This window comes from Brachybacterium sillae (assembly GCF_025028335.1).
Taxonomy (GTDB): domain Bacteria; phylum Actinomycetota; class Actinomycetes; order Actinomycetales; family Dermabacteraceae; genus Brachybacterium; species Brachybacterium sillae.
The window spans coordinates 2,055,277-2,110,995 of record NZ_JAFEUW010000001.1 but is presented as its reverse complement, the minus strand read 5'-3'; the positions used below and the strand labels follow the sequence as shown (position 1 = coordinate 2,110,995).

Here is a 55,719-nt window from a genome sequence, read left to right as displayed (position 1 = left end):
CAGGCGCAGATCGCTCTGGGCATCGCGCGCGACACCCGCGGACGTCACGGGCTGCCCCACCGCGGCTGAGACGCTGCGCCGCTCCGGATGGGCGCCCGCTGTCGGGAGTGCTCGGTGCCGCTGTCGAGGGTGCTCGGTGCCCCCTCCAGGACGCTCAGGGTCGGCGGCTGCGCTGCACCGCCCGCAGTTCCTGCAGCATCCTCCACGGCTTCGACAGCGTCCGCGACGGCAGGGTCGAGGCCAGCTCCGCCGGGTCCTGCCGCAGCCGGCGCAGGAGCCGCACCGGCTTGGTGCTGATGCGGTGCCGCAGATCCGGCAGATAGGCCTCCGACACGTCCAGGCGGGTGCGGGCCCCGCAGGTGGTGCAGACGATCTCACTGACGAATCGGCCCGCGTACACCACCACGTGGTCCGTCTCCCGTTCACAGACGGTGCAGCGCAGATAGCTCTCCTGCGTCGACATCAGCGCCTCCCCCCGCTGCGCTCCGGTGTGCGCAGGCCCAGGGCCGTCACCACGTCCTGCGCGAGCAGCAGGTCCTGCGCGTAGGTGATCTTGAAGTTCGTCTCCTCGCCCATCACCCACACCACCTCGAGGCCGGTGTACTGCTCGGCACAGGAGGCCGTGTCGGTCCCGACGAAACCATCGCGGGCGGCGGCCTCGTAGGCGTCGAGGATGGACGCGGCGTGGAAGCCCTGCGGGGTCTGTACCCGCACCAGGGCGTCGTCGATCGGCAGCGAGACGAGCAGACCGTCAGCGCCATCCTGCCCCGGGGCGCGCCCGACGACGTCCTGCGCGGGGATGGCGGGCACCGCACCCCCGTGCTCCGTGGCGGCGTGCAGCACCGCCGCGACCAGGCCATGGGAGACGAGAGGCCGTGCGGCATCGTGGATCAGCACCGTGTCGATCACGCCGGTGTCGATCCGGTCGGCGAGGTGACGCAGCGCCATCAGCTCCGACTCCTGCCGGGTGGCGCCACCGGCGACGATCTCCACCGGATGCTCGGTCTCCCGGTCGGCGAGGAAATCCGCGTGCTCACGGTCCTCCGGCCGCACCACGAAGACCAGCGGTCCGATCCCTTTCACCGAGGCCATGGTGTTCAGACCCCAGCTGGCGATGGACCGGCCCGACAGCTGCAGGAACGCCTTATTGATCCCGGCCCCCACCCGGGTGCCGGATCCCCCGGCCAGCACCACCCCGGCCGCGCGGGCGGACTCCGAGGGCCCCGTCCCCCGGCGCCGGGTGCGCAGTCTGCTCATCCCGCCATCGTAGACCGCACCCCTCTCCCCTCCCGGTGCGTGGAACAATGCCCGGGTGCTCGCGCGGCCTTCGCGGCGCACACCCCCTGGCTCGCAGCCGGGACCCACGCCAGCCCGTCGACCCCGAGGTTGAGGACCGTCATGCCCACCATCGCCGTCGTCTCCACCGACGCCGCGCGCGCCGACCGTGTCGTCGCCGCTCTCAGCCGGTATCTGCAACGGGAGGGACGCCCGGCCGAGATCGTCGTCGTGGATCCGCTGGCTCTGCTCGCCTCCGTCGGCTCCTTCGCCGTCGTGGTGGCCCTCGACCATGTGCCGCCGACCGTTCCCGTCCCCGTCGTCTCCGGGATGCCGTTCGTGCTGGGCACCGATCCACGCGGTGCCCTCAGTGACCTGCACCGGGCGCTGGAACTGGCCCGGAGGCGCGGAGCATGACCGCCGCGGATCCGGGCCAGACCTCGCCGCCCCCGCTGCCGCGGGTGGGTGTCGGCAGCGACGTGCACGCGGTCGCCCCGGAGGGTTCCGACCGTCCCCTGTGTGTCGCCGGCCTGACCTGGGAGGGTGAGCGGGGCCTGGCCGGTCACTCCGATGCCGACGTGGCCTGCCACGCCGCCTGCGACGCCCTGTTCAGCGCCGCGGGAGTGGGGGATCTCGGCACGCACTTCGGCACCGACCGACCCGAATGGGCGGGTGCCTCCGGTGTCACGTTGCTGGCGGAGGCCGCACGGATCGTGCGCTCCGCCGGTTTCGAGATCGGCAACGTGGCGGTGCAGGTGATCGGCAACCGTCCGAAACTCTCCCGCCGCCGCCGCGAGGCCGAGGAGACCCTGTCCCGCGCCTGCGGGGCCCCGGTGAGCGTCTCGGGCACCACCACCGACGGCCTGGGCCTCACGGGCCGCGGGGAGGGGGTCGCGGCGATCGCCACCGCCCTCGTCATCGCCCGCACCACCACCTCTGCCGCCGCGTCGGCCCCGTCCCCCGAGGAGTCCGCATGACTGACACCCCGCTGCTCACCGCCGCCGAGGTCGACGACGCCGCCGCCCCCTTGGAGGGCGTCGCGATCCGCACCCCCTTGCAGCTCAGCCACCGTCTCTCGGCTCTCGCCGGTGCCCGCGTGTGGCTGAAGCGCGAGGATCTGCAGCCCGTGCGCTCCTACAAGCTCCGCGGCGCGCACCTGTTCCTGTCGGGGTTGGAGCCGCAGCACCGCGACGCGGGCGTGGTGGCTGCCAGCGCCGGGAACCACGCCCAGGGGGTGGCCCTCGCCTGCCGGTCGCTCGGGATCCGCGGCCGCATCTACGTCCCCGGCACCACGCCGCGGCAGAAGCGGGAACGGATCACCGCCCTGGGTGGGGACCAGGTGGAGCTGATCCTCACCGGGGAGACCTTCGACGATGCTGCCGCGGCCGCCGCGCTCGATGCCCGCTCCTCCGGCGCCACCCTGGTGCCTCCGTTCGATGACCTGGCCGTGATGGCCGGTCAGGGCACGGTGATCCGGGAGGCCGTCGAGCAGCTGCGGGACCAGCAGGGCACCGAGCCCGAGGTGGTGGTGCTGCCGGTCGGCGGGGGTGGCCTGCTCGCCGGATGCGGCACCTGGCTGCGGGAGCATCTGCCCCACACCCGCATCGTCGGGGTGGAACCCGCCGGGGCGGCGTCGATGGCCGCGGCGGTGGCCGCCGGGGAACCGGTGGAACTGGCGGATCTGGAGCGGTTCGTGGACGGCGCGGCGGTGCGCCGCGTCGGCATCCACACCCTGGCCTCCGTGCAGGCCATGGCGCCGGAGCTGCTGGCGGTGCCGGAGGGTGCGGTGTGCACGGAGATGCTCGCGCTGTACCAGACGGAGGGCATCATCGCCGAGCCCGCCGGGGCGCTCGCCGCGGCGGCCGTCGCCACCGGCGCCGTCTCGCTGCCCCCTGTCGACGGAGCGGCCGAGGTGCCGGTGTGGGAGGCCGCCGACGGTGCCGTCGCCGATGTGATCGTGGTGATCTCCGGCGGCAACAACGACGTCTCTCGCTACAACGAGGTGGTCGAGCGGTCCCTGGTCCACGAGGGCCTGAAGCACTACTTCCTGGTGACCTTCGCGCAGGAACCCGGTGCGCTGCGACGGTTCCTGGACCAGGTGCTCGGCCCGGACGACGACATCGTGCTGTTCGACTACATCAAGCGGAACAACCGCGAAGAGGGCCCGGCCCTGGTGGGACTGGAGCTCGGGGCACGGGAGAACCTTGGCCCTCTGCTGGAGCGCATGGAGGCCTCCCCCATGCAGATCGAGCGGATCGACCCGGAGGGCACCCTCTACCGGTACCTCACCTGAGGCGGTGGGCAGGCCTGCCCGGCCGGGCAGGCGCTGGCCGGGGGCGGGCCGTCGGGCGCGACGGCGCGACTCAGTCCCGGGCGGCGCGGGCCTCGACGGCGCTGCGGACGATGTCGTCGAGGGTCTTCGACGACGACCAGCCGAGGGTCTCGCGGATCCGGTCGGTGGAGCAGACCAGGCGGGCCGGGTCACCGGCCCGGCGCTGCCCCAGCTCGGGTGTGATCTCCCGGCCGGTGGCACGGGCGACGGCGTCGATCACCTCGAGCACGCTGGAACCGGTGCCGGTGCCGACGTTGAACACCCGGTGGGGGCGCTCCTCGCGGCGCAGGTACTCCAGGGCGGCGACATGCGCGTCGGCGAGGTCGACCACGTGCACGTAGTCGCGGATGCAGGTGCCGTCGGGCGTCGGGTAATCGGTGCCGAACACGACCGGCGCGGCGCCGCGGTCGAGGGCATCGAGGATGATCGGCACCAGGTTCATCACCAGGGTGTCGGCGAGCTCGGGGGCACCGGCGCCGGCCACGTTGAAGTACCGCAGCGCGACGGTGCGCATCCCGTGAGCGCGTTCGGCGTCGGCGAGCATCCACTCCCCCACGTACTTCGTGGCGCCGTAGGGGTTGATCGGCTGCGGGGTGAGGTCCTCGGTGACGAGGTCGACATCAGGCATCCCGTACACCGCGGCGGAGGAGGAGAACACGACATCTCGCACCTCGGCGAGCGCGCAGGCCTCCAGCACGTGCGCGAGGCCGCCGATGTTGTCGTGCCAGTACATCTCCGGCTTCTCCACGGACTCGCCGACCTGCTTGTGGGCGGCGAAGTGGATGACGGAATCGGCGCCACTGCGGCGCAGCACCTCGGCCAGGCGCTCCCCGGCGCCGTCGGAGGTCACATCCAGCTGCACCAGCTCGGAATCCCCCACGCGCTCGGCGAACCCGGTGGAGAGGTCGTCGACCACCACCACGTTCTGTCCGCGCTGCTGCAGGAGCCGCACCACGTGCGACCCGATGTACCCGGCACCACCGATCACCACAGTCGTCATGGGAACGAGCCTACCGGTCAGCGGCGGGACCTCCGTTCTCGGTGCTCAGCTCCAGGAGCTGGCGACGGGTCGGCCCTCGGCGTAGCCCGAGGCGCCCTGCAGCCCGATGACGGCGCGGTCCCGGAACTGCGCGGTGGTGCGGGCCCCCGCGTAGGTGTACGAGGACCGCACCCCGGCGGTGATGGAGTCGAGCAGGTCCTCCACACTGCCGGCGCCCTCCGCGAGGTACATGCGCGAGGTGGAGATGCCCTCCTCGAACAGCGCCTTGCGGGCGCGGGCGAACGCGTCCTCCTGGGCGGTGCGATGGGAGACCGCACGCTTGGAGGCCATGCCGAAGCTCTCCTTGTAGCGGCGCCCGGATTCGTCGGTCCGCATCTGCCCGGGCGACTCGTAGGTGCCCGCGAACCACGACCCGATCATGACGTTCGAGGCACCGGCGGCGAGTGCCAGGGCGACGTCGCGGGGGTGCCGCACGCCGCCGTCGGCCCACACGTGACCGCCGTGGCGGGCGGCCTCCTGGGCGCAGTCGAGGACCGCGGAGAACTGGGGCCTCCCCACACCGGTCATCATGCGGGTGGTGCACATGGCGCCGGGGCCGACACCCACTTTGACGATGTCGGCGCCCGCATCCAACAGTTCTCGGGTGCCGTCGGCGGTCACGACGTTCCCGGCGACCAGCCGTACGGAGGTGCCGTCGGCGTCGCCGAGCACCTCCCGGGCCGCGTGCAGCGCGTCGAGCATGCTGTCCTGGTGGCCGTGGGCGGTGTCCAGCACGATGACATCGGCCCCGGCCTCGACCAGGGTCTCCACCCGCCCGGCCACGTCGGCGTTGATGCCGACGGCGACCGCGGTGCGCAGCCGCCCCGCCTCATCGACGGCGGGACGGTAGATGGTGGAGCGCAGCACCCCGTGCGGGGTGAGGACGCCCTGCAGGGTGTCGTCGCCCGCCACGACCAGCGCGACCCCGTGGTGCGTGGCGTCGATGCGGGCGTGCAGCGAGGCGGGGTCCGTGTCGAGCTCGGTCGGGGACAGCCGCAGCACATCGGAGACGACCAGGTCCCCCACCCGGGCGAAGGCGTCGCGGCCGCTCAGCTCCTCCTCGGAGACCACCCCGAGCGGATGCTGCTGCTCGTCGATCACCACGACCACCCCGTGGGGGCGCTTCGGCAGCAGCGCCTGTGCCTGCCCGACGGTTCCGTGCGGGGCGAGGGTCAGGGCGTGGTCGAGCATCACGTGGCGCTGCTTGACGGAGCGGACGATCTCCACCAGACGCTCCAGTGGCAGGTCCTGCGGCAGGACGGCGAGGCCGCCACGCCGGGCCATGACCTCCGCCATGCGTCGCCCGCTCACCGCGGTCATGTTCGCGGCGATCAGCGGGATGGTGGTGCCGGTGCCGTCGTCGGAGGCGAGGTCCACGTCGAAACGGGAGGTCACGTCGGAACGGGACGGCAGGAAGAAGCAGTCGTCGTACGTGAGGTCATGGTTCGGCGTGTGCAGCAGGCGCATGCTCCTCAGCGTAGGCGAACGATACCGCACAGGATCTCCACGTTGCCCGCACCTCATGCGCTCGGTGATCACGTGACCGCTCCGTAGGATGCAGGGCATGCCCGAGCATCATTCCGGCCGAGGACGGCGGCGCGCATCGGGGGGCCGCCACGCCGGACCCACGCCGTCGTCGGCACCCGCCTCCCAGGAGGCGGCCCGCGCGCAGCGTGCCCGAGCCTTCGGCACCGAGTCGCGTCCCTGGATCGGCAGCGCGGGTGACCGCCCCGCGGTCGGCGCCCCGGTGGATGCCAGCGCCACCGCCACACCGACGGACGGTGCATCGGCGACCGACCGCACCAAGGACGACTCCGGGGCGACGGCCTCGACGCCCCGGGGCCGCCATCGCGCCGACGTGCCCGTCCGGGAAGGAGGCGCCGCAGAGCGCCGTGCCCGTGAGCGCGCCGCGACCGCCGACGGCGTCACCCGGAGGCGATCGACGTCCGAGGGCGGGGTGGGGTCCGTCATCGGGTGGACCCTCGCCAGTGCCGTGCTGCCCGGTTCCGGCCTTCTCACCACGCGGCACCGACGTCTCGGGGCCGTCCTCAGCGGCCTGGTGATCGCCGGGGTGCTCTCCGTGGTCCTGTGGTTCGTCCTCGGGGACCCGGTGCGGCAGGCCTTGCCGTGGGTCACCCACCGCGGGGTGGTGAACGCCCTGATGGTGGGGCTCTTCCTGCTCGGTCTGACCTGGGTGGCCCAGGTGGCCCTCACCTATGCCGTCCGCGCCGGACAGGCCGCTCTGGCCGGGGCGCAGCGGGCCCTGGCCCTGGGCGTCGCCGCTCTGCTCGTGGTGGGGATCGCCCTGCCCTTCGGGCGCGGTGTGCAGTCGCTCTGGGCCGCCCAGGCTCTGCTGGGGAACCAGAACGTGTTCGGAGGGACCAGGGACGACCGCCTCGACGGCCCGGATCCGTGGGCCGGCACCGAGCGGTTGAACGTCATGCTGCTGGGCCAGGACGCCGGAGCGGATCGCGTCGGCACCCGCCCCGACACGATCATGGTCGCGTCCATCGACACCAGCACCGGCCGCACCGCCCTGTTCTCCATCCCCCGCAACCTCGAGTACGTCGAGTTCCCCGAGGGCACCGTCGCGGCGGAGGAGTTCCCCGAGGGGTTCGACGCCTTCGGCGCTGATGCCAGCCTGATCAACGCGGTGTGGACCTGGGCGGTGGACAACCCGGACCTGTTCCCCGGGGACCCGAATCCGGGTCTGACCGCCACCACCTGGGCTGTGGAGGAGACCCTCGGCCTGTCGGTCGACTACTACGCGATGGTCGACCTGCAGGGTTTCTCCGACCTGGTCGACGCCATCGGCGGCGTGGACATGGAGGTGGAGCGCCGCATCCCCATCGGCGGCGGCACCAATCAGGCCACCGGCCGCAAGTACCCGATCACCGGGTACATCGAGCCGGGTCAGCAGAAGCTCGACGGGTACCACGCCCTGTGGTACGCCCGCTCCCGTGAGGGGTCCAACGACTTCAACCGCATGTGTCGGCAGCAGCGGATCGTGCGAGTGGTGACCGAGGAGGCCGATCCGGCCACCCTCGCCCTGGCGTTCCCGCGGCTGGTCTCCGCCACGGCGGACAACATCCAGACCGATATCCCGCCGGGTCGTCTCGACGCGTTCGTGGAGCTCGCCCTGCGGGTGAAGGACGCCGGGTTCCAGTCGTACCCCATCACCCCCGAGGTGACGTACCCCGGCAAGCCGGACTACCCGTACCTGGAGCGGTGGGTGCAGGCCTCCATCGAGGATTCGATGCGTTCGACCACGGCGGAGTCGGTGGCCCGCGGCGGCTCTCCCAGCGCGAGCCCCTCGGCGGCGTCCCCCTCGGCGAGCGGTTCCGCCTCGTCGGGTCCGTCGCAGAGCGCCTCGTCGTCCGCGAGCGCCACCCCCACGGAGACCCCGAGCGCCTCGGAGAGTGAGGACGCCTCGGAGTCGGCCTCCGGTTCCGCCTCGACGAGCCCGTCGGCGAGTGCCACTCCGACGATCCAGAAGGACCCGTTGAAGTCCTGCCTGCCGGGTCCGGACATGGACCCGAACCCGAACCCGACGGTCACCGGTCGGGAGTGACCTCGGAGGTGCCCCGGCCGCGGCGGCCGGGGCATCTTTCGTCCCGTGGGCGAGCGGGCGGCCGCCGTGCGCGCGGTGGCGGGTCTGATCAGCCGCCGTGCGCGTCCGTGAGCTGCAGCAGCGCGTTCTCCAGCAGTTCCGGCAGGGCCGGGTGGATCCAGTACTGGGTGCGGGCGATGTCCTGCACCCGCTGCCCGGTACTCATGGCCTGCACCAGCTGCTGGATGAGGGTGGCGGCCTCATGGCCGATGATGTGGGCGCCCAGCAGGGTGCCGTCGGCGTCGGCGATGAGCTTCGCGAAGCCGGTGGTGTCCTCCAGCGCCCATCCATAGGCGATCCCGGCGTACTCCTGCACCGCGACGCGCACGTCGCGACCGGCGACCCGGGCCTGCGCCTCGGTGAGCCCGACGGTGGCCACCTGCGGGTGGGAGAACACCGCGGCGGGCACCGGCATGGTGTCGGAGCGGCGCAGCTCCTCGGGGTGCAGCAGGTTGTGGCGGACGATCCGCAGCTGGTGGTTCGCCACATGCTTGAGCTGGTGGGGGTCGGACACGTCCCCGAAGGCCCAGGTGGTCCCGAGGGGGCGGCCCGCGGCCTGGGCCCGCTGGAACGCGTCGACGACGAGGCGCCCGTCGGGATGGAGGTCCAGTCCCGCCTCGCGGGCGCCGAGCAGATCCGTATTGGGGGTGCGGCCGGCCGCGACCAGGATCTCCTCGGCCTCCAGCTCCAGAGGGCCGGTGCGGTCGTGGCCACTGAGGTGGACGGTGCCGTCGGGGCGACGCTCGACGGACCGCACCTGCACGTCGGTGCGCACGCTCATCCGCTGCGCGGTCACCTCGGTGAAGCGCGCGGAGACGTCGGCGTCGGCACGTCGCAGCAGACGATCGGAGCGGGCGAGGATCGTCACCTCCACCCCGAGGGCGGACAGCACGTGGGCGAACTCGGCGGCGATCACTCCGGAACCGAGGATCAGCACGCTGCGCGGCAGGGTGTCTCGGCGCATGATCGTGTCGGAGGTCTGCGGGTCGGCGTCGGCGAGACCGGGGATGTCCGGGATCTGCGGCCGGGATCCGGCACCGATCACGACGGTGTCGGCGGTGATGTGCTCGACGCCGCCGTCGGTGGTGGTGACCTCCAGTTCGGTGGGTGAGAGCAGGCGGGCGGTGCCGCGCAGCAGGGTGAGGTTGTCGTTGTCCGGGTGGCTGCGGCGGTACTCCTCACCTCCGGCGGCGATCGGGTCGATGCGACCGAAGATGCGGTCTCGGATCGCCGGCCAGTCGGCGCCATCCGCCCGCGTGCGCACGCCGAAGCGGGGGCCGTCCTGCGCGGCGTGGGCGAGGTCCGCGGTGTGGACGAACATCTTGGTGGGGATGCACCCGAGGTTCAGGCAGGTGCCGCCGAACACGCGATCGGGGCCCACCCCGCGGTCGATCTGGACGATGCGGCGGTCGGCGAACTCCGGGCCGGGCAGGGAGTTCGCGGAGCCGGAGCCGATGAGGGCGATGTCGACGTGGGTCACCCGGTCAGGCTACGCGGTGGAGGCGACATCCGGGACGCCCAGACGGTGCACGTTCCGCGCCGCGGCGGCGCCCGCTGCGGGTACCCCGCCCCGCTAGGCTCAACGGGTCATCCGTCGACCCCTCAGGAGCCTCGCCATGACCCACTCCTCCCCGGCCGCGCATCCCGCCGACACCCACGATGTGATCCGGGTGGTCGGTGCGCGGGAGAACTCGCTGCGGGAAGTGTCGGTGGAGATCCCCAAGCGCCGTCTGACGGTGTTCACGGGGGTGTCGGGGTCGGGGAAGAGCTCGCTGGTGTTCGGCACCATCGCCGCGGAGAGCCAGCGGATGATCAACGGGACCTACTCGTCCTTCGTGCAGGGCTTCATGCCGTCGCTGGCACGCCCGGATGTCGACCGGCTGGAGGGTCTCACCCCCGCGATCGTCGTCGACCAGGAACGTCTCGGGGCCAACGCCCGCTCGACCGTCGGCACCGTCACCGACGCGACGGCCCATCTGCGCACCCTGTTCTCGAAGCTCGCCGAGCCCTCCGCCGGGGGCCCCGGCGCGTACTCCTTCAACGTGCCGTCCGTGCAGGCGGCGGGTGCCATGACCGTGCAGCGCGGGGACCGCACCATCGCGGAGAAGACCACGTTCTCGCGGGTGGGCGGCATGTGCCCGCGCTGCGAAGGCATGGGTTCCGTCACCGATATCGACCTCACCCAGTTGTACGACGACAGCAAGAGCCTGGACGAGGGGCCGTTCACCATCCCCGGGTACACCGCCGACGGCTGGATGGTGACGATCATCGCGAAGTCCGGGTTCGTCCCCGCCGACCGGCCCATCCGGGATTTCACCGCCCGGCAGCGGCACGACTTCCTGTACAGGGAACCGACGAAGGTGAAGATCGACGGGGTCAACATGACCTATGAGGGGCTGGTCCCGAAGCTGCAGAAGTCGATGCTCTCCAAGGACGTCGACTCCCTGCAACCGCACATCCGGGCGTTCGTGGAACGGGCCGTCACCTTCATCACCTGCCCGGAGTGCGAGGGCACCCGGCTGGCGCGGCACGCCCGCGAGTCCTGGATCGACGGGGTCTCCATCGCCGACGCCTGCGCCCTGCCGATCACCGATCTCGCCGCCTGGATCCGCGATCTGCGCACCACACCCGCGGGGCGCCGCGCCGCCCCGCTGCTGACCACCCTCGACGCCCTGCTGGATTCCTTCGTCCGCCTCGGCCTGGGGTATCTGACCCTGGACCGCCCCTCCGGCACCCTCTCCGGCGGCGAGTCGCAACGGGTGAAGATGCTCCGGCACCTCGGCAGCGCCCTCACCGACGTCACCTATGTGTTCGACGAACCCACGGTGGGATTGCATCCGCACGACATCGCCCGCATGAACACGCTGCTGCGGGAGCTGCGGGACAAGGGCAACACGGTGCTGGTGGTGGAGCACAAACCGGAGACCATCGCGATCGCCGACCATGTCATCGACCTGGGGCCCGGCGCCGGCGTGGACGGCGGCCTGGTGCAGTACGAGGGGGATGTGGTGGGGCTGCGGGCCTCCGACACCCTCACCGGCCGACACCTCGACCATCGGGCGTCCCTGAAGGACACGGTGCGTGAGCCCCGTGGCACGCTCGCGATCCGCGGGGCGAGGGAGCACAACCTGCGGGACGTGGACGTGGATGTCCCCCTCGGAGTGCTCACGGTCGTCACCGGAGTCGCGGGTTCCGGGAAGTCGAGCCTGATCCACGGGTTCCTGCCCGGCGCCGCCGAGGCTGCCGGGCAGCAGGTGGTGCTGGTGGACCAGAGCCCGATCCGTGGCTCGCGCCGCCCCAACCCGGCCACGTACACCGGGATGCTGGAGCCGGTGCGCAAGGCCTTCGCCAAAGCCAACGGGGTCAAACCCGCCCTGTTCTCCCCCAACTCCGAGGGCGCCTGCCCGGTGTGCAAGGGCGCGGGCGTGGTGTACACCGAGCTGGGGTACATGGAGACGGTGTCGACCCCGTGTGAGGAGTGTGAGGGCCGCCGGTTCCAGGCCTCCGTGCTCGAGTACCGCCTGGGCGGCCGCACCATCGCGGAGGTGTTGAAGATGCCGGTGGCGCAGGCGGCCACGTTCTTCCGCGGGGAGAGCACCGGAGACGGGGACGAACGAGAGGCCGAGGTGCAGGCCGAGGCGAAGGTCCCGGCCGCCGCCCGGATCCTCGCCCGCCTGGAGCAGGTGGGCCTCGGATACCTCACCATCGGGCAGCCGCTGACCACGCTCTCCGGTGGGGAGCGCCAGCGCCTGAAACTCGCCGTGCACATGGCGGAGAAGGGCGGCGTGCTGGTGCTGGACGAGCCGACCTCCGGCCTGCACCTGGCGGATGTCGACCACCTGCTGCAGCTGCTGGACACCCTGGTCGACACGGGCCGGACGGTGGTGGTGATCGAACACCACCAGGCGGTCATGGCCCACGCCGACCACCTCATCGACCTCGGGCCCGGCGCCGGGCAGGACGGCGGCACCATCGTGTTCACCGGTAGCCCCCGCGAGCTGGTGGACGCGGCCGCGGATCCGCAGCGCGCCACCCTCACCGGAGAGCACCTGCGCCGGTACGTGGGGGCCGACGCGGGCGGCACGCAGGACTGACCGCAGAGTCTCCCCGGGCCGGGCGGGCCGGGCCGGGCGGGCCGCCCCGGCTCACACTGGGGCCCGCGCCCCGTACGCTCGAGGCATGACCTCTCCCGTGACGCCCGAGCGCGTCCAGATCCCCACCGGTTCTCCGCAGGCACTGCCCGCCCTGCTGTGGCGACCCGACGGCCCCGCCCCCGCCGGCGGGCGCCCCGGCATCGTACTGCTGCAGGAGATCTTCGGCCTGTCGGCGTACATCCGGCAGCGGGCAGCGGACCTCGCAGACCTCGGCGCTGTAGTACTGGCCCCGCAGCTGTACGCCCGGTTGACCCCGCCGATCGACGCGACCGACGAGCATGACGACCCCGATCAGTTGCTGGCCGAGGGGATGGCGGCGATGCAGGCCCTTCCGTGGGAGCAGGCCACCGCGGACGCCCTGGCCGCTCTCGACCACCTGCGGACCCTCGACGGCGTCGACCCGCAACGGGTGGGCCTGATGGGGTTCTGTTACGGCGGCGGACTCGCCTACCAGGTGACCGCCGACGCCGCCCGGGCGGGCCGGGCGCCCGCGGTGCTGGTGTCGTTCTACGGCTCCGCCCTGCCGCAGCTGACCGATCTGGCCGACCACGTGACGGTGCCGAGCCTGCACGTGTTCGGCACCGCCGACGACTTCATCCCCCTGCCGGAGGTAGAGCGCATCCGGGATGCGGTCACGGCCTCCGGCAGTCGCCCGCAGGTGGAGTTCGAGCTGTTTGACGGTGCGGGGCATGCTTTCGACAACCCGCTGCCGCCGTTCCACCATGCCGAGGCGAGCCGTGCCGCCTGGACCCACACCGAGGAGTTCCTGCGGCGCACCCTGCTGCGTGACGACGACCAGGGCTGAGAGGGATCTCAGGCGGCCTGGGGTTCCTCCCCCACCAGCCACGTCGGCATCACCTGGTAGACGGAGCGCTCGAACTCCTCGAACGGCACCTGCCCCCCGGTGTCGGCGGAGAGGATCCACTGGATGAGCAGTTCGGCGGCACCGGCGGCGAGGAACGTCGCCAGCACGGGCCGCTCGACGACGTCGGGCACCTCATCCCCGATGAGGTCGAAGATCGGCAGCAGCCAGGTGGCGAGCTGGCGGGTGGCCCGCTCATGCACGCGCACCGGCAGCCGCCACTCGAGGGACTCCCGCATGAACGGCTGCTGCTCCGCGACGGCGCTGAGCACCACATGGATCGCCCGCCGCGCAAGGGCCTGCGGGGGCAGGGCGGTGAGGTCCACGCCCGCGAGCTCCGCCTGCATACGCTCCTCGACACCGCGCAGCACCATCTCCTGCAGTGCTCCCGCGACGTCCTCGTTGCCCTTGGGGAACCGGGCGTAGACGGAGGCGCGGCTGGTGCCGGCGGCCTTGGCGAGATCCCCGACGGACACCTTGCGCCCGCTCTCCCGGGTGAAACGGCGGAAGGCCTCGACGATCGCGACATAGGTGGGGTCGGGCAGCCCTGTCATCTGCTCTGGTGACTTCATCCGCTCTCCCCCGCTCCGTCGCGCCCGTCCCCGCCTTGCCCTGCCACCGGTCGGGACACGGCGCGGGCAGGGCCCTGTCGTCCTGTCAGAGTACCGGGCGCAGATCCACGACCGACCCCGGCGGACACTGGGCGAGCAGAGGCAGATCCTCGGCAGCGATCACCCCGACGACCGGGTAGCCGCCGGTCAGAGGACGGTCGACCGCGAACACGACGGGCTGACCGTCCGGTGGCACCTGGATCGCCCCCGCCACCATGCCCTCGCTCGGCAGCTCCCGGTCGGCACCTGTGGAGCGGTGCAACGGGCGGGCACCCTCGAGACGCACGCCGATCCGGTCACTGCGGGGGGAGATGGTCCAGGGCTGGTCGGTGAGCGCCGCGAGACCGCCGTTGATCCAGTCGGCCCGCGGCCCCGGCAGCACGCGCAGCGTCACCGTGTCACCGGGTGCGGGGAGAGACGGCTCAGCGGTATCGGAGCCGGCCGCCTCTGGATCGGCGGGTTCAGGCACGGTGACCGCCCCGGTGGTGGCACACCCCACCGGGAGGATCGTGCCGGCGCGACACGGCTCCGGGCCGAGACCGGCGAGGGTGTCGCGTGAGCGGGACCCGAGCACCGGCGGCACATCGACACCGCCCCGCACCGCGAGGACGGTGCGCAGGCCGCGCGGCGGCGCGTCCAGATGCAGTTCGTCCCCGTCGTCGAGGGCGACCGGCACACCCGGGGTGACGGTCCGGACGCGGCCCGGGGTCGGTCCCTGTGCGGCAGCATGGATGCGCGCCGGGGCCGGAGCACCGGTGAGAGCGAGGACCACGGGCCTGTGGGCACGCAGCACCGCGGGGCCGGGGATGATCTCCAGCACGGCGGCGTCGGCGGCATTGCCGACGGCCCGGTTCGCGGTGCGGGCGGCGACCGGGTCGGCAGCCCCCGAGGGACCGACTCCGAGGGCCGCCCGTCCGGGGCGGCCGAGGTCTTCGATGAGGGTGAGAAGGCCCGGGCGGAGCACCTCCAGGGCCGCGCGAGGGACGTCTTCCGGGGCCACCGAGGTACCCGGGCGTGCCGTGCGCCGCAGATCCTCACCCTGGTCCCGGGCAGTGGGGAAGCGCGGGACGGTGAGCAGGCGCTCCCGCGCGGGTCGGAAACGGACCGCGTCCCCCGGCGTGATCAGAGCCGGCGGTTCCCGCTGCTCGTCCCACAGCGGCTCGTCGGTGCGGCCGATCAGGCGCCAGCCTCCCGGCGAGCTGCGCGGGTAGATCCCGCTGAACTCCCCGGCCAGGCCCACCGCTCCGGCGGGGACTGCGGTGCGTGGGCTGTCCAGACGGGGCACGTGGAGGCGGGGATCACCGCCGGTGAGGTAGGTGAAGCCGGGGGCGAATCCAGTGAAGGCGGCACGCCAGATGGTCCCGGTGTGGGCGCGGATCACCGCGTCGGGGGATCCGAGACCGGTGAGGGCTGCGACCGTCTCGAGGTCCTCACCGTCGTAGACGACCGGGAGCTCATGGGTGCGGGTGGGCAGGGCCCGGTCGGCGGGTGGTGCGGGCCGGGTACGCAGGGCGTGGCGTGCGGTCGCGAGATCGTCGTCGTCGCGCAGCTGGACGAGCAGTGTGCGGGCGGCGGGCACCAGATCGAGCTGGCCGGGCACGGGGCACCGTCGGAGATCCGCGTGCCAGGCCATGACCGGCTCGAGCGCGTCGAACTCCAGAAGCAGCGCCCGCTGCCCGGCGTGAAGCAGGCGCGGCCGTTGCCCCGTCCCCGTCATGCGAAGCTCGCCACCTGCACCCCCGCGTCATCGAGGGTCGCTCGGACTGTGCGGGCGATCTCCACGGCCCCGGGGGTGTCACCGTGGAGGCAGACGCTGGCGACGTCGAGGCGCAGGACGGTCCCGTCGATCGCCTCGATCTCCCCGGTGCGGGCCAGACGCAGCACCCGGGCGGCCACCGCTTCGGGGTCGCGGATCACAGCACCGGGATCTCGGCGCGGCACGAGGTCGCCGTCGGGGGTGTAGGCGCGGTCGGCGAAGGCCTCCCCCACCACACGGAGACCACGGTGGCGCGCCTCCTCCGCGGCCGCGGAACCGGGCAGAAGCAGCAGGGGCAACGCGGGGTCGTAGGCCTCGAGGGCATCCAGCACCGCCGAGGCCTGCCCCGGGTGATGGTCCATCGCGTGATACAGGGCGCCGTGGGGTTTCACATAGGCGACGCGCAGGCCGAGGGTGCGGGCCATGCCGTCCAGCGCGGAGAGCTGGTAGAGGACGTCGGCCATGAGCTCGGCGGGGTCGACGTCGAGGAAGCGGCGGCCGAACCCCGCCAGATCCCGATAGGCGACGTGGGCACCGATGGTGGTCCTGCTCTCCCGGGCGGCTCGGAGCGTGGCGAGCATGTGGGAGGGGTCTCCGGCGTGGAACCCGCAGGCGATGCTTCCGCTGCTGACGGCGCGGAGAATCTGCGCGTCGTCACCGAGGGTCCAGCGCCCGAAGGATTCGCCGATGTCACTGTTGAGGTCGATCGTGGGGGTCGTGCTCACGGCGGTTCCTTCCGGGCGGGTGCGGTCGTCGCATCCATCACAGGATGCCCCCGGTCGCTGGATCCCCGCAGGCCTCCCGGCCCACCCCGACCACGTGGTTACCGAGAGGTCGACGTCTGGTGGCCAGCAGATGAACAGGCCCCCCCTGCGAGATCACTGTCGGCGAACCGGACAGTGGGGGGTCGACCAGCTCCTGGCGACACCCCCGGAGACTCGGCGGTATTCACGGAAACCCCCCGCCGACATCCTCCTTTCGTCGTAGGCGCACGCCCGGGCCCCCACCTTTCGTACCGATCGCGAGGGGTGCGGGACACCGGCGCAGCCCGACACCCTGCCTGCCGACGTGTCGGCGCCACCCCCGTCACCCCCGGAGGTCCTCATGGATCGCGCCCATTACACCGACGTCGACGGCGACGCCCTGACGGTCACCCACGACGACAACCGGGTGGTGGTGGGTGTGGAGAGCACCACCGGGGAGAACGTCGCCGTCAGCATGGATTCCATGGCGCTCGCAGCCATGCTCAAGACCGTGGCCCCGGAGGAGTTCGATGCCGTGGCCGACCAGGACCAGCCCGCCGAGATCCGTGACCTGTTCTCCGGGGAGGAGTACGAGGTGGAGGGGGAGCGTCGCCGCGACGCGGTCTGACGCGTCGACCCACCACGGGCAGCTCTCGACCCCGCCCAGTCTCCCACAGAGTGCCGAGTCACCCCCGGAGGACAGGGGCAGGGATGCACCGCCGACCACGCGACGGCTCTCCGGTCTGACCAGTGGGCCCCGTGGGGCTCGAACCCACGACCCGCGGATTAAAAGTCCGATGCTCTACCAACTGAGCTAGAGGCCCTGTCCGGCGCGCACCCGTCAGGACTCACCTATCAGCGGAGCGCGGCGCGGAGCTCTGAGTCTATCGGCGCGGGCGCCCCTCTGGTCACATGGCTCGGCCGCGTCGCCACCCCATGATCGCGAGCACCAACCCGGCCAGGCCGAGCACCAGTCCCAACCCGAGGGACCCTCCCCCCAGGAAGAACCCGCCGATGGAGCCGAAGAGTCCGGCGGCACTGATCGGAGGGGCCACAGCGACGGGGCCCTCCGCATCACACTCGACGACGTACTCGCCGGACGCGGATGCCGTCAGGATCGGCGTGAACGACACCCAGGAGCGCCCGTCGACACCACGCGAGCTGGTGAACATCATGCCCTCCTGCATCTCCGCGCCCGGGGGGCCGACGATCGTGCAGCGCGGCGTCGGATCCCCTTCGATCCCGTAGAGCTGAATCGTCTCGCCCTGATCGAGAGTGATGACCCCCTGCCCCCCGGGCAGCTCATGGATGGCGTTCGCCGCGCCCCGGGTCATCCCGGCGACGTTGACGAACGCGAAGATCAGCATCCCGAGACCGAGGAGTGACAGGAGGACACCGGGGATCAGCAGTCCGATCCCCCATCGACGCAGACTGCGCCCGGGACGGGCCGCCGGGGCGGTCGGATGCGCCGAGGCCCCTCCGGTCGGCCCGGCGGCCATGGTGGCGGCGGGGCCGGTGGCGGGCGGGGCGGGGGGAACCTGCTGGGACATGCGGTGTCCTCCTGGGACGAGCGGGACGGGATGTCTCGCACCGTAGGCAGTGCCCACTCTTCTCCGCGAGCCCCCCTCCCGGATTGTGGATGACCGCCCCATGCCCGCCCCGTCTAGACTCGCGAGCATGCCCGAGCTGCTCGTCCCCGCCGCCGTCGCCGAGGCCGAGCTGGTGGATCGCAAGTCGCGGTTCCTCGCCCAGATCCACCCGGTCCATGACGTCGAACAGGCGGCCGAGATCATCCGGACGGTGCGCGCCGCCCACCCCCACGCCCGCCACACCTGCACCGCCCTCGTGGTGGAGGCCGATGAGCACGGCGCACCGGTGCAGCGCAGCAATGATGACGGTGAGCCCGCCGGCACCGCCGGCATGCCGATGTTGCAGGTGCTGCTCACCGCCGGCATGACCGATGCACTGGCCGTGGTCACCCGCTATTTCGGCGGCGTGAAGCTGGGGACCGGTGGGCTGCAGAGGGCCTACTCCGGCGCCGTCCAGGCGGCACTGGACTCCACCCCGATGCTCCGCCGTGTCAGCTGGGAACGGGTCACCCTCGACGTCGATCCCGCCGAGGCCGGCGCTGCCGAGCATCAGCTGCGCACGCTCCTCGCCCCCGTCGAGGGCATGGTGGAGCCCACCGAATACGGCGCCACACAGGTCCGGCTGCGGGCGGTGATGCCGCCGTCCGCCGTGGACCAGGTGGCGGCGGACCTCGCGACCGCCAGCAGCGGGCGGCTCACTCTCTCACGCATCGGCGCCGTCACCCTCGACGTGCCGGCCGGCGTCCGGGCATCGACGGACCCGCCCCGGACATGACGAACGCGCCGCCCCGGGGGGACGGCGCGTTCGCGCGATGACTCACGGTGCTGCGCTCAGCGCAGCGACCGGACTCAGTGGGAGCGGCGGGTGGCGAAGAAGTAGATCGCCATCACGATCAGCGCGCCGATGACGGCGAGCAGGATGGTGCCGATGCTCCACGGGTTGCTCATGATGCCGGACACGCCGTTGCCACCGAACAGGCCTCCGAGGAAGCCGCCGACGATGGCGCCGATGATGCCGAGGATGACGGTGGGCAGGAAGCCCATGTTCTGGTTGCCCGGCATGATCGCGCGGGCGATCAGGCCGATGAGGCCGCCGATGATGATCCAGGAGATGATGGCCCAGAGAATGCCCATGAGAGGAGCTCCTTCAGGAAAGGGGTGCGGGGATCTCCCGCAGGGACATCACCATCATGGGCCCTGGCGGGACCATTGGCCCCGATCTTGACCAACAGGTCGACGTAACCTGATTTTTCGCAGCGAAACCGCAGGTCACAGCGTTACGCCCACAGCTTGATCGACACACCCGGCGCGCAATCGGGTGATCCGCATCACGAATGTCAAGTTCGCGACGGCTGGTGAGACGGCCGGATACACCAGGGCCCGGACCCGCACCGGGTGGCCCGGGTCCGGGCCCTGGTCACAGCGGGGTGGACGCCGGGAGGCTCAGAAATCCCAGTCCTCGTCCTCGGTCTCGACGGCCTTGCCGATCACGTAGCTGGATCCGGAGCCGGAGAAGAAGTCGTGGTTCTCGTCGGCGTTCGGCGACAGCGACGCGAGGATGGCCGGGTTCACCTCGGTGGACTCCGGGGGGAACATCGGCTCGTAGCCGAGGTTCATCAGCGCCTTGTTGGCGTTGTACCGCAGGAAGGTCTTCACGTCCTCGGTCCAGCCGACCGGGTCGTAGAGATCCTCGGTGTACTCCTCCTCGTTGTCGTACAGGTCCAGCAGCAGGGACATCGTGTAGTCCTTGAGCTCCTGGCGCCGCTCCGGGGAGGCCTTCTCGAGGGCCTTCTGATACTTGTAGCCGATGTAGTAGCCGTGGACTGCCTCGTCGCGGATGATCAGGCGGATCATGTCGGCGGTGTTGGTGAGCTCGCCGTGGCTGGACCAGTACATCGGCAGGTAGAAGCCGGAGTAGAAGAGGAAGGACTCCAGCAGGGTGGAGGCCACCTTCCGCTTCTCGGGATCGTCACCCTTGTAGTAGCTCATGACGATCTTCGCCTTCTTCTGCAGCGGCTCGTTGTACTCGCTCCAGCGGAAGGCCTCGTCGATCTGCTTGGTCGAGCTGAGGGTGGAGAAGATGTTGGAGTAGCTCTTGGCGTGCACCGACTCCATGAAGGCGATGTTGGTGTACACCGCCTCCTCGTGCGGAGTGATGGCGTCGGGGATCAGGGAGATCGCGCCGACGGTGCCCTGCACGGTGTCCAGCAGCGTCAGGCCCGTGAACACTCGCATCGTGAGGGTCTGCTCGAACTCGGTCAGACGGCTCCAGGACTGGATGTCGTTGGAGACGGGGACCTTCTCCGGGAGCCAGAAGTTGCCGGTCAGACGGTCCCAGACCTCATCGTCCTTGGGGTCGACGATCCGGTTCCAGTTGATGGCCTGGACCGTGGTCTTCAGGTGGTCGTTCACCGCTGCCTCGCTCGCTCGTCGGGTGGTTCGGATGGGCGCGAGTCTACCGACGGGCCCTGGGTCTCGGATCGGTCACGACCTCCTGATCGTCCCGTCCTGCGCGAGGCGTCCCGGCTAGATTGACCACACCCCTGTGACCACGACCAAGGGAGACATCATGACCATCCGGCGACGTTCCATTCTTCTGACCAGCCCGCTCGTCGCGGCGGGAATCCTCTCCGCGTGCTCGCGGGGTGGCTCCGGCGCCACCGGTGGAGGCGGCTCCGACGCGGGTGGTGCAGCCGGGGGCGAGGACTTCCGCACCGACCTCACGTTCGGCACCGGCGGCACCGGCGGCGTGTACTACCCGCTCGGCGGTGAGTACTCGACGATCTTCCAGGACAACATCGAGGGCATCACGGTCAACTACACCGACTCCGGCGCCTCGGTCGAGAACATCGGGCAGATCTTCCAGGGCGAGTGGCAGCTGGGCATCTCCCAGTCCGACACGGCGAACGCGGCGGTCAAGGGTGAGGGTGACTTCGAGGGGGCGCAGGTCTCCAACCTCGGCTGGATCGCCGCCCTGTACCCCGAGGCCGCCCACATCGTCACCCTCGCCGACTCCGGCATCTCCACGGTGGAGGATCTCGCGGGTAAGCGCATCGCCGTGGGTGACATCGGCTCCGGCACCCGCGCCGCCTCCGACGCCATCCTCGCGGCCCACGGGATCGAGGACGGGGGCTACGAGCCGTTCGAGCAGGACTTCTCCACCTCGCTGGACCTGCTGCGAGACGGCAACATCGACGCCTCCATCTTCGTGGTGGGCACCCCGACCGGCTCGCTCGGTGATCTCGCGGCCACCAACGAGGTGCGCCTGATCGGCATGACCCAGGCGAAGGCTGACGAGATCTCCGGCTCCACACCGTACGAGCCGTACACCATCGAGGCCAGCGCCTACGACTTCGTCACGGAACCGGTCATCACCCTCTCCGTCGCCGCCGCTCTCGTGGCCTCGATGAACCAGGTGAGCCCGGAGGTCGGGTACGAGATCACCAAGGCCATCTTCGAGCACGCCGGAGAGATCACCCTCCCCCAGGGCAAGCTCATCTCCACCGACTACGCACTCTCCGGGCGCGGGGATGTCCCGCTGCATCCGGGGGCGGAGCAGTACTACCAGGAGCAGGGTCTGATCTGACATGACGGACGCTGACCGCCGGTCCGCCGCCGAGTCGCAGGAGCCCGGCGGCGGGTCGTACCGCCCCGATCCGACCCCACCCGCCGCCGGCACCCCGGTCGCGTCGTCCCGGGCCGGGGACTCCCCGGTCTCGCTGCGCGACGCGCAGGACGGCGCGGGGACGGACGATGTCGACGCCGTCCTGCGGGAGCATGACTCCGGCAGCCGATTCCGCACGAACCTCGGGGTGTGGGCCTGGGTGGTGGGCAGTCTGTCCATCGCCCTGACTCTGTTCCATCTGTACACCGGCCTCTTCGGGGCCCGACCCTCCCTGATCCAGGGGGCCATTCACCTGGCGGGTGCCACCTCGCTGATCTTCCTGCTGTATCCCGCCTCGAAGCGGATCCGCCCGGATCGGCGCGGGGTGCCGTGGTACGACCTGCTGCTGGCGGTTCTGGCGCTGGCGACGAACCTCTACATCGTCGTGGAGTACAGCTACCTCAGCAGCAACATGGTGCAGATCCTGGGCTACTCCACCTTCGACTACATCGTCGCGACCCTCGGCATCCTCCTGGTCCTGGAGGCGACCAGGCGCTGCGTGGGCCTGCCCATCGTCATCATCGCGTCCTTGGCGATCGCCTATTCGGTGCTGGGGTACGGGATGAGCTGGGGTCGATTCGTCACCGGCACCTACTTCACCGCCCGCTCGGGCATCTTCGGCACGCCGATCCAGGTGTCCTCCACCTTCATCTTCCTGTTCCTGCTGTTCGCGGTAGTGCTGCTGCACACGAACATCGGTGCCTTCTTCAACGACCTGGCGTTCCGCGCGACGGGTCGTTTCACGGGCGGACCGGCCAAGGCGGCCGTCCTGGCCAGCGGGCTGCAGGGGATGATCTCCGGGTCCTCGGTGGCGAACACCGTCGCCTCCGGATCCTTCACGATCCCCATCATGAAGCGGACCGGCTTCCGCCCCCACGTGGCGGCGGCGACGGAGGCGACCGCGTCGACCGGCGGGCAGCTCATGCCCCCGATCATGGGCGCGGCCGCGTTCATCATGGCCGAGTACACCGGCATCCCGTACAGCCAGATCATCGTGATCGCGATCATCCCGGCCGTGCTCTACTTCTTCGGCGCCTTCATCTCGATCCACTTCGAGGCCAAGCGCAGCGGCATCCACGGCCTTCCCGTGGCGCAGCTGCCGCCGTGGCGTTCCCTGGTGACGCGCCTGGACCTGCTGCTGCCCCTCATCGTGATCGTGTGGATGATGCTGTCGGGCTTCTCCCCGGCACGTGCCGCCCTGTGGAGCATCGGCGTGGCCTTCGCCCTGTCGTTCCTGCGGGCCTCCACCCGCCTGGGCGTGCGCGGGATCCTCGAGACCCTCGAGGCCGGCGCCCGCACGGCCCTCCCGGTGATCGCCGCCTGTGCCACGGCCGGGATCGTGGCCGGGACCGTCACGAGCACCGGCCTGGGCGGCCGGGCCGGCCGATTGATCCTCGACATCTCCGGGGGAAACTTCTTCCTGGTCCTGCTGATGACGATGATCGTCTGCCTGGTCCTGGGCATGGGTCTGCCGACCACGGCGAACTACGTGGTCACGGCCACGGTGGCGGCGCCGATCCTGGTCAACGGCTTCGACATCCCGTTGATCGCGGCGCACATGTTCGTGTTCTTCTTCGGCATCCTCGCGGACATCACGCCGCCGGTCTGCCTCGCCGCGTACGCGGGGGCGGGGATCGCGGGGGCGAATCCGCTGCGGGCCGGGGTGACCGCACTGCGGCTCGCCGTCGCCGGCTTCCTGATCCCGTTCGTCGTCGTGCTGGAGCCCGCGATGCTGCTGGAAGGGCCGGTCTCCGACCTCATCCCCGCACTGGTCACCGTGGTGCTGGGCATGATCGCCATCGCGGCGGGCCTGGCCGGGTTCCTGCTGGCTCCGCTGCGGACCTGGGAGCGGGCGGTGCTCATCGCCGCCGGCATCCTGATGGTCTATCCGTCCGTGCCGGTGTCGCTGGTCGGCATCGTGCTCGGTCTCGTCGTCGCGGCGGTGCAGCTTCCGCGGCGTCGTGCCCGCGCCTCCGCGACCGCCTGACACCAGCGCGCCGCAGCCCCCGCACACCGTCCTCGGTCACAGCCCGGGGGCGTCGAGCGCCCCTCGAGGCGTCGGTGCCCACCCCGTCCCGGGGTGGCGCCGACGCCTCGCCCGCGATCGGGGGCTCAGATGCCGCTGACCGGATCGTCGCCGTCGAGGAACGCCAGCGGCCCGGCGGGCAGGTGGTCGCGGCCGACCATCTCGGTGAGGACGTCGGCGACGAGCTCGCGGGAGGTGTGCGCCTCCGGCTGCTCGCTGTCGTCGTCGGGCACCACCCGCACTCCGCGCGCAGGCTCGTCGGTGAGCATCCCCGGGCCGAGGATCAGATGCGGCACGGAGCTGCGGCCGAGGCGCAGGTCCACGGCCTTCTTCGCCTCGACGTAGGCGTGCCAGGTGCCGCCGTCGTCGGGCGCGGTGTTCCGGGTGGCGTTGCGGTAGGAGATCATCAGCAGCCGTGGGGCCCGCTCCCCCAGCGCCTCGAGGGCGTCGATCATCTGCAGGGCGGCGTCGCGGTCCACGGCCTGGGTGATCTCGGGGCCGCCGCGGCCGCCGTTGCCGGCGCCCCAGACCACCACGTCGGCGGGGGCGAGGAGCTCCTCCCATCCGGCGCGATCGAGGGCGGTGATGTCCTGGACGAGGGCGGTGGCGCCGAGGGCGGTGACCTCGTCGGCCTGCTCCGGCCGCCGGATCACGGAGGTGACGGTGTGCCCGGCGGCGACGAGCTTGGGAGTGGCGAGCTTCGCGACGTGGCCGCGGCCGCCGATGTACACAACGGTGCGCTGAGTGCTCATGCGGCGCACCGTACTCCCCGGGTGTTCACGGTGCCTGGGTGATGTGAGGCGGCCCCCGGCGGTCCGCCGGACAGAGCGCCCGACGGGCTTCGTGACGGTTCCCTCGAGGACCCGCCCGGTGCGCTCAGGCCGGGGCGCCGTCTGCGGTCGGCGCCCCCCGTCCTGGGCGGTCCTCCCGGCCGGCCAGCACGAACATGAGGGTGCTCAGCGCCACGCCGGCGACGATCGTGAGGGACATCGGCAGAGTGGAGGCACTGCCCGCCAGCCCCACCAGCGGCGCCGCCGACGAGGCGGCGAAGGAGAACCCGAGCCCCAGCAGTGCGGAGCCGGTCCCGGCCATGTCGACGGCCTGCTGGGCTGCCAGGGCTCCGCCGTTGCCGAAGATCAGGCCCTGCGCGGTGACCAGCACGAAGAACGCCGGCAACACCACCCAGGCGGGAGGGGTGCCCAGGAGCGAAGCGGTGAGCAGCGCGCCACCGGCGAGCGCCACCATGCCCAGGCCCACGCGGATCAGCTGGCGGGGGTGGTGGGTGCGGACCAGGCGGGCCGAGAGGAACGCCATCGACATCATGCCGGTGGAGTTCAGCGCGAACATCAGCGCGTAGATCGTCGGACCGTAGCCGAGCATGTCCTGCACCACGAAGGTGGAGGCGGAGACGTAGCTCATCAGGGCGAAGGCCGAGAATGCGTTCACCAGCAGGTACGCGGTGAAGCGCCGGCGGCGCAGCAGCGCCCCGACGTTACGCAGGAACTGACGGAAGCCGCCGGTGTGCCGCCGATCCACGGGCAGGGACTCGGGGATCACCAGCAACACCCCGAGGGTGGAGATGAGGGTCATCCCGGCGATCACCCAGAACACGGTGTGCCACGGGGCGATCGCGAGGATCAGACCGCCGAGCAGCGGTGCGATGATCGGGGCGACCCCGCCGATGCCCTGCATGATGTTGAGGATCCGGAACAGCTCCGGGCCGTGGGCGAGGTCGATGAGGACCGCGCGGGCGAGGACCATCCCGAAGCCACCGCCGACCCCCTGCAGCACGCGCATGAGGAGCATCATGTCGGCACTGCCGGCGAGGGCGCAGCCGACGGACCCGGCCAGCGTGAGGACGAGACCGATGAGCAGCGGCACGCGTCGACCGAGGCGGTCGGACAGCGGCCCGGCGACGACCTGCCCGCCCGCCGCACCGAGGAAGAACGCGGTGAGGGTCAGCTGGATCCGCGCCGGTGTGGCGGCGAAATCCTGCGCCACCTGCGGGAACGCCGGGATGTACATGTCCGTGGCGAGCGGGCCGATGGCGGAGATGGTCGTGAGCACCGCAATCATCAGCGCCGTCACCCGCACACGCTGCTCGACGTGGTCCTCGACGACCGGCAGCGGCCCGGTGAGGGTCGGCAGGTGCATCGGCCCGGTCGCCGTGGGCGGCTCGTCCAAGCGGGGCTCGCGCCACGGCGCCTCGTCGGCGGGCCGCAGGTGGCGCGGGTGATGCTCGGGCCGCAGCGCCTCGGCATCGGGCGTGGGGGAGACGAGACCGCCGGAGGCGGAGCCGCCGGATGCAGAGCAGTCGGACGCGGAGCGCGGAACGGACGACGAAGGCACGGCTGATCTCCAGGGGCGGGGCGGCAGAGGGCGGCGCTCCGTCGGGCTCCGCGCAAGTCTAGTGGGAATGCCGCACCTCGATAGGACACTGCGCTTGCCGTACTACGTGTGCCGTAGTACGTTGCCCTTATGTGGATGTTCTTCACCGCCCCTCGACCCCTCCCTCGCAGGTGATGCCCCATGACTGACGCCGGTGTGATCGGTGCCGACGCGATCCGCGGGCACATTGACCTGATCGTCCTCGCCATCCTTGACGCCGAACCGTCGTATGCCTACGCCCTGGCCCGCACCATCACGGAGCGAGCTGCCGGCCGCTATGAGATGAAGCAGACCACCCTCTACACCGCCCTCAAGCGACTGGAGCAATCGGGTGACCTCGCCTCCTTCGACCAGCCGTCCGAGAGCGGTAAACCCCGCACCTACTACGCGTTGACCCCTCAGGGTCGGGGCACGCTCGCGGCCCGCCGTGAGGAATGGGCCCGCACCCGCGAGCTCGTCGACCACTTCGCCTCCTGACCGCGTCTCGTCCCGGAAGGACCGCCATGCACGTCATCGACTCGTATCTCGACACACTGTTCGCCCCCTACCCCCGCACGGCCCGCCTGGACGCCGCCCGCGAAGAGCTGCGCCAGATGATGGAGGACCAGTACGACGATCTGCGCAGCCAAGGACTCTCCGAGTCGCAGGCTGTCGGTCGCGTGATCGGAGATTTCGGGAGTCTGGAGGATGTCGCGACCACCCTCGGCATCTCTCCGGACCTCGTCGCCGCCCAGCCCGGATCGACCGCCCCCGACGAGGCCTCGAGCGGAGCCCTTCCGGCGCAGGCCGACACCCACCCGGGAGGTCAGAGCCACCTCGCCTCCCCGCCCCTCGTCACCGTGGACAGACGACCGGAACTCGACGTGGACCGAGCCCGTGACTATGTCGCCGCCGTCACGGCAGCGCAGCCCCTCACCGCCCTGTCCACCGCGCTCCTGGTGCTGTGCCCCGTGCCTTTGCTGCTGCTGATGGCCTCCGCCACCTCGTCCGACCGAGGTGTCTCCGCCGACACCGCGGCTCTGCTCGGAGTTCTGGGTGTCCTCCTGATCGTGGCCCTCGGGGTGGGGATCGGCATGCACAGGGATCGGCGCGTGGCCGATTTCCCCGACATCCTCGAGGGCCGCCGACGCCCCTCCCCTGAGACCCAGGGATACGCGCAGTCGATCCTGGACACTCACCCGGGGGCCGGGCCGTTGCCGGTCGTGCTGTACGTCCTGTCGGCCGTGCCTGTCCTAACGGCAGCATTCTCCGGGTCCGACCCGCTGGTACTGGGGGGCGCCGCCCTCACGCTCGCTCTCGTGGCCCTGGGCCTGTTCCTGTCCATCCGCGCCAACGGCCAGCGCCGGGCGGCGGGTGATCTGCTGGACCTCGAGCACTCGCGCGAACTCGCCGAAGCGAACACCCCCGCCTGGTTGCGCACCGTCCTCGCTGCGTGGTGGCCCCTGATCGTCGCAGTGTTCCTGCTGGTGGGGCTGGGTCTGGATGCCTTCGACCGGGCGTGGGTCGTCTTTCCGGTGGGCGGCGTCCTCTACTGGGGCCTGCTGGAGGCTGCAGAGTCCTTCGCGTCCCGCGGTGCCACTCAGAAGTGAGCGTCGAGGCGTGAGCCGTCAGGGCGCCGCGCTCTCCCCGGAGAGTCCGCGGCGCCCTGCTGGTGGCTCACTCAGCGCTGCGGCGCCACCAGGATCTTCACCGCGGAGTTCCCGCGGTCGGTCAGGATCCCGAAACCCTTCTCCACCACCTCATCGGGCTGGATCTTCGCGCAGATGTACGGCTCCAGGTCCACTCGCCCCGAGTTCACCAGGTCGATGCTCTCGCGGTAGTCCTCGGGGTGTAGAAGTACGAGCCCTTCACCGTGATGTCGTTGTACTGCAGCTCCTGCATCACCTCGAGATCCAGCGGCTTCGACGGGATCGCCACGATCTCCAGGTGACCGCCCGGACGCAGGGTGGTCACGAGCTGGTGGATCACCGGGATCACACCGGCCCGACAGGGGCTCGATCATCGCGGCGTGTTCGAGTTTCATCTCCCCCACGGGGAAGGCGATGTCGGCGGGAACGTTCACCACGGCGCTGAGCCCCCCGCCCCACCCGGACAGCCCGGGGCTCCACGGCCGGCGGCACACGTTGGTGTGCCCGGGGGTGATCGGCAGGCCGCCCCGCATCCGGGACCGCTGGTCACCCCCGTTCCCCAGGCCGCCTCTCACGCATCGCGGACGCGCACCTCCAGGTCGAGCCGCGAGCCCACCTCCGTCGCCCATGCTGCGGCATGGTCGAAACGTGCCGGCCAGTCCGGAGGCAGCGTCGCAGCGAAGGCGGCGTCCGTCCCATCGTTCCGCGCCCGCTGGAGCACCAGGTGCTCCCCGCCGGACTCCCTGACGAGGCGCAGCACAGCCGGGAGCTGAGCGATCACCACCGGAGTCACCGTGGTGCGCAGCTCATGGGCGACGCCCGACGCCAGCACCACCTGGGCTGACCCCGTTTCGTAGGTCCAGTCGTTATGAGAGTCGTCCTGTTGCCCGCGGTCGCGGGCAGGGAGACTGGTCAGATCATGACGAACAGCAGGAAGCGTCACACCCCCGAGCAGGTCGTCCGTAAGCTCGGGCAGGCCGACAGGATGCTCACCGATGGTCAGGACGTCGCGGCGGTGTGCCGGGAGCTGGGGGTGTCCGAGCAGACGTACTACCGGTGGCGGAACCAGTACGACGACCTCAAGGCCGACGACGCAAAGCGCCTGAAGGAGCTGGAGAAGCAGAACGCCACGTTGAAGCGTCTGCTCGCGGAAGCGGAGCTGGAGAAGGCCGCGCTCAAGGAGCTGGCTGAGGGAAACTTCTAAGCCCGGACAGGCGCCGCGCCGCCGTCGATCACCTCAAGCGCAAGTTGCGGGTGAGCGAACGGATGGCGTGCCGTCTGGTCGGGCTGAGCCGCTGCGCGTACCGGCGACCGCTCAAGGGCGACACGGTCACGGACCCGGATCGGGCGCTCAGGGAGTGGCTGCGCGCCTGGGCGAAGGACCATCCCCGCTACGGGTATCGGCGGGCGTATCACGACGCCCGCGCCGAGGGTGGGTGGTGAACCACAAGAAGATCCAACGCCTGTGGCGTGACGAAGGGCTCCGGGTCCCGCAGCGGCGTCGACGCAAGCGCGTCGGGTCCTCGACCGTCGACGCGCCGACGGCGGACGCGCCGAACGTGGTGTGGGCGGTGGACTTCCAGTTCGACGCCGACGAGCACGGACGATTGATCAAGATCTGCTCGATCGTCGACGAACACACCCGGGAGTGCATCGGCGGCCTCGTGGAGCGCTCGATTACCGCCGAGCGACTCACCGCCCACCTCGAGGACCTCGTCGCCGCCCGGGGCGCCCCGGCGGTGCTCAGGTCGGACAACGGGCCGGAGTTCATCAGCGAGGCGATGGCCGACTGGGCTGGCACCCGCACCGGCCTGTCCTACATCCCTCCGGGCTCGCCGTGGCGCAACGGGTACGTCGAGTCGTTCAACAGCCGGATCCGCGACGAGTGCCTCAACATCAACAGCTTCTACTCGCTGCTGCACGCACAGGTCATCATCGGCGACTGGAAGGACGAGTACAACCACCACCGCCGGCACTCCTCGCTCGGCTACCTAACCTCGAGATTTCACGGGGGTGTGGTCTCGACCGGCGGAATGAATGGCGAAAGGTGCTCCTGGCCTGGGATGATACGGGGTGTTGAGACTCGTATTGATCCGCTGGAAGGAGCACCTTTCAGGTGTCCCACCCTACCTTGTTCTTCTACCCCCGTCCGCGCGTGGACATCGCTGAGGTCCCGGCCCTCTCGCATGCGGGCGCGGTGCTGCTGACCGGCACGATCCACGCCACCGGCCTGGCTCCTTCGCTGCGTGAGGCGCTGGGTCCGTGGACGAAACCGCTGGCCGAGCACCACGCGGCGAAGGTCCTGCTGGATCTCGCACTCACTCTCGCGATCGGCGGCGAGCATGCTTCGGATACTGATCTGCTGCGTTGCGAGCCGGGCCTGTTCGGTGATGTCGCCTCGGCCCCAACGATCTCCCGCACGCTCACCACCCTCGCCCAGGACGCGCCCGCCGTGATCGAGGCGATCTCGAAAGCCCGTCGCGCCGCGCGGGAACGGGCCTGGGCACTGGCCGGAGACCATTCCCCGGCTGCGGGGGTCAGTGCGAAGAACCCGCTGGTCGTCGACCTCGATGCCACCCTGATCAACGTCCACAGTGAGAAGGAGCAGGCCGCACCGACGTTCAAACGCGGCTTCGGCTATCACCCGTTGTGCGCGTTCCTGGACCACGGCAGCGAAGGGACCGGGGAACCACTGGCGATCCAGCTGCGCCCCGGCAACGCCGGCTCGAACACCGCCGCTGATCACATCACCGTCACCCGGCAGGCTCTCGCGCAGCTCCCACCAGCCCTGCTGGCCCGGGGCGGGCGGGGGTCGAAGAAGATCCTGATCCGCACCGACGGAGCCGGCGGCACCAAGGACTTCCTGGCCTGGCTCCAGCGGCAGCGTCTAGCCTACTCAGTGGGGTTCACCCTCCCCGCAAGCACCCCTGACCTGCTGGAACATATCGATGAGGCGGAGGCGTGGACTCCCGCCTACGACAGCGAGGACGAGGGGATCCGCGAGGGGGCGTGGGTGGCGGAGCTCACCGGGCTGCTGGACCTGTCCGGGTGGCCTGCCGGGATGCGGGTGATCGTGCGGAAGGAACGTCCTCATCCTGGGGCGCAGCTGCGGATCACCGATCACGAGGGGATGCGCATCACCGCGTTCGCGACCAACTCCCCGCGCGGCCAGCTCCCGGTCTTGGAGCTGCGGCACCGTCGCCGGGCGCGCTGCGAGGACCGGATCCGTAACGCCAAGGACATGGGCCTTGAGAAGTTCCCGTTGCAGGGCTTCGCGCAGAACCAGGTCTGGTGCCAGATCGTCCAGATCGCCAGCGAGCTCGTCGCCTGGATGCAGACCATCGCGCTGACCGGCCATGATGCGCGGAAGTGGGAGCCCAAACGGCTCCGCGCGCGGTTGTTCGAGATCCCCGCGACCCTCGTGCGCCGCGCCCGGCACAACCTCCTCCACCTCGCCGAACATGCACCCGAAGCCGTGAGGGTCCTGACCGGCGTCAACCGGCTCCGCACCACCGTCGCACAGACCTAACCCGGCGAGACCACCCGCCCCACCGACCAGCAGCTCCTCTTCTCGGGAGTGGAACCCGACCGCCCGCAACGGACACTGCGACGATCTGTCATACCCGAATGCCACAATCAGCAGCTCAACACCGGCAACGACGCCGACCCACCCCGCTCACCAGCCCCATGAAACATCGAGGCTCACGCCGTCGCGCGGCCCCGGCGTGGTGGTCGCCTCCTCGGCGGTGACCGGCCGCTCCATGTCCAGCCAGGTGCGGACCTTCATGTAGCCGGCCTTCGTCATGAGCCGTTTGCGGTCCTCATCGAGGGCATTGCAGCCGTCGTTGATCACTGAGGCGTCGACCTTGCGGTGGCGGGCGAAGGCGCCGGCCACAGCGTCGGCCCACGCGCTCAGCGACGCGGCGAGCGCATCGCGATGCGGGAGCGTCTCGGGCAGGACCCACACCAGGTTCACGCGGCCGGCAGCACGATCCTCCAGCGCCACCCAGCCCACGGGGTCGGCGCCCTCCGCCGGGCTGCCGTCTGCGTTCGCCGCGACCACCACGACCTGGCGGCGTGACCAGGAGCGGGGGCCGACGAGCCGCGAGCGCAGCCCCTCCCGGCCCACGGTCGCCGCCGGGTTGCAGCGGCGCTTGTCCGCCTCGACGAGTCGCGCCACGGCGTCGACGTCGGAATCGATGGGCAGGCGGGTGGTCAGCACGCCGCGGAGGGGCTCGGGGATGACGGGCGGAAAATGGTCGGTGTACAGCACCCGGCCATTTTGTCACGCAGCGTCGAGGCGCCCGTCACGTCCTGATACCCGAGGTCGTGGCTGCCGGATGGGCGCACGCCATCCGTTCGCTCACCCGCAACTTGCGCCTGAGGTGATCGACGGCGGTGCGGCGCCTGTCCGGGCTTAGAAGTTTCCCTCAGCCAGCTCCTTGAGCGCGGCCTTCTCCAGCTCCGCTTCCGCGAGCAGACGCTTCAGGGTCGCGTTCTGCTTCTCCAGCTCCTTCAGGCGCTTTGCGTCGTCGGCCTTGAGGCCGCCGTACTGGTTCCGCCACCGGTAGTACGTCTGCTCGGACACCCCCAGCTCCCGGCACACCGCCGCGACGTCCTGACCATCGGTGAGCATCCTGTCGGCCTACCCGAGCTTACGGACGACCTGCTCCGGGGTGTGACGCTTCCTGCTGTTCGTCATGATCTGACCAGTCTCCCTGCCCGCGAGCGCGGGCAACAGGACGACTCTCATAACGACTGGACCTACGAAACGGGGTCAGGGCCCCAGGTCGATCATCCGGTCGGCGAGCACCTGGGCACCGCCGGAGGTCTCGATCATCCTGCCCAGCATCGCGCCGAGTGCGACCAGCAGCATGACGTTGCCCAGGGTTGTGTTGAAGCCGAAGGCGAGGGCGGGCAGCACGCTGGCCGGGGCGATGCCCGCAGCCAGGGCCGTTCCGATCGAGGTGATCATCAGGGCGAGGAATGCATGGACCTTGAAGGCCATGATGAGGATGAGAAGTACGGCGATGGCCGAGACTGCCACGATCAGCAGCCCGGCTGTGCCGAGTTCCCAGTTGAGGACGAGGTCATCCATGACGACTCCAAACGGGCAGGGGAACAGGGACGGGCCAGGATTCGCTGACGGGGGACCCCGTCACTGTCATCCTAGGACCGCCCTTCCTCGGACCGGCGCTGGCGCGGGTCACGGCCCCGTCACGCTCGGACCGTGATCTCAAGGCCCTGCTGCGCTCCGAGCTGCCGTGCTCTGTGCGCTGCAGCGTCGAATCGCTCCGTCCAGTCCGGCACTGCAGCCCGCTGCCTGGCGAAGCCGCTCTCTGCACCGTCGGACCGTGCCTTCTGCAGCACCAGGTGCGTGCCGCCGCCGCGGTGGACGGTCTCGATCACCGCGGGGACCTGGTCGATCAACTGCGGGGTGACCGTCATCCGCAGTTCGTGGTCCACACCGGAGGCCAGCAGCAACTGGAGGGACTTCGCACTTCGCCGCCAGGCACCAGCCCGTCCCACCAGGTCCGTGTAGCCGGCCGGCGCGGCCTTCACGTCGAACCCCACCCAGTCCACCAGCGGTGAGCAGGCGCGATGCCCGTCGGTGTCGACCCCGAGCAGGGCCTGCATCCGGGTGGGGAAGGCCCCGCCAGTGTGCAACCCAACCGCGAAGCCGCGCTCGCGAACGGCGCGGGCGGCAGGCACCACAGCGTGCTGCATGGTGGCCTCTCCCCCACTGAACACCACGCCGTCCAGCAGCCCTCCCCGTCGCTCCAGGAGCCGACCCAGCTCACCGAAGGGCACGGCGCCAGGGGCGTGGACGTCCAGGATCGCGGTGTTGTGGCAGTAGGTGCAGCGCCAGGGGCAGCCCTGGCAGAACACCGTGGCCACCAGGCGGCCGGGCCAGTCCACGGTGGACAGCGGCACCAGACCTGCGATGCGCAGGTCTGGTGCCGCCAGGCTGGCCAGAGGGCTCACGCCGTCACCGGGGTGATCACGGCCCCTGGGCGGCCGGTCGCGGCCGCGGGCTCGTCGGCCGCCGCAGCGGGCCCGTCGGCCGCCTCCTGGCAGCCGCCTACGCCGGAGGCCTGCTCGGTGAAGAAGGTGCGCTCGGCGTACTCGCCCTTCTTGCCGATGTTGAAGGAGGCCACGGGCCGGAAGTAGCCCATCACACGGGTCCACACCTCACAGGCTTCACCACAGCGCTCGCACTGGTGGTGCTCGCCGGTGAGGTAGCCGTGGCTGGGGCAGATCGAGAAGGTGGGGGTGATGGTCAGGTACGGCAGGTGGAACCGGGTCAGTGCTCTGCGCACGAGTTCCCGGCAGGCGGCCGGTGAACTGACAGCACCATCCATGTACAGATGCAGCACCGTGCCGCCTGTGTACTTGGATTGAAGCTCCTCCTGCCGTTCCAGCGCCTCGAAGGGGTCGTCGGTCGCTCCGACAGGCAGCTGCGAGGAGTTCGTGTAATAGGGATGCTCCGGCGTGCCGGCGGTGAGGATGCCGGGGAAGCGCGCGCGGTCCTCCTTGGCGAAGCGGTAGGTGGCGCCCTCGGCCGGGGTGGCCTCCAGGTTGTACAGGTTCCCGGTCTCCTCCTGGTACCGCACCATCGTCTCGCGCACGTGGTCGAGGATCCGCAGGCACATCTGCTGCCCGAACTCGTCCATCAGGTCGTGGGCATCGCCGGTGAAGTTGCGGACCATCTCATTCATCCCGTTGACCCCAAGGGTGGAGAAGTGGTTGCCCAGGTGGCCCATGTACCGCTTGGTGTACGGGTACAGGCCGCCGTCGATCAGCTCCTGCACGGTGGCCCGCCGCTTCTCCAGGGTGTCCTTGCCCACCTCGAGCAGGCGGTCCAGCTCGGCGATCAGCGCGTCCTCGTCCCCGGCGTACAGGTAGCCCAGGCGCGCCATGTTGACCGTGACCATGCCGATGGAGCCGGTGAGCTCCGCGGAGCCGAACAGGCCGTTGCCGCGCTTGAGCAGCTCGCGCAGGTCCAGCTGCAGGCGGCAGCACATCGAGCGAATCATCCCGGGGTCCAGGTCGGAGTTGATGAAGTTCTGGAAGTAGGGCAGCCCGTACTTCGCGGTCATCGCGAACAGCCGCTGGGTGTTCTCGGCCTCCCAGTCGAAGTCGCGGGTGATGTTGTAGGTGGGGATGGGGAAGGTGAAGGCGCGCCCGTCAGCGTCGCCCGCGGTCATCACCTCGATGTAGGCCCGGTTGACCAGGTCCATCTCGTGCTGGAGATCGCCGTAGGTGAAGTCGCACAGCTGCTCGCCGATCAGGGGGTGCTGGCCCTGCAGGTCCTCCGGGCAGGTCCAGTCGAAGGTGAGGTTGGTGAAGGGGCACTGCGAGCCCCAACGACTGGGCACGTTGAGGTTGTAGATCAGCTCCTGCATGCACTGCAGCACCTCCTCGTAGGTCATGTCATCCAGCCGCACGAACGGCGCCATGTAGGTGTCGAAGGAGCTGAAGGCCTGGGCGCCGGCCCACTCGTTCTGCAGGGTGCCCAGGAAGTTGACGATCTGCCCGCAGGCCGAGGAGAAGTGCTTGGGCGGGGCGGCGGCGATCGCCCCGGGCACACCGTTGAAGCCCTCCTCGAGCAGACGCCGCAGCGACCAGCCGGCGCAGTACCCGGTGAGCATGTCGAGGTCGTGGATGTGGATGTCCCCGTCGCGGTGGGCACGGCCCGCCTCGGCACTGAACACCTCGTCCAGCCAGTAGTTGGCGATCATCTTCCCCGCGGCGTTGAGCACCAGCCCGCCCACGGAGTAGCCCTGGTTGGCGTTGGCGTTGACGCGCCAGTCGGAGCGGTCCACGTACTCGGTGACGGTGGCGACCGGATCGATCATGCGGCGGCCGACGGGGGCCGCGCCGGGCTCGGCGGGCTCGATTGGGGCGGGCTGCTTCGGGGACGCGGTCATGGGCTCTCTCTCCTTCGGGACGGGGCACGGTGCACGGTTGTGGGCACGGGTTGCGCGCAATGCTGCGGGTGTGTGGTGTGCGCCGCGGCTCTGCCACCGTAGGAATCGACCACAACATGTTGGGGTCACAACACGCCGACACCCCCAGGTGTAGTAGTTCTGGTTCCGACGAAACCGGCGCCGAGAGGACCAAGGTCCCCAATGGACGCTTGCCGTACAACGGCCGGAGTGCTCTACGCTGCGCTCTGGGCAGCGAACTTCGCTCTGGAGAGCGTGTCACGACCCTGATTCTGGGCATGGGGTCGAGGTGTGCTGAGTTGGCGCAACGGCCCGCCCTGATCGCCAACTGCGCACCTCTCGGCACGAGAGCTCTCGGCGCCCGCCGTCGACCGGGGTGCCCCAGAGATAGCCCTGCGAGTGTTCTGCACGCTGGACCCCACTCCGTTCTGCGCGCACTGCGAGGTGCACTGCTTCAAGGCCGAGGAGCGTGCCTGGAACCGCCAGATGATGCGCTGCGCGGGGCCCGGGTCACTGACCTGCGGCGTCGCTCGGCAGGGTGCACGGCACTTCGTGGGAAGTGTGCGCGCCCGGATCCGCCGGCTGAAAAATCGCACCTGATGCAAGGACGAACCGGGGCCCGGTCGAGGAGCGAATCCTCGACCGGGCCCCGGTTCGTCGGCCGATGTCGGCTCAGAGCATGCAGCTGACGCAGCCCTCGACCTCGGTGCCCTCGATCGCCATCTGTCGCAGGCGGATGTAGTAGAGGGTCTTGATGCCCTTGCGCCAGGCGTAGATCTGCGCCTTGTTGACGTCACGCGTCGTGGCGGTGTCGGGGAAGAACAGCGTCAGCGACAGGCCCTGGTCCACATGCTTCGTGGCCTCGGCGTAGGTGTCGATGATCTTCTCGTACCCGATCTCGTACGCGTCCTGGTAGTACTCCAGGTTGTCGTTCGTCATGTACGGGGCCGGGTAGTAGACGCGCCCGATCTTCCCCTCCTTGCGGATCTCGATCTTGGAGACGATCGGATGGATGGAGGAGGTGGAGTTGTTGATGTACGAGATCGAGCCCGTCGGCGGGACGGCCTGCAGGTACGCGTTGTACATGCCGTGCTCGCGCACCTCGTCGCGCAGCCGGATCCAGTCCTCACGGGTCGGAAGGTGCACCGTCGAGTTCGCGAACAGCTCCTTCACCCGCTCCGTCTTCGGGGTCCACTCGCCGTCGATGTACTTGTCGAAGTACTCACCGGTGCCGTACGCGGAGTTCTCGAAATCGTGGAAGCGCTCGCCGCGCTCCTTCGCGATGTGCATCGACGCGAGGATCGCGTGGTACGTCACCGCGTAGAAGTACATGTTGGTGAAGTCCAGACCCTCCTCGGAGCCGTACTGCACCCGCTCCCGCGCCAGGTACCCGTGCAGGTTCATCTGCCCCAGGCCGATCGCGTGGGACTTGCGGTTGCCCTCGGCGATGGTCGGCACCGATTCGATGTCGGAGGTGTCGGAGACCGCGGTGAGGGCGCGGATGGCGCTCTCGATGGTGCGCGCGAAGTCCGGGGAGTCCATCGCCTTGGCGATGTTCAGCGAACCCAGGTTGCAGGAGATGTCACGGCCCAGCGTCTTGTACGACAGGTCCTGGTTCATCTCCGACGGGGTGGCCACCTGCAGGATCTCCGAGCAGAGGTTCGAGTGGGTGACCTTGCCGGGGATCGGGTTGGCCCGGTTCACCGTGTCCTCGAACATGATGTACGGGTAACCCGACTCGAACTGGATCTCCGCAAGGGTCTGGAAGAACTCGCGGGCCTTGATCTTCTTCTTCCCGATGCGCGGGTTGTCGACCATCTCGCGGTACTTCTCACTCACGGAGATGTCGGCGAACGGCACCCCGTACTCTCGCTCCACGTCGTACGGGGAGAACAGGTACATCGGCTCGTTGTTGCGCGCGAGCTCGAAGGTGACGTCCGGGATCACGACGCCGAGGGACAGCGTCTTGATGCGGATCTTCTCGTCGGCGTTCTCCCGCTTGGTGTCGAGGAACCGCAGGATGTCCGGGTGGTGGGCGTGGAGGTACACGGCACCGGCGCCCTGGCGGGCCCCCAGCTGGTTGGCGTAGCTGAAGGAGTCCTCCAGCAGCTTCATCACCGGGATGACGCCGCTGGCCTGGTTCTCGATCTGCTTGATCGGGGCGCCGTGCTCGCGCAGGTTGCTCAGCAGCAGGGCCACACCGCCACCGCGCTTGGACAGCTGCAGGGCGGAGTTGATGCCACGGCCGATGGACTCCATCGTGTCCTCGATGCGCAGCAGGAAGCAGGAGACCAGCTCACCGCGCTGGGCCTTGCCGGCGTTGAGGAACGTCGGGGTGGCGGGCTGGAACCGGCCCTCGAGGATCTCGTCGACCAGGCTCGTGGCGAGCTCGCGGTCACCGCGCGCGAGGGTCAGGGCCACCATCACCACGCGGTCCTCGAACCGTTCCAGGTACCGCTTCCCGTCGAAGGTCTTCAACGTGTACGAGGTGTAGTACTTGAACGCCCCCAGGAAGGTGGGGAAGCGGAACTTCTTCGCGTAGGCGCGCTCGGACAGCTCCTTGACGAAGGCACCGTCGTACTGGTCCAGCACCTCTCGCTCGTAGTACTGGTGCTCCACCAGGTAGTCGAGCTTCTCCTCCAGGGAGTGGAAGAACACCGTGTTGGGGTTCACGTGCTGCAGGAAGTACTCCCGCGCCGCGAGCCGGTCCTTGTCGAACTGGATCTTCCCGTCGGGCCCGTACAGGTTGAGCATCGCGTTCAGTGCGTGATAATCCAGCGCCTTGTTGTGCTCGTGGGCGGGCAGCTCGGTCAGCGTCGCCAAAACTCTTCCAATCCTTGCGTCACCTGCTGCACGTCACGGGTGGTGCCGAGCAGCTCGAATCGGTACATGTGCGGGACGTGGCACTTCTCGGCGATCACGTCCCCGGCGAGGCCGTAGGCCTCGCCGAAGTTGGTGTTCCCCCCACTGATGACGCCCCGGATGAGCTTCCGGTTGCGCTCGTCGTTGAGGAAGCGGATGACCTGCTTGGGGACGGCGCCCTTGCCGTTGCCGCCTCCATAGGTCGGGACCACGAGCACGTACTCCTCGTCCATCACGAGGCGGTCGTCGCTCGCGTGCAGCGGGATCCGGTGCGCCGGCAGACCCAGCTTCTCGATGAAGCGCTGGGTGTTGCCGGACACTGAGGAGAAGTAGACGAGTGTGCCCATGGCCGGGCGGGCGTCAGAGGGAGGAGACGCGGCGCTCGGCGGAGGTGGCGCCGGCGGCGGCGAGGGCCTTGATCTTGTCCGGCCGGAAGCCCGACCAGTGGTCGTCACCGGTGATGACGACGGGCGCCTGCACGTACCCCAGGGACTTCACCCGTGCCAGGGCATCGGCGTCCTCGGTGATGTCGACGACGTCGAACGCGAGACCGGCCTTGGTGAGCGCGCGCTTGGTGGCGTCGCACTGCACGCACAGGGGCTTCGAGTAAACGGTGATGTCCATGAAGGGATGCCTTTCGGGTCGTGCCGGAGGTGGTGCCGGAGCACCGGGAGAGGTCTGATCGGGGAAGGGACACAGCCCTCGTCCCGGGGTGTCCGCACTGGTCGCGCGGGGTCCGTTCGGGGTCGCGGGGGCCGGGGCCGACGAGATCCGCGCCGACCTGCTCAACACTACACCTAGTGGTGCCCGGACGAAGACACCACAAGATGTACTGAACTACACGCGTGTCATCCACATCGGCTGTGGACGGCGTGGGGACGGCGGTGGACGTTCTGGGGACGAGCAGCACGGACCCGCAGGACAACCGTGGACATCCCTGGGGACGGCCGCGCGTGTCGCCCCTCGGCGGTGGGGACGACAGCCCGCGGACCACCGCCCCGTCCCCGGCGGGGAGGCGTACGCCACGTCCACGAATCAGCGTGCCGACCGGCGTGTCGCTCGGCGTGTCGCAGGGGCATGGCACCCGGGCACCACGCCGGCGCGCCGGGACGCCGATCGGCCCGGCCGGGACGCGTCACAGCGCCCGGGCCGGGCCGATCGGAGGGGACAGCGCCCGCGGCCGGCTCAGTCCCGGAGGTCGCGGGCCGGCAGGCCCCAGGCGTCGTCCTCGTCGACCGCCCGTGCGGCGACCTCGTCGACGACCGGAACGGACTCTTCCGTCACCGCCACCGAACCGGAGCTCTTCGGGGTGTCGAGGGCGGGCAGCACGGCAGTGGGGGTGTCCTCCGTCGCGAGGACCGGGGCTGGCGGTTCGGGCGTCTCGAGCTGCGGCACGGTCGGCGCGGTCGTCTGCGGCCGGGTCGTGTCGGGCTCGGTGGGTTCATGCTCGACCGGCGTCGGATCGGCGTCGAGGTTGACAAAGGTCGCCTCCGGCGCGGGCGGGAGAACCGCGTCGGCGGACTCCACCTCACGCAGCGGGTCCTGCGCCGAACCCTGCTCCACGTCCTGCGCCTGATCCTGCTCCACGTCCTGTTCCGCATCCGGTGCCGGATCCTGCACCGCCTCCGGCTCCGGATCCCGCGGAGCCTGCTGGGCGGACTCGTCCCCGTCCGTGACGTCCTTCCCGGCTCCGGTCACGGCGGGGGTGTCACTGTCGGCCCCTTCGTCGGCGGGGCTGTCGATGCTCCGCCCGTCCAGCTCGACGATCCGTGCCAGCAGCTGGCGCATGAGCGCGGACTCCTCGAGGGCCTCCTGCGCCCCGATCCGCGGCTCGGTGCCGCGGTCGACCATTTCGTGGAACGCCTCCCACATGGCCTCGGCAGGACCGGTCGGACTGACCCTGGTGGTCTCCGTGACCAGTCCGGCGTCCTTCTCGCGCAGGGAGAACTCGCCGCGCTCCTCCAGGTGCGACGGCAGGGCGAAACGCACCTGCAGCCGGCGGCGTGCGGTGAGCGCATCGATCCGTTCCACGTACTCCGGGGCGAACGGCAGGTAGTGCCAGACCAGACGCACCGGGGCATCACCCTCGAGACGGGCCAGCACCTCGACACTGCCGGGGACCACCCCGGAGGGCCAATGCCGCACCGCCTCGATCCGGTCGAACGGACCGAAGGCGTGCAGCACCACCGCCACCTGGTGGGCGAGACCGGTCAGCAGACCTTTGACATACAGGTCGCGGTCGCGCTGCGTGGCGGCGTCACCGGACCCGGCCTCCACCGCTTTCTGCAGGGCATCGCGGCGGGCCATCCGCAGATCCGTGTCGAGGTCGTAGGCGGAGGCGGTGACATGCGCATGCCCGTACATCGGCTGCGTGGCAGGCATCAGCACCTCGTAGTCGAGCATCCGCAGATCCCGCGCCTTCACCGTCTCCGCCAGACGGGTGACGGCTGCGTCGAACACCTGCGGGTGGGCGATCATCACCAGGCGCCGCCCCGCCATGCGCTCGAACTGCACCACCTGGCGGATCTCGTCCTCGGAGAACCCCAGCGGCGGCTCCACCAGCACCGGGATGCCGCGGCGCACGAGCGCGAGCACGTCCTCGACGTGCAGCCCGTCACTGGCGACCAGCGCGGCATCGACCTCCACCTGCTTGGCGCGGATCGCGGCCACCAGCTCCGTGACGTTCTCGAAGCGCCGGTCCTCCGGCACGCCGAACACCTCGGCGGCCTCCTGGCGGCGGCGCGGGGAGATGTCCACCAGGGCCGAGAGGGTGAAGCGATCCCAGCGGCGGCGCAGCAGCGGCAGGTGCACCGCCTGCGCGACGGTCCCGGCTCCCACCACGACGACGGACAGGATCTTGGGCATCGGCACTCCTGGGATCGAGGTCGGCGGCTCCGGTTGTTCTACCACACGGCCCTGCCCTCTCCGCGGGATAATCGGGGGCCGGTGCACTCGCCGGCACCCCCGTGGACCACCCCTCCCCCGGAGCGCCCCGTGACCCTCTTCTACACGCTCGCCCGCCCGATCGTCGCCCCCGTGATGCGCGCCCTGTGGGCTCCGCGCATCGAGGGCCTCGACCACGTCCCCCGGCACGGGGCGTTCCTGCTGGTGTCCAACCACCTGGCGAACGTCGACTCGTTCCTGCTGCCGGTGGTCATGCCGCGGCAGGTGCGGTTCATCGCCAAGGACGTGTACTGGCACAAGAATGGGCCCGTCGGGTTGATCCAGCGGGCGTTCTTCGATGCCGTCGGCACCGTGCCGGTGGACCGGGCCGCTCTCGCCTCGGGCCGGGGGGCCCTCGACGTCGCGCTGGGCATCCTGCGGCAGGGCGACGGTTTCGGGATCTACCCGGAGGGCACCCGCTCCAAGGACGGCCGCCTGCACGCCGGAAAGCCGGGTGCTGCCTGGCTCGCCCAACAGGCGCAGTGCCCGGTGATCCCGGTGGGGTTGTCCGGCACCCCGGAGCTGTTCGCGAAGGGTCGATGGTGGCGGTCCCGCGGGGTGGTGCGGGTGCGCATCGGCGCCCCCATCGACTTCACCGATCTGGCGCCTGACCTGCCCGAGGGGGTGCGCCGTCGCCGCATGACCGAGCGGATCATGGATGAGATCGCGGCCCTGTCGGGCCAGGAGCGCGCCTGACGGGGCACCGCGGGGACGGCGGCAGTCCGCGTACGATCGGGCCATCCGTCCGCCGCGGCCCGCAGGCCGCCCGACCCGCCCGACGCTGAGGTGCCCATGGCCGTCGTCCTCGGATTCATCCCGACCCCGGTCGGTTTCGCCGCGCTCGACGCGGCCGCCGCGGAGGCCGAGCTGCGCGGGGGTCCGCTGGTGCTCGTGAACGTGATCCGTGACGGCGACGAGGACGATCCACGCCACGCCCACGCCGAGCAGCTCGACCGGGCGATGGAACGGCTCCACCGGTTGAGCGTGCGGGTGGATGTGCGCCAGGTCCGCACCGATGCCGATCTCAGCTCCGCCCTGCTCGACGTCGTCGAGGAGGAACGCGCCGAACTGCTGGTGCTCGGGATCCGCCGCGATCAGGAGGTCGCCCGGCATCTGCTGGGCACGACCGCTCAGAAGCTGCTGCTGTCGGCCCCCTGCGACGTGCTCATCGTCTGAGACCGGCGACCACGCGAACAGCCCGCCCTGTCACAGACCCGGTGGGGGTCCGTGACAGGGCGGGCTGCGTGCTCAGGCCCCTGAACGCGTCGGGGCCGCGGCTCCGCGTCAGTTGGCGGTCATACCCGGGATGTTGTCCCCGGCCTTGGCCTTGGCGGCCTTCTCGATGCGCTCACCGATCTGCTGGTCGACCTTCTTCCAGTACTCGAAGGCGCGGGAGAGCACGGGCTCCTGCACCCCGTCGAGGGCACCGGCGACGGTCTCCACGAACTCCTCGCGCTGGGCGTCGTCGAAGACCTCCCGCACCAGGGTGCCGGCCTGACCGAAGTCGTCGTCCTCGGCGTGGAGGGTGTAGGCGGCGCGGACCATCTCGCCGTCGGCCTCCCAGCCGTTGTCGACCGGACCCTGCGTGTCCGTGTACGCCCGACCGAAGGAGTTCGGGGCGTACACCGGGGCATCACCGCTGTGGAAGAACTGCATCGCACCCTCCTTGTCGTAGGAGTTGGTCTCCACGACGGGGCGGTTCACCGGCAGCTGCTGGAAGTTGGTGCCGATGCGGTTGCGGTGCGCATCCGGGTAGGAGAACACACGGCTCAGCAGCATCTTGTCGGGCGAGAACCCGATGCCCGGCACGATGTTCGACGGCGAGAACGCCGCCTGCTCGATCTGCGCGAAGTGGTTCACCGGGTTCTGGTTCAGGGTCATGGTGCCGACCTTGATCAGCGGGTAGTCCTCATGCGACCACACCTTGGTGAGGTCGAACGGGTTGAAGCGGTACGTCTTCGCCTCGGCGTACGGCATCACCTGCACGTGCAGGTCCCAGCTGGGGTACTCGCCCTTCTTGATCGACTCGAACAGGTCGCGGCGGTGGTACTCGGCGTCGACACCGGCCAGGCGCTCGGCCTCCTCGTTGCTGAGGAACTCCATGCCCTGGTTGGTCTTGAAGTGGTACTTCACCCAGAACTTCTCGCCGGCCTCGTTGACCCACATGTACGTGTGGGAGCTGTAGCCGTTCATGTGGCGCCAGGTCTTCGGCAGACCGCGCTGGCCCATGAGGTAGGTGACCTGGTGGGCCGACTCGGGGGAGAGGGTCCAGAAGTCCCACTGCATGGTGCCGTCGCGCAGGCCCGAATCGGGCAGACGCTTCTGCGAGTGGATGAAGTCGGGGAACTTCATGGGGTCGCGGACGAAGAACACCGGGGTGTTGTTGCCCACGAGGTCGTAGTTGCCCTCCTGGGTGTAGAACTTCAGCGCGAAACCGCGCACGTCACGCCAGGTGTCGGGCGAACCGAGCTCACCGGCCACGGTCGAGAAACGGGCCAGCATCGGGGTCTTCACGCCGGGCTGGAACAGGCCAGCCTTGGTGTACTTCGAGACGTCCTCGGTGGTGACGAACTCACCGAAGGCGCCGGAGCCCTTCGCGTGGGGGCTGCGCTCCGGGATGCGCTCGCGGTCGAAGCGGGCGAGCTTCTCCACGAGGGCGACGTCGTGCAGCAGCAGGGGGCCGTCGGGGCCGACGGTCAGCGAATGGGCGTCGTTCGGGCGCGGCGCACCGGACTCCTGGGTGGACGGCTTGGTCGAGTCGTGCGACTGGGTCGGATCGAACTGCGTCATCGGATCGGTCTCCTCGTGGCTGTTGCAGGGGTTCTCAGGCGGGGACGACGTCGGTGAGGGCCGCGCACTGCGGACACAGCCCCCGGTAGAGGACGTCCACCTCGTCGACGGTGAAGCCGTGGGCCTCCGACGCCGGCGGGGGCACGCTCTGGGCGGTGCGAGCCGGCACGTCCTCCAGGCGGCCGCAGCGGCGACACAGGACGTGGTGGTGGTCGTCGTGGTGATCGACCTCGTACAACGCGCGCCGACCACCGTCGATCACGCGGCGGACGAGGCCCGCCTCCTCCAATGCCGCCAGCACGTCGTAGACGGTCTGGCGGGACACGGCGCCGAGACGGGCCCGCACCGCGACGGTGACGGAGTCCGCATCGACGTGGGGCTGCTCCGCCACCGCCTGCAGGGCGGCTACGCGGGGCGCGGTGACGCGCAGTCCGACCCGACGCAGGGCGTCGGCGGGGGTCTGCGTGGACGTCATGCGGCCGACACTACCGACACATCTTGAACGTATCCAGAAAACGACTGGGTCGGCCCCTCAGGGCCGACCCCGTTCGTTCCCCAGGGCGCACCGCATCGCCGGCGGGAACGACGAGGATGTCGCAGCCGCCGCTCGAGGGCGGGATCAGCGCGTGGGGCGCTTGCAGATGAACGGCAGGTAGGGGTACGCCTGGCAGAGGAACGTCGGCGCGGCCGACGCGGTCTGCAGCTGCGAGGTCGCGATGGCCTCGGGACGGCCACCCGCCATGGCGGCGGGGCTGAGGGCGGTGACGGCCAGGAGGGCGGCCGCGGCGGTGGAGAGCACTCGGGCGGTGGGGCGATGCATGACAGCCCTTCGGGGGTTCGGTGTCGGACGGCGGCCGCCGTGCCGACGAGGTCCAGAGGCCTCGCTCCGGAGTGTACGGGCCGCGGGGCGCCACCGGGCCACCACGCTCGACCGGACCGGTCGGTGACCGGCCTGCGGGGCGGGTGCCGTACGGGTCCCGCCGCGGGGCTGCGCCGTACGAGTCCCGCCTACGATACGGGTGTGACGACGCCGCACCCCACCTCCGCTGCGGCCGCTCCGCTCGCCGCACGCGGGCCGGGGCGCAGTTTCTCCGTGGCCCCGCTGCTGACCGGCACGCTGCTGCTGATCGCCACCAGCCCGTGGGCGAACGTCAACGGCCTGTGGAGTGTCCTGAGCTGGGCGATCCTCGCCACTCTCGGCGGCCTCAGCCTGGTGTGGCCGGTGCCCGCTGCGGCCCTGGTCGGGGTGATGCTCACCCTGATGTACGCTGTTCCGGCACTCGCGACGGGTCTGGGCGTGCTGGTCTCCCCCGTCTCGCTGGCGATCTGCATGGCCCGCGGGTCGTGGCGTCTGGGTCTGCCGCTGGCCGTGTGGCACACCGCGGTGCTGGTCCTGGCGACACTGCGCACCACGAACACCTCCGAGGAGTTCCTCGCGGGTGCAGCGGTGTGGGTGTTCTTCATCGCCCTCGCCCTGCTGGTGGGGCACTGGATGGGTCGTGCGGTGCGCGACCTCTCCCGCGCCGAGCGACAGCGTCTGGCGGATCTCGAGGAACAGCGTCGACTCATCGCGCGCGAGCTGCACGACACCGCGGTGCGCGCCACCACCGAGGTGGTGCTGCTGGCGGAGACCGCCCAGTCGCGGGCGGGCCTGGACCCGGAGGCCGCCCGGGACTTCGCGCGCATCTCCCGCACGGCCCGCCTGGCCACCGACGAGCTGCGGACCATGATGGAGCAGCTGCGGCAGGCAGAGGGACCGCCCGGGTCGATCGCTCCGGCGGCCGTGCGCGCCTCCACCTGGGAGGACGTCCTGGCCGCCCGCATCGATCGGCTGAGCCTGCTCGGTTTCGACGTGCGCACCCACTCCGAGTCCGACAGCCCGGTGCCGCGGGAGGCGCTGGGCACCCTCGCCCGCTGCCTCGACGAGGTGGTCGCGAACGTGCACCGGCACGGTGACCCCTCCCGGAGTGTGAGCGTCTTCGCCCAGGCCACGGCCTCCGCCGTCGAGGTCGCCGTCATGAACGGCATCGACCCCGAGGACGCGCCGGTGCCCCGTGGTGGCGACGGGCTGCGGGGGATCCGGGAGCGTCTGGAACCCTTGCGCGGCACGCTCGAGGCCCACGCCGAGGGCACCACCTTCGTCACCCGCCTGTCCATCCCCCTCCCCCTCCCCCAGGAGCTCGCATGATGTCCCCCTCGTCCACCGCCCGTGTCGCCCGGGTGCTGATCTGCGACGACGACCCGATCGTCCGGGACGCCCTGACCGGGTACCTCTCCCGCGAGCCCGACTTCACCGTGACCGCCTCGGTGGACAACGCCGAGGACGCCCTCCGGGCCGTGGACCTGGTGCTGATGGACCTGGCGCTGCCCGGTATGGACGGCATCACGGCGACCCGGACGCTGCGCGGACTGCCTGCCGCGCCCGTGGTGCTGGTGCTGACCACGTTCGGCACCGATGAGCAGGTGCAGGCCGCGATCGCCGCCGGCGCAGCGGGCTTCCTGCTGAAGACGACCACCTCGGCGGCCCTGGTGGCGGCGCTGCGGGCGGCGCTGGCGGGGGCGGGGACCGTCATCACCCCGGAGCTCGCCTCTCACCTCTCACGGTCCCCCTTCGGGTCCGCCGCGGCGCAGGTTGATGTGCGTGACAGTGACGCCGCCGAGGAACTGGGGTTGACGGCCCGGGAGATCGACGTGCTGGAGCTGCTGTGCGCGGCGGAATCCAACGCCGGCATCGCCGACGCACTCAACCTGTCGGAGTCGACGGTGAAGACCCACGTGTCGTCACTGATGGCGAAGCTGGAGTGCTCCTCCCGGCTGCATGTGGCGGTGCGTGCCTTCGAACGCGGACTGGTGGTGCCGCCCCGTCCCCGCGGCGACGTGGACCACCGCTGACCCTGCCCCCAGCACCTGCTCTCCTGGCTCTGCTATCGCGGCTCTACTCCTCTGGCCCTGCTCCCCTGACTCCGCTCCTCGCCGCGAGCTCGACCCCTCGTGCGCGCGGACATTCGCTCTTTCGTCCCAGGACCACGGCCGGATTCGGAACTTTCGGGGGAGGTCGCGCGGCCGCACCCTCCCGTAGGGTGGCGGCAACGGCGGAGCGTCCCCTTGAATTCGCCGACAGTGCCCCGCGTGGGCGGGAGCAGTGTGTTCCCTCGACCGGACGTCCCCTCCGGTCGTCGACGGGCTCGATCCTCACACCCCCCGGAGGATCGGGCCCGTCGCTCTGCCCGGGTGACGTGGCCCCGAGCGCGGGCGCGTTGACCCCGAGCTCGGGCGCGCCACCGCTCCTTACGTATCGCGGGGCTGAGTCGCGAGGACGACGCAGGCCCGGTCCCCTGCGGGGAACCGGGCCTGACCTGTGGAGCCGCCTGGGGGAATCGAACCCCCGACCTAATCATTACGAGTGATTCGCTCTACCGACTGAGCTAAGGCGGCGCTCTGCGCACGGGCGGCGCAGGGACCGCCCTACTCTACGGGCCCGCGCGTGGGGCACGCAAAATCCCGCGGTGAGGTCCGCGTCACGACCACCCGAGGCTGGTGGTCACCCGACAATGCGGCGGCACCCGGCCGCGGCTTGGGGTGCGCGAACCTCAGGACCCGCTGCAGACCAGGCCGTCCTCGGGGACGGTGCCCTCCAGCAGGTAGGCGTCCACGGCTTCCTCCACGCAGCCCCCCGACCGCCCATAGGCCGTGTGGCCGTTGCCGTCGAAGGTGACAAGGGTCCCGGAGGTCAACTGCTCACTGAGGGACTCGGCCCACTCATACGGAGTGGCCGGGTCCCCCGTGGTGCCGATCACGACGATCGGCGCGGCACCCTCGGCGCGGATCGGCGCCGGCTCCCGCACCGGGGCGGCGGGCCACTGCGCACAATACACCCCCGAGAATCCGAACATGCCCCCGAAGGTGGGGTATTCGGCGGCGAGGCGTTCGGCCTCCTGGACGGACCAGGCCTCATCGGCTGCGGACGGATGATCGAGGCAGTTCACAGCGGAGATGACCTCGTTGCTGTTGCCCAGGTAGGTGCCGTCGTCCTGACGGCTGCTGCCGGCGTCGGCGAAGAACAGCAGCTGGGTTCCGTCCCCCGACATGGCGGCGCCGAGCGCCTGGATGAGGAAGTCCCAGGACTCGTCGGCATACAGGCCGACGAGGACGCCGCTGCGCGCGAGAGCCCCCGTGAGCGGACGCTGCGGATCGGTGGTCTCGAGCGGCTGGTCGTCCACCGCCGAGAAGAAATCGCGGACCTGCTGCACAGCCTGGTCGTGATCACCGTTCAGGGGGCAGACCTCTGATCCCTGATCGAGGCAGTACTGGGCGAACTCCCCGATGGCGTTCTCGAATCCCCGAGCCTGGCCGTCCGAGAGCTGGTCGCCGTCGATGGTGGGGTCGAGGGCGCCGTCGAGCACCATCCGGCCGACCCGCTGCGGGTACAGCTCCGCATAGGTGGCCCCCAGATAGGTGCCGTAGCTGTACCCGAGATAGTCGAGCGCGTCGGAGCCGACCACCGCCCGCAGGACATCGAGGTCGCGGGCCGCCGAGAGGGTGTCGACCGCACCGATGAGCTCGGGGTCGGAGCTGCGGCACCCCTCCCCCAGCTCCCGCGCGGTGGACTTGGTCTGCTCCAACCCCTCGGGGGTCAGCGGGTCGTAGGTGGCGGCGAGCATCTCATCCAGGCGTGCGTCGCTCACGCAGTCCAGCGGCGTGGAGTCACCGACCCCGCGCGGATCGAACCCGATCAGGTCGTACCGGGCGGCCACGGATTCACCCACCACCTCCGGGCCCTGCATCCCGACGAAGTCCACACCGGAACCCCCGGGGCCACCGGGGTTCAGGAACAACGTCCCCTGCTTCTCACCCGAGGCGGGGATCCGCAACAGCGCGAGGGTGATGTCCCCGGCGGCGGGGTCGTTCCAGTGCTTCGGCACCGTGACGCTCCCGCACTGGAAGTCGGCGTAGTCACCCTCGCAGGCCGACCAGTCGACGGTCTGCTCGTAGTACGCCCGGTAGGCCTGGTCCTGCGCGGGATCGGAGGACAGCTCGGCGAAGGATTCACCGGTCGTCGCCAGGGGCGGCCGGCCCTGGCGACTCGGCGCGGCCTGCGTGGCGGCCGAGGAGGCCGCGGCGGATTCGGACGCGGCCCTCTCGGCGCGCGCCTCATCCCCGGGACGCGCGATCCGCGAGATGCCGAACACGGCGCCCAGCACCAAGACCAGCACCAGGGCCACGGCCCCGCCGACCAGCCAGTTCTTCCTCACCCACCGACCTCCTTCGCCAGAACCGGGCCCCTGCCCGGGTCCGACCATCCTAGGGGCGGGCTCCGAGACGCGAACCGTCCGAGGACGCCCTCTGCCTAGAGTGGCGGGGTGAGCGCCACCCCGTTCCCTCCCGGCCCCTCCGCGCCCGATCCCTCCCGAGCGCAGCCCCCGATGGTGATCTGGCGGGAGGCCCTGCTGCTGCTGGCGGGGTATGCGGAGATCGTCGTCGCGGTGATGCAGGGCGTCGAGGACTGGCACGTCGCACAGATGCTGCTATCGGCGGTGTTGGTGACCGCTCTGCCGCTGCGCTTCGGCGGTTGGCGCTGGCGGTGGCTGTTGCCGCTGCTGATCGTGGTCAATGCCGCCGCGTGGTCCCTGGTGGTGCTGCTCGCCGCGACCTTCGCCTATACCTCCCGCTGTTCCCGCCGCTCGCTGTCCGCGGCGGTGACGGCTCTCGCGCTCGGCATCGCGGCCGTGATGATGGGGGCGGGATCGGGTGATGAGGACGTCCTCGGCGGGGTGATCGCCACGGAGCTGGTGGTGCTGACGGTCGCCCTGGGGGGGATGTACGTCGGCACCCGGCGGCAGTTGATGCACGAACTACGGGCCCGCGCCGAGGCCGCCGAGAGCGGGCGGGCAGCCGCCGAGGAGCAGGCCCGCCGTGCTGAACGCACCCGCATCGCCCGGGAGATGCACGACATCGTGGCGCACAAGATCTCCCTGGTGGCACTGCAGGCCGGGGCCCTGGAGGTCAATCCGACGCTCGAGCGGGAGCAGGTGGTGGCCTCCGCCGGTCTGATCCGCTCCACCGCCACCGAGGCGCTCACGGAGCTGCGGCAGGTGCTGGGGGTGCTGCGCGGGGCTGACGAGTCCGCACCCCTGGTACCGCAGCCCACCTGGTCTGATGTGCGCTCCCTGGTCGACGCCAGCCGCGAGGCCGGGGTGGATGTCGAACTGTTCGATTTCGTCGAACCGCCGGTGCCGGACACGCTGGCCCGCACCGCGTACCGCGTGGTGCAGGAGGCCCTGACGAACATCCACAAACACGCCCGGCACACCGCCGCTCGGGTCGCCCTGTTGGGCGAGGCGGGAGGCGACCTGGTGCTGGAGATCAGTAATGTGCTTCCCAAGGGGTTCACGACGGACCTGCCGGGGGCCCGGATGGGGCTGTCGGGCATCGAAACCCGGGTGACGCACGCCGGCGGCACGATCACGTCGGGCCCCACCGACGATGGACGTTTCGAAGTGAAGGCGGTGATCCCGTGGCCGTCCCCGACGCCATGATCCGTGTGGGACTGGTGGACGATGACGCCCTGGTGCGCGCCGGACTGTCGATGATCCTCAGCGCCGACCCGGGGATCCAGGTGGTCGGGGAGGCCGCCGACGGCACCGAGGCCGTGCCGCTGGTGCAGCGCCACCGCCCCGATGTGCTGCTGATGGACGTGCGCATGCCCGGTCTCGACGGGATCGCCGCGACCCGCCAGGTGACGGCTCAGCCCGGTGCGCCGCGGATCATCATGCTCACCACCTTCGACATGGACGAATACGTCTTCCAGGCCCTCGAGGCCGGCGCCAGCGGTTTCCTGCTCAAGGACACCCCGCCGCACGACCTGCTGCAGGCCGTGCGAGTCGTCGCGCGCGGCGATGCGATGCTCTCCCCCGGTGTGACCCGCCGGATGCTGGCGCACTTCTCCGAGGCGAACCCCGGCGCCCGCACCGACCGCCACCCCGGCCTGGATCAGCTCACCGAGCGGGAGACCGAGGTGCTGGGGGCCGTCGGGGCGGGGCTCTCGAACGCACAGATCGGTGGACGGCTGTTCATGAGCGAGGCCACCGTCAAGGCGCACATCTCGAAGATCTTCGCGAAGCTCGACTGCACCAACCGGGTGCAGATCGCGATCATCGCCCACGAGGCCGGCCTCACCGACCTCGACCGCGACCTCGGCGTCTGAGGGGTCTCGGTCCCCGTTGAGCCTCAGTCCCCGTTGCGCCCCGGTCCCTGCGGGGCCTCAGGGCCCGCTGAGCCTCGGTCATCAGGGTCGCCCCCGGGGGGCCGTCGCGGCTCAGCCCCAGCCGAGCTCGTGCAGCCGGGCGTCGTCGATGCCGAACAGGTGCCCGATCTCGTGCAGCACCGTCACGCGGATCTCGTGCACGAGGTGCTCACGGTCGACCGCCAGGCGAGAGAGGGGACCGCGGAAGATGAGGATCCGATCGGGTTCGGCGTAGCCCTGGAACACGCTGCGCTCGTCGAGCGGGATCCCGACATACAGGCCGAGCAGGTCCTCCCCCGCGGGGGGCTCCTCCTCCACCAGGATCGCGACATTGGCCTCCGCCACCGCCCGGGCCACCTCATCGGGCAGGGAGTCGAGGGCATCATCGACCGCGTCCTCGAACTCACGACGGCTCATGCGCACCATGAGCCCATGGAAACAGGTGGACGTGAGCGCGGCCACCCCCGGGGGTATCGAGTGGCCCGGGGCGCCGGTGCTGGATATGCTCAACCGGTCAGGCTCCCGGCCTGACGGGCCCCCATCGTCTAGTGGCCCAGGACACCGCCCTTTCACGGCGGCGACACGGGTTCGAATCCCGTTGGGGGTACCAGTAAATGCGCAGGTCAGAGGCTGTTTTGCTTCGACCGTCGGGGCTTATGGCAACACTCTTGGCAACTGCCGATGCCGGCCGCACCCCCGTCTCCCATCGCGCAGGCATTCCCACCCTCCCCTCATCCCCTGCTGGCGACGCGCCACCCTCCTACGCACCACACACCGAACGAGTGCGAGCGGTGTCACAGCCGGTTTGGTCAGAACCACCGCGAGGCTCCGGTAGAGTTGTCCAGGTCGAGATCGCGCGGCGCGGGATCGAGACGGTGAATGGCCCTGTAGCTCAGTTGGTTAGAGTGCCGCCCTGTCACGGCGGAGGTCGCCGGTTCAAGCCCGGTCAGGGTCGCCCCCAGCGAAGGCCCGGAGCAGACGCTCCGGGCCTTCGTCGTCTCCTGTGCCCCCTCGGAACCGGAACCGTTCCCGGCATCTTCCGTCCGGGGTCCTCGGTCGCCCGCCCCTGGGAGGCACTTGTCGCCGCGGGCCTTCCGTCGCCCCCCTGTGAGGCCGCAGTCGTCCGGGACCGTCCACCCCTGACGTGATGCGACTCTCCCCCGCAAACCCGCCGCCGAGTAGGCACTCGGGCATCCGCCCTGGTAATCTGACACCCGGCCTTCGCGGCCACGGCTCTGTAGCTCAGTTGGTAGAGCGTTCGACTGAAAATCGAAAGGTCACCGGATCGACGCCGGTCGGAGCCACGAAACCCCTGCTCAGGCAGGGGTTTTTCGTTTCTCACGGTCGGTGACCTCGCCGAGGCCCTCCACGATCGGCGGGGACCCCGCAGCTGCTCCCGCTCTCGTCCGCGTTCCACCCCCCAGCGCGTCCGGGCCGGAAGCGTGGAGGATTTCATGGGGAATCGGACCCGAATTCCCAGCATTCTCCTCCACGCTCGAGCACCGGCCGGGAGGCAGGCCCGGCCGGGGGCAGGCCCGGCCGGGGGGGCGGGCACGACCGGGGGGCGGGCCCGGCCGGGCGGATCGCCGTCCCGCCCTCCGGATCTCCATCGGCCGCACTCCGAGCACGTGCCCTGCCGACGCCCGTACAGTGAGGGCACACCCTTCACCGCCGAACGGGCTCAGCCCCGACGGCGTTTTCGAGAAAGAGGAGCAGCACTCGATGTCCTCCGAGAACCCGGATCTCAAGATCGCCCAGGCGGCGACGCTCGAGCCGATTACCGCCATCGCCGAGCGCGCCGGCATCCCCGAGGATGCGCTCATCCAGTACGGCACCGTGAAGGCCAAGGTGGATCCGGCGAAGATCCCCGCCTCCGGCAACACCTCCAAGCTTGTGCTCGTCACCGCCATGTCGCCGACCCCGGCCGGTGAGGGCAAGTCCACCACCACCGTCGGCCTCGCCGACGCCTTCACCCTCAAGGGCAAGAAGACGATGGTCGCCCTGCGCGAGCCGTCGCTCGGCCCGATCATGGGCATCAAGGGCGGCGCCACCGGTGGCGGGTACGCCCAGGTGGTGCCGATGGAGGACATCAACCTCCACTTCACCGGCGACTTCCACGCCATCCAGATCGCCAACAACACCCTCGCCGCCCTGGTGGACAACCACATCCAGCAGGGCAACGAGCTGAACATCGACCCGCGCCGCATCCAGTGGAAGCGCGTGCTGGACGTCAACGACCGCGCGCTGCGCTCCATCGTGATCGGCCTGGGCGGCCCCACCCAGGGTGTGCCGCGCGAGGACGGCTTCGACATCGTCGTGGCCTCCGAGATCATGGCGATCCTGTGCCTCGCGAAGGACCTGCAGGACCTCAAGAAGCGCATTGCCAGCATCGTCGTGGGCATGACCTACGACCGCCAGCCGGTGACCGTGGCCGATCTGAAGGTCGAGGGTGCCATCACCCTGCTGCTGAAGGACGCCATCAAGCCGAACCTGGTCCAGACCCTCGGCGGCACCCCCGCCCTGGTGCACGGCGGCCCGTTCGCGAACATCGCCCACGGCTGCAACTCCCTCGCCGCCACCCAGCTGGCGCAGTCGCTGTCCGAGGTCACCGTGACCGAGGCCGGCTTCGGCTCCGACCTGGGTGCGGAGAAGTTCATGGACATCAAGGCCCGCTTCGGCGACCTCAAGCCCGACGCGGTCGTCGTGGTCGCCACCGTCCGCGCGCTGAAGATGCACGGCGGCATCGCCAAGGCCGACCTCGGCACCGAGAACATCGACGCCGCGCTGGAGGGCACCTCCAACCTGAAGCGTCACGTGGAGAACGTGCGCAAGTTCGGTGTGGAGCCGGTCATCGCCCTGAACCGCTTCCCCACCGACACCGAGGCCGAGATCAAGGCCGTGCTCGACTGGGCCGCGGAGAACGGCTTCAAGGCTGCCCTGTCCGAGGTGTGGGCCAAGGGCGGCGAGGGCGGCCTGGCCGTCGCCGACGAGGTCCTCAAGGCCTTCGACGAGGGCAACACCTTCCACCACCTCTACGACCCGGAGGTCGGTGTCGAGGAAGCTCTGCGCACCATCGCCCGTGAGGTGTACGGGGCGAAGGACGTCGTCTTCGAGGACAAGGCTCCGAGCCAGCTGAAGATGCTCAAGCGTCTGGGCTGGGACAAGCTCCCGGTCTGCGTCGCGAAGACCCAGTACTCCTTCTCCGACGACCCGACCGCTCTGGGCGCTCCCGAGGGCCACGTGCTGCACGTGCGTGACCTGGTGCCGAAGATCGGTGCCGGCTTCGTGGTGGCCCTCACCGGCGCCATCATGACCATGCCGGGTCTGCCCAAGGCGCCGTCGGCCCTGGGCATGGGCGTGGACGAGGACGGCAACGCCTTCGGCCTGTTCTGAGTCACCATCTGCTTCCCCACGCGCCCTGACCCGGGCGTGAGGGCAGACAGCGAACCCCGCAGCCTCTCCGGCTGCGGGGTTCGCTGCGTTCCGGGGTCGGAACGGTAGGCCCTTCGAGTCCTCGACGTCCGGCAGAGCGCGCCGCACCCTGGGGCACCTCTCCGCCAGACTTCGCCGCGTCAAGGGCCCACTCCGAGTCCCCCTCGACAGCTCGCGGTCAAGTCCCTGGACGTGGTGTATGAATCGCCCCGGGTCTGATGGAGGCTCTCATTCCACGGAAGGATGAGAGTCATGGCAGCACCGCGGAAGTACAGCGAGGAGTTGAGGGACCGCGCGACGCGGATGGCGATGGACGCGCGGAAGGACCCTGCGACGGCCACGGGAGCGATCAAGCGGATCGCCGATCAGCTTGGGATTCATCCCGAGGCGTTGCGGACCTGGGTCCGCCAGGCCGAGATCGATGGTGGGGTCCGGCCCGGCACGACGACGGATGACGCGACGCGGATCGCCCAGCTCGAGCGCGAGGTCCGCGAGCTGCGGCGGGCGAACGAGATCCTGAAGACGTCCGCGGCTTTTTTCGCGGCCGCGGAGCTCGACCGCAAGATCAAGTAGCCCGCGAAGTGCCGACCGAGGTGGTGGTCGAGTACATCGACACCCACCGCGATCGGGTCGTTGAGGGTCGCCGGCTCGGGGTCGAGCCGATCTGCGCCGTGCTCAAGGACGCCGGCGTGCAGATCGCCCCGAGCACCTACTACGCCGCGAAGAACCGTCTCCCGTCGGCGCGCGCCGTGCGGGACGCTGAGCTGATCGAGGAGATCAAGACCGTGCACACCGACAACCTGGGCGTCTACGGGGCTCGGAA

The 55,719-nt window shown here is 70.3% G+C and carries 52 protein-coding genes, 5 tRNA genes and 2 pseudogenes (2 of these 59 cut by a window edge); 27 read left to right on the top strand and 32 right to left on the bottom strand.

Annotation, left to right across the window (positions count from 1 at the left end):
* Window positions 1–69 carry the 3' end of a 2-C-methyl-D-erythritol 4-phosphate cytidylyltransferase gene (locus JSY14_RS09735; protein WP_259558684.1) on the top strand. 645 nt of this gene lie to the left of the window's left edge, so 69 of the gene's 714 nt are visible here — the last part of the coding sequence; the start codon falls outside the window, past its left edge; it ends in the stop codon at window positions 67–69.
* 85 nt (window positions 70–154) lie between these two features.
* On the opposite strand, the gene JSY14_RS09730 is transcribed toward JSY14_RS09735, so the two are convergent.
* Both JSY14_RS09730 and JSY14_RS09725 read right to left on the bottom strand, forming a co-directional pair.
* Window positions 155–463, bottom strand: coding sequence for a hypothetical protein (locus JSY14_RS09730; protein WP_259558683.1), 309 nt, complete (start codon window positions 461–463; stop codon window positions 155–157).
* A complete protein-coding gene (locus JSY14_RS09725) occupies window positions 463–1,257 on the bottom strand; it encodes an IspD/TarI family cytidylyltransferase (protein WP_259558681.1) in 795 nt (264 codons plus the stop codon). Before JSY14_RS09725 ends, JSY14_RS09730 begins: the two co-directional genes overlap by 1 nt.
* A gap of 141 nt (window positions 1,258–1,398) precedes the next feature.
* Here JSY14_RS09725 and JSY14_RS09720 point away from each other — a divergent pair, with 141 nt between their 5' ends.
* Genes JSY14_RS09720 through ilvA form a run of 3 tightly spaced genes read left to right on the top strand, consistent with a single transcriptional unit; the run spans window position 1,399 to window position 3,568 of the window.
* Entirely contained in the window at window positions 1,399–1,692 is a 294-nt protein-coding gene (locus JSY14_RS09720) for a hypothetical protein (protein ID WP_259558679.1), read from the top strand.
* Window positions 1,689–2,252 carry a 2-C-methyl-D-erythritol 2,4-cyclodiphosphate synthase gene (ispF, locus tag JSY14_RS09715; RefSeq protein WP_259558677.1) on the top strand — a complete coding sequence of 188 codons (564 nt, stop codon included), beginning with the start codon at window positions 1,689–1,691 and terminating at the stop codon, window positions 2,250–2,252. The genes JSY14_RS09720 and ispF overlap by 4 nt, the downstream gene beginning before the upstream one ends.
* Window positions 2,249–3,568 carry a threonine ammonia-lyase IlvA gene (gene ilvA / locus JSY14_RS09710; protein ID WP_259558674.1) on the top strand — a complete coding sequence of 440 codons (1,320 nt, stop codon included), beginning with the start codon at window positions 2,249–2,251 and terminating at the stop codon, window positions 3,566–3,568. The genes ispF and ilvA overlap by 4 nt, the downstream gene beginning before the upstream one ends.
* A 70-nt stretch (window positions 3,569–3,638) precedes the next feature.
* Here ilvA and galE read toward each other — a convergent pair whose 3' ends face one another.
* Both galE and JSY14_RS09700 read right to left on the bottom strand, forming a co-directional pair.
* A complete protein-coding gene (gene galE, locus JSY14_RS09705) occupies window positions 3,639–4,607 on the bottom strand; it encodes a UDP-glucose 4-epimerase GalE (RefSeq protein ID WP_259558673.1) in 969 nt (322 codons plus the stop codon).
* A gap of 45 nt (window positions 4,608–4,652) precedes the next feature.
* A complete protein-coding gene (locus tag JSY14_RS09700) occupies window positions 4,653–6,113 on the bottom strand; it encodes a GuaB1 family IMP dehydrogenase-related protein (protein WP_259558672.1) in 1,461 nt (486 codons plus the stop codon).
* Between the two features lie 97 nt (window positions 6,114–6,210).
* Between JSY14_RS09700 and JSY14_RS09695 the strand changes: the two genes are divergently transcribed.
* Entirely contained in the window at window positions 6,211–8,217 is a 2,007-nt protein-coding gene (locus JSY14_RS09695) for an LCP family protein (protein ID WP_259558671.1), read from the top strand.
* An 88-nt stretch (window positions 8,218–8,305) separates the two neighbouring features.
* On the opposite strand, the gene JSY14_RS09690 is transcribed toward JSY14_RS09695, so the two are convergent.
* Window positions 8,306–9,736: a mycothione reductase gene (locus tag JSY14_RS09690; protein ID WP_259558669.1), complete on the bottom strand. Its 1,431-nt coding sequence runs from the start codon at window positions 9,734–9,736 to the stop codon at window positions 8,306–8,308.
* Window positions 9,737–9,872: 136 nt separating this feature from the next.
* Between JSY14_RS09690 and JSY14_RS09685 the strand changes: the two genes are divergently transcribed.
* Both JSY14_RS09685 and JSY14_RS09680 read left to right on the top strand, forming a co-directional pair.
* Window positions 9,873–12,350: an excinuclease ABC subunit UvrA gene (locus tag JSY14_RS09685; protein ID WP_259558667.1), complete on the top strand. Its 2,478-nt coding sequence runs from the start codon at window positions 9,873–9,875 to the stop codon at window positions 12,348–12,350.
* 85 nt (window positions 12,351–12,435) lie between these two features.
* Window positions 12,436–13,215, top strand: a complete 780-nt coding sequence (locus tag JSY14_RS09680) for a dienelactone hydrolase family protein (RefSeq protein WP_259558665.1) — start codon at window positions 12,436–12,438, stop codon at window positions 13,213–13,215.
* Window positions 13,216–13,223: 8 nt separating this feature from the next.
* On the opposite strand, the gene JSY14_RS09675 is transcribed toward JSY14_RS09680, so the two are convergent.
* The 3 genes from JSY14_RS09675 to JSY14_RS09665 form a co-directional block, all read right to left on the bottom strand.
* Window positions 13,224–13,844, bottom strand: a complete 621-nt coding sequence (locus JSY14_RS09675; protein ID WP_259558663.1) for a TetR/AcrR family transcriptional regulator — start codon at window positions 13,842–13,844, stop codon at window positions 13,224–13,226.
* 85 nt (window positions 13,845–13,929) lie between these two features.
* Entirely contained in the window at window positions 13,930–15,600 is a 1,671-nt protein-coding gene (locus JSY14_RS09670; RefSeq protein ID WP_259558661.1) for a 5-oxoprolinase subunit B/C family protein, read from the bottom strand.
* Window positions 15,597–16,364, bottom strand: a complete 768-nt coding sequence (locus JSY14_RS09665; RefSeq protein WP_259558657.1) for a LamB/YcsF family protein — start codon at window positions 16,362–16,364, stop codon at window positions 15,597–15,599. Before JSY14_RS09665 ends, JSY14_RS09670 begins: the two co-directional genes overlap by 4 nt.
* A gap of 379 nt (window positions 16,365–16,743) precedes the next feature.
* Between JSY14_RS09665 and JSY14_RS09660 the strand changes: the two genes are divergently transcribed.
* Window positions 16,744–17,010 (top strand): hypothetical protein, encoded by a 267-nt coding sequence (locus JSY14_RS09660; protein WP_259558655.1) that lies wholly within the window; start codon window positions 16,744–16,746, stop codon window positions 17,008–17,010.
* 123 nt (window positions 17,011–17,133) lie between these two features.
* Here JSY14_RS09660 and JSY14_RS09655 read toward each other — a convergent pair.
* Together JSY14_RS09655 and JSY14_RS09650 are read right to left on the bottom strand one after the other, a co-directional pair.
* Window positions 17,134–17,206: transfer RNA gene (locus tag JSY14_RS09655), tRNA-Lys, on the bottom strand.
* 84 nt (window positions 17,207–17,290) lie between these two features.
* Entirely contained in the window at window positions 17,291–17,932 is a 642-nt protein-coding gene (locus JSY14_RS09650; protein ID WP_259558653.1) for a hypothetical protein, read from the bottom strand.
* 127 nt (window positions 17,933–18,059) lie between these two features.
* Between JSY14_RS09650 and JSY14_RS09645 the strand changes: the two genes are divergently transcribed.
* A complete protein-coding gene (locus tag JSY14_RS09645) occupies window positions 18,060–18,746 on the top strand; it encodes an IMPACT family protein (RefSeq protein WP_259558650.1) in 687 nt (228 codons plus the stop codon).
* Window positions 18,747–18,820: 74 nt separating this feature from the next.
* On the opposite strand, the gene JSY14_RS09640 is transcribed toward JSY14_RS09645, so the two are convergent.
* Window positions 18,821–19,105, bottom strand: coding sequence for a GlsB/YeaQ/YmgE family stress response membrane protein (locus tag JSY14_RS09640; RefSeq protein ID WP_259558648.1), 285 nt, complete (start codon window positions 19,103–19,105; stop codon window positions 18,821–18,823).
* Between the two features lie 309 nt (window positions 19,106–19,414).
* Window positions 19,415–20,383, bottom strand: coding sequence for a class 1b ribonucleoside-diphosphate reductase subunit beta (gene nrdF, locus JSY14_RS09635; protein ID WP_259558646.1), 969 nt, complete (start codon window positions 20,381–20,383; stop codon window positions 19,415–19,417).
* A 157-nt stretch (window positions 20,384–20,540) separates the two neighbouring features.
* On the opposite strand from nrdF, the gene JSY14_RS09630 reads away from it, so the two are divergent.
* Window positions 20,541–21,557 carry a TAXI family TRAP transporter solute-binding subunit gene (locus tag JSY14_RS09630; RefSeq protein ID WP_259558634.1) on the top strand — a complete coding sequence of 339 codons (1,017 nt, stop codon included), beginning with the start codon at window positions 20,541–20,543 and terminating at the stop codon, window positions 21,555–21,557.
* A 1-nt stretch (window position 21,558) separates the two neighbouring features.
* Window positions 21,559–23,622, top strand: a complete 2,064-nt coding sequence (locus JSY14_RS09625) for a TRAP transporter permease (protein ID WP_259558632.1) — start codon at window positions 21,559–21,561, stop codon at window positions 23,620–23,622.
* Window positions 23,623–23,747: 125 nt separating this feature from the next.
* Here the strand turns inward: JSY14_RS09625 and JSY14_RS09620 are convergent, their stop codons facing one another.
* Complete coding sequence (locus JSY14_RS09620; RefSeq protein WP_259558631.1) at window positions 23,748–24,413, bottom strand: NAD(P)H-binding protein; 666 nt, start codon at window positions 24,411–24,413, stop codon at window positions 23,748–23,750.
* Window positions 24,414–24,537: 124 nt separating this feature from the next.
* The gene (locus JSY14_RS09615; protein WP_259558630.1) at window positions 24,538–26,010 is read right to left on the bottom strand and encodes a multidrug effflux MFS transporter; all 1,473 of its coding nucleotides are present in this window, start codon (window positions 26,008–26,010) and stop codon (window positions 24,538–24,540) included.
* A 180-nt stretch (window positions 26,011–26,190) separates the two neighbouring features.
* Here JSY14_RS09615 and JSY14_RS09610 point away from each other — a divergent pair, with 180 nt between their 5' ends.
* Window positions 26,191–26,526, top strand: a complete 336-nt coding sequence (locus JSY14_RS09610) for a PadR family transcriptional regulator (protein ID WP_259558629.1) — start codon at window positions 26,191–26,193, stop codon at window positions 26,524–26,526.
* Between the two features lie 26 nt (window positions 26,527–26,552).
* Window positions 26,553–27,638 (top strand): permease prefix domain 1-containing protein, encoded by a 1,086-nt coding sequence (locus tag JSY14_RS09605; protein WP_259558628.1) that lies wholly within the window; start codon window positions 26,553–26,555, stop codon window positions 27,636–27,638.
* Between the two features lie 71 nt (window positions 27,639–27,709).
* Here the strand turns inward: JSY14_RS09605 and JSY14_RS09600 are convergent, their stop codons facing one another.
* From JSY14_RS09600 to JSY14_RS09590, 3 genes are all read right to left on the bottom strand, one after another.
* Window positions 27,710–27,847 carry a hypothetical protein gene (locus tag JSY14_RS09600; protein ID WP_259558627.1) on the bottom strand — a complete coding sequence of 46 codons (138 nt, stop codon included), beginning with the start codon at window positions 27,845–27,847 and terminating at the stop codon, window positions 27,710–27,712.
* The gene (locus tag JSY14_RS09595; RefSeq protein WP_259558626.1) at window positions 27,844–28,017 is read right to left on the bottom strand and encodes a hypothetical protein; all 174 of its coding nucleotides are present in this window, start codon (window positions 28,015–28,017) and stop codon (window positions 27,844–27,846) included. The genes JSY14_RS09600 and JSY14_RS09595 overlap by 4 nt, the downstream gene beginning before the upstream one ends.
* Before the next feature lie 231 nt (window positions 28,018–28,248).
* A complete protein-coding gene (locus tag JSY14_RS09590; protein ID WP_259558625.1) occupies window positions 28,249–28,512 on the bottom strand; it encodes a hypothetical protein in 264 nt (87 codons plus the stop codon).
* Between the two features lie 84 nt (window positions 28,513–28,596).
* Here JSY14_RS09590 and JSY14_RS09585 point away from each other — a divergent pair.
* Together JSY14_RS09585 and JSY14_RS09580 are read left to right on the top strand one after the other, a co-directional pair.
* Window positions 28,597–29,671, top strand: a pseudogene (locus JSY14_RS09585) (IS3 family transposase); the annotation flags it as partial.
* A gap of 122 nt (window positions 29,672–29,793) precedes the next feature.
* On the top strand, window positions 29,794–31,206 hold the full coding sequence (locus JSY14_RS09580) for an IS1380 family transposase (protein WP_432803633.1): 1,413 nt from the start codon (window positions 29,794–29,796) through the stop codon (window positions 31,204–31,206).
* A 147-nt stretch (window positions 31,207–31,353) separates the two neighbouring features.
* Here JSY14_RS09580 and JSY14_RS09575 read toward each other — a convergent pair whose 3' ends face one another.
* The 5 genes and pseudogenes from JSY14_RS09575 to JSY14_RS09555 all read right to left on the bottom strand — a co-directional run bounded on the left by JSY14_RS09575 (window position 31,354) and on the right by JSY14_RS09555 (window position 35,608).
* A complete protein-coding gene (locus tag JSY14_RS09575; RefSeq protein ID WP_259559709.1) occupies window positions 31,354–31,950 on the bottom strand; it encodes a hypothetical protein in 597 nt (198 codons plus the stop codon).
* Between the two features lie 69 nt (window positions 31,951–32,019).
* A pseudogene (locus JSY14_RS09570) lies at window positions 32,020–32,379 on the bottom strand (transposase); the annotation flags it as partial.
* 75 nt (window positions 32,380–32,454) lie between these two features.
* On the bottom strand, window positions 32,455–32,775 hold the full coding sequence (locus tag JSY14_RS09565) for a GntT/GntP/DsdX family permease (RefSeq protein ID WP_259558624.1): 321 nt from the start codon (window positions 32,773–32,775) through the stop codon (window positions 32,455–32,457).
* Window positions 32,776–32,894: 119 nt separating this feature from the next.
* Window positions 32,895–33,662, bottom strand: a complete 768-nt coding sequence (locus JSY14_RS09560) for an anaerobic ribonucleoside-triphosphate reductase activating protein (protein WP_259558622.1) — start codon at window positions 33,660–33,662, stop codon at window positions 32,895–32,897.
* Window positions 33,659–35,608, bottom strand: coding sequence for a ribonucleoside triphosphate reductase (locus JSY14_RS09555; RefSeq protein WP_432803632.1), 1,950 nt, complete (start codon window positions 35,606–35,608; stop codon window positions 33,659–33,661). The genes JSY14_RS09560 and JSY14_RS09555 overlap by 4 nt, the downstream gene beginning before the upstream one ends.
* 417 nt (window positions 35,609–36,025) lie before the next feature.
* Between JSY14_RS09555 and JSY14_RS12585 the strand changes: the two genes are divergently transcribed.
* Window positions 36,026–36,226, top strand: a complete 201-nt coding sequence (locus JSY14_RS12585; protein WP_432803631.1) for a nitrous oxide-stimulated promoter family protein — start codon at window positions 36,026–36,028, stop codon at window positions 36,224–36,226.
* Window positions 36,227–36,298: 72 nt separating this feature from the next.
* Here the strand turns inward: JSY14_RS12585 and nrdE are convergent, their stop codons facing one another.
* The 4 genes from nrdE to JSY14_RS09535 form a co-directional block, all read right to left on the bottom strand.
* Window positions 36,299–38,431, bottom strand: coding sequence for a class 1b ribonucleoside-diphosphate reductase subunit alpha (gene nrdE, locus JSY14_RS09550; RefSeq protein WP_259559650.1), 2,133 nt, complete (start codon window positions 38,429–38,431; stop codon window positions 36,299–36,301).
* A 5-nt stretch (window positions 38,432–38,436) separates the two neighbouring features.
* Window positions 38,437–38,835 (bottom strand): class Ib ribonucleoside-diphosphate reductase assembly flavoprotein NrdI, encoded by a 399-nt coding sequence (gene nrdI / locus JSY14_RS09545; protein ID WP_259558620.1) that lies wholly within the window; start codon window positions 38,833–38,835, stop codon window positions 38,437–38,439.
* A 13-nt stretch (window positions 38,836–38,848) separates the two neighbouring features.
* Complete coding sequence (gene nrdH, locus JSY14_RS09540; RefSeq protein WP_259558617.1) at window positions 38,849–39,112, bottom strand: glutaredoxin-like protein NrdH; 264 nt, start codon at window positions 39,110–39,112, stop codon at window positions 38,849–38,851.
* A 561-nt stretch (window positions 39,113–39,673) separates the two neighbouring features.
* A complete protein-coding gene (locus JSY14_RS09535) occupies window positions 39,674–41,353 on the bottom strand; it encodes a Gfo/Idh/MocA family oxidoreductase (protein ID WP_259558616.1) in 1,680 nt (559 codons plus the stop codon).
* Between the two features lie 129 nt (window positions 41,354–41,482).
* Here JSY14_RS09535 and JSY14_RS09530 point away from each other — a divergent pair, with 129 nt between their 5' ends.
* Window positions 41,483–42,127 (top strand): lysophospholipid acyltransferase family protein, encoded by a 645-nt coding sequence (locus tag JSY14_RS09530; protein WP_259558615.1) that lies wholly within the window; start codon window positions 41,483–41,485, stop codon window positions 42,125–42,127.
* A 96-nt stretch (window positions 42,128–42,223) separates the two neighbouring features.
* Window positions 42,224–42,607: a universal stress protein gene (locus JSY14_RS09525; protein WP_259558614.1), complete on the top strand. Its 384-nt coding sequence runs from the start codon at window positions 42,224–42,226 to the stop codon at window positions 42,605–42,607.
* Between the two features lie 108 nt (window positions 42,608–42,715).
* Here the strand turns inward: JSY14_RS09525 and JSY14_RS09520 are convergent, their stop codons facing one another.
* From JSY14_RS09520 to JSY14_RS09510, 3 genes are all read right to left on the bottom strand, one after another.
* The gene (locus tag JSY14_RS09520) at window positions 42,716–44,221 is read right to left on the bottom strand and encodes a catalase (RefSeq protein ID WP_259558612.1); all 1,506 of its coding nucleotides are present in this window, start codon (window positions 44,219–44,221) and stop codon (window positions 42,716–42,718) included.
* Between the two features lie 34 nt (window positions 44,222–44,255).
* On the bottom strand, window positions 44,256–44,696 hold the full coding sequence (locus JSY14_RS09515) for a Fur family transcriptional regulator (RefSeq protein ID WP_259558611.1): 441 nt from the start codon (window positions 44,694–44,696) through the stop codon (window positions 44,256–44,258).
* 144 nt (window positions 44,697–44,840) lie between these two features.
* Complete coding sequence (locus JSY14_RS09510; protein ID WP_259558609.1) at window positions 44,841–45,041, bottom strand: hypothetical protein; 201 nt, start codon at window positions 45,039–45,041, stop codon at window positions 44,841–44,843.
* Window positions 45,042–45,242: 201 nt separating this feature from the next.
* On the opposite strand from JSY14_RS09510, the gene JSY14_RS09505 reads away from it, so the two are divergent.
* Together JSY14_RS09505 and JSY14_RS09500 are read left to right on the top strand one after the other, a co-directional pair.
* On the top strand, window positions 45,243–46,409 hold the full coding sequence (locus tag JSY14_RS09505; RefSeq protein WP_259558607.1) for a sensor histidine kinase: 1,167 nt from the start codon (window positions 45,243–45,245) through the stop codon (window positions 46,407–46,409).
* Window positions 46,406–47,113, top strand: a complete 708-nt coding sequence (locus tag JSY14_RS09500; protein WP_259558606.1) for a response regulator transcription factor — start codon at window positions 46,406–46,408, stop codon at window positions 47,111–47,113. Before JSY14_RS09505 ends, JSY14_RS09500 begins: the two co-directional genes overlap by 4 nt.
* Window positions 47,114–47,580: 467 nt before the next feature.
* On the opposite strand, the gene JSY14_RS09495 is transcribed toward JSY14_RS09500, so the two are convergent.
* Both JSY14_RS09495 and JSY14_RS09490 read right to left on the bottom strand, forming a co-directional pair.
* Window positions 47,581–47,656: transfer RNA gene (locus JSY14_RS09495), tRNA-Thr, on the bottom strand.
* 155 nt (window positions 47,657–47,811) lie between these two features.
* Window positions 47,812–49,473, bottom strand: coding sequence for an alpha/beta hydrolase (locus JSY14_RS09490; protein WP_259558605.1), 1,662 nt, complete (start codon window positions 49,471–49,473; stop codon window positions 47,812–47,814).
* 108 nt (window positions 49,474–49,581) lie between these two features.
* Between JSY14_RS09490 and JSY14_RS09485 the strand changes: the two genes are divergently transcribed.
* Both JSY14_RS09485 and JSY14_RS09480 read left to right on the top strand, forming a co-directional pair.
* Complete coding sequence (locus JSY14_RS09485; protein WP_259558604.1) at window positions 49,582–50,757, top strand: sensor histidine kinase; 1,176 nt, start codon at window positions 49,582–49,584, stop codon at window positions 50,755–50,757.
* A complete protein-coding gene (locus JSY14_RS09480; protein ID WP_259559649.1) occupies window positions 50,754–51,425 on the top strand; it encodes a response regulator in 672 nt (223 codons plus the stop codon). Before JSY14_RS09485 ends, JSY14_RS09480 begins: the two co-directional genes overlap by 4 nt.
* A gap of 111 nt (window positions 51,426–51,536) precedes the next feature.
* Here the strand turns inward: JSY14_RS09480 and JSY14_RS09475 are convergent, their stop codons facing one another.
* Window positions 51,537–51,890 (bottom strand): metallopeptidase family protein, encoded by a 354-nt coding sequence (locus JSY14_RS09475; protein WP_259558603.1) that lies wholly within the window; start codon window positions 51,888–51,890, stop codon window positions 51,537–51,539.
* Window positions 51,891–51,998: 108 nt separating this feature from the next.
* Between JSY14_RS09475 and JSY14_RS09470 the strand changes: the two genes are divergently transcribed.
* From JSY14_RS09470 to JSY14_RS09450, 5 genes are all read left to right on the top strand, one after another.
* Window positions 51,999–52,074: transfer RNA gene (locus JSY14_RS09470), tRNA-Glu, on the top strand.
* 271 nt (window positions 52,075–52,345) lie between these two features.
* Window positions 52,346–52,419: transfer RNA gene (locus tag JSY14_RS09465), tRNA-Asp, on the top strand.
* A gap of 276 nt (window positions 52,420–52,695) precedes the next feature.
* Window positions 52,696–52,768 (top strand) — tRNA-Phe (locus tag JSY14_RS09460).
* A gap of 418 nt (window positions 52,769–53,186) precedes the next feature.
* Complete coding sequence (locus tag JSY14_RS09455; RefSeq protein WP_259558602.1) at window positions 53,187–54,857, top strand: formate--tetrahydrofolate ligase; 1,671 nt, start codon at window positions 53,187–53,189, stop codon at window positions 54,855–54,857.
* 291 nt (window positions 54,858–55,148) lie between these two features.
* Window positions 55,149–55,719 (top strand): IS3 family transposase gene (locus JSY14_RS09450; protein ID WP_432803630.1). Its coding sequence is split into 2 segments (ribosomal slippage): window positions 55,149–55,443 and window positions 55,443–55,719, totalling 1,308 coding nucleotides; it runs 736 nt beyond the window's last position; the frame shifts between segments, so codons are not numbered across the junction.

Excerpts from the sequence above, each read along its gene's own strand:
- JSY14_RS09650 (WP_259558653.1), bottom strand. The coding sequence starts at position 17,932 with ATGTCCCAGCAGGTTCCCCCCGCCCCGCCCGCCACCGGCCCCGCCGCC.
- JSY14_RS09645 (WP_259558650.1), top strand. The coding sequence starts at position 18,060 with ATGCCCGAGCTGCTCGTCCCCGCCGCCGTCGCCGAGGCCGAGCTGGTG.
- JSY14_RS09625 (WP_259558632.1), top strand. The coding sequence starts at position 21,559 with ATGACGGACGCTGACCGCCGGTCCGCCGCCGAGTCGCAGGAGCCCGGC.
- JSY14_RS09630 (WP_259558634.1), top strand. The coding sequence starts at position 20,541 with ATGACCATCCGGCGACGTTCCATTCTTCTGACCAGCCCGCTCGTCGCG.
- JSY14_RS09555 (WP_432803632.1), bottom strand. The coding sequence starts at position 35,608 with ATGACCGCGTCCCCGAAGCAGCCCGCCCCAATCGAGCCCGCCGAGCCC.
- nrdH (WP_259558617.1), bottom strand. The coding sequence starts at position 39,112 with ATGGACATCACCGTTTACTCGAAGCCCCTGTGCGTGCAGTGCGACGCC.
- JSY14_RS09605 (WP_259558628.1), top strand. The coding sequence starts at position 26,553 with ATGCACGTCATCGACTCGTATCTCGACACACTGTTCGCCCCCTACCCC.
- JSY14_RS09480 (WP_259559649.1), top strand. The coding sequence starts at position 50,754 with ATGATCCGTGTGGGACTGGTGGACGATGACGCCCTGGTGCGCGCCGGA.
- JSY14_RS09525 (WP_259558614.1), top strand. The coding sequence starts at position 42,224 with ATGGCCGTCGTCCTCGGATTCATCCCGACCCCGGTCGGTTTCGCCGCG.
- JSY14_RS09675 (WP_259558663.1), bottom strand. The coding sequence starts at position 13,844 with ATGAAGTCACCAGAGCAGATGACAGGGCTGCCCGACCCCACCTATGTC.
- JSY14_RS09720 (WP_259558679.1), top strand. The coding sequence starts at position 1,399 with ATGCCCACCATCGCCGTCGTCTCCACCGACGCCGCGCGCGCCGACCGT.
- JSY14_RS09610 (WP_259558629.1), top strand. The coding sequence starts at position 26,191 with ATGACTGACGCCGGTGTGATCGGTGCCGACGCGATCCGCGGGCACATT.
- JSY14_RS09535 (WP_259558616.1), bottom strand. The coding sequence starts at position 41,353 with ATGCCCAAGATCCTGTCCGTCGTCGTGGTGGGAGCCGGGACCGTCGCG.
- JSY14_RS09640 (WP_259558648.1), bottom strand. The coding sequence starts at position 19,105 with ATGGGCATTCTCTGGGCCATCATCTCCTGGATCATCATCGGCGGCCTC.
- JSY14_RS09520 (WP_259558612.1), bottom strand. The coding sequence starts at position 44,221 with ATGACGCAGTTCGATCCGACCCAGTCGCACGACTCGACCAAGCCGTCC.
- JSY14_RS09515 (WP_259558611.1), bottom strand. The coding sequence starts at position 44,696 with ATGACGTCCACGCAGACCCCCGCCGACGCCCTGCGTCGGGTCGGACTG.
- JSY14_RS09680 (WP_259558665.1), top strand. The coding sequence starts at position 12,436 with ATGACCTCTCCCGTGACGCCCGAGCGCGTCCAGATCCCCACCGGTTCT.
- JSY14_RS09670 (WP_259558661.1), bottom strand. The coding sequence starts at position 15,600 with ATGACGGGGACGGGGCAACGGCCGCGCCTGCTTCACGCCGGGCAGCGG.
- JSY14_RS09685 (WP_259558667.1), top strand. The coding sequence starts at position 9,873 with ATGACCCACTCCTCCCCGGCCGCGCATCCCGCCGACACCCACGATGTG.
- JSY14_RS09660 (WP_259558655.1), top strand. The coding sequence starts at position 16,744 with ATGGATCGCGCCCATTACACCGACGTCGACGGCGACGCCCTGACGGTC.
- nrdI (WP_259558620.1), bottom strand. The coding sequence starts at position 38,835 with ATGGGCACACTCGTCTACTTCTCCTCAGTGTCCGGCAACACCCAGCGC.
- JSY14_RS09730 (WP_259558683.1), bottom strand. The coding sequence starts at position 463 with ATGTCGACGCAGGAGAGCTATCTGCGCTGCACCGTCTGTGAACGGGAG.
- galE (WP_259558673.1), bottom strand. The coding sequence starts at position 4,607 with ATGACGACTGTGGTGATCGGTGGTGCCGGGTACATCGGGTCGCACGTG.
- JSY14_RS09700 (WP_259558672.1), bottom strand. The coding sequence starts at position 6,113 with ATGCGCCTGCTGCACACGCCGAACCATGACCTCACGTACGACGACTGC.
- JSY14_RS09510 (WP_259558609.1), bottom strand. The coding sequence starts at position 45,041 with ATGCATCGCCCCACCGCCCGAGTGCTCTCCACCGCCGCGGCCGCCCTC.
- JSY14_RS09475 (WP_259558603.1), bottom strand. The coding sequence starts at position 51,890 with ATGGTGCGCATGAGCCGTCGTGAGTTCGAGGACGCGGTCGATGATGCC.
- JSY14_RS09500 (WP_259558606.1), top strand. The coding sequence starts at position 46,406 with ATGATGTCCCCCTCGTCCACCGCCCGTGTCGCCCGGGTGCTGATCTGC.
- JSY14_RS09725 (WP_259558681.1), bottom strand. The coding sequence starts at position 1,257 with ATGAGCAGACTGCGCACCCGGCGCCGGGGGACGGGGCCCTCGGAGTCC.
- JSY14_RS09455 (WP_259558602.1), top strand. The coding sequence starts at position 53,187 with ATGTCCTCCGAGAACCCGGATCTCAAGATCGCCCAGGCGGCGACGCTC.
- JSY14_RS09565 (WP_259558624.1), bottom strand. The coding sequence starts at position 32,775 with ATGGATGACCTCGTCCTCAACTGGGAACTCGGCACAGCCGGGCTGCTG.
- JSY14_RS09695 (WP_259558671.1), top strand. The coding sequence starts at position 6,211 with ATGCCCGAGCATCATTCCGGCCGAGGACGGCGGCGCGCATCGGGGGGC.
- ispF (WP_259558677.1), top strand. The coding sequence starts at position 1,689 with ATGACCGCCGCGGATCCGGGCCAGACCTCGCCGCCCCCGCTGCCGCGG.
- ilvA (WP_259558674.1), top strand. The coding sequence starts at position 2,249 with ATGACTGACACCCCGCTGCTCACCGCCGCCGAGGTCGACGACGCCGCC.
- JSY14_RS09620 (WP_259558631.1), bottom strand. The coding sequence starts at position 24,413 with ATGAGCACTCAGCGCACCGTTGTGTACATCGGCGGCCGCGGCCACGTC.